The organism is Streptomyces sp. NPDC055013 (assembly GCF_053608645.1).
On record NZ_JBSGVW010000021.1, the window covers coordinates 1 to 54,902 of the forward strand.

At 72.1% G+C, this 54,902-nt stretch carries 57 protein-coding genes and 1 pseudogene; 32 read left to right on the forward strand and 26 right to left on the reverse strand.

Annotation, left to right across the window (positions count from 1 at the left end; all coding sequences use genetic code 11):
* Nucleotides 1-371: 371 nt before the first annotated feature.
* The 3 genes from thrS (at nt 372) to ACWGDB_RS24205 (ending at nt 4,159) form a co-directional block, all read left to right on the forward strand.
* Nucleotides 372-1,637, forward strand: a complete 1,266-nt coding sequence (thrS, locus tag ACWGDB_RS24195; protein ID WP_453824306.1) for a threonine--tRNA ligase — start codon at nt 372-374, stop codon at nt 1,635-1,637.
* Nucleotides 1,638-1,781: 144 nt separating this feature from the next.
* Nucleotides 1,782-2,756: a nucleoside hydrolase gene (locus tag ACWGDB_RS24200; protein WP_453824307.1), complete on the forward strand. Its 975-nt coding sequence runs from the start codon at nt 1,782-1,784 to the stop codon at nt 2,754-2,756.
* Between the two features lie 239 nt (nt 2,757-2,995).
* The gene (locus tag ACWGDB_RS24205) at nt 2,996-4,159 is read left to right on the forward strand and encodes a serine hydrolase domain-containing protein (RefSeq protein WP_453824308.1); all 1,164 of its coding nucleotides are present in this window, start codon (nt 2,996-2,998) and stop codon (nt 4,157-4,159) included.
* Between the two features lie 21 nt (nt 4,160-4,180).
* Here ACWGDB_RS24205 and ACWGDB_RS24210 read toward each other — a convergent pair whose 3' ends face one another.
* Both ACWGDB_RS24210 and ACWGDB_RS24215 read right to left on the reverse strand, forming a co-directional pair.
* Entirely contained in the window at nt 4,181-4,519 is a 339-nt protein-coding gene (locus tag ACWGDB_RS24210; protein WP_453824309.1) for a nuclear transport factor 2 family protein, read from the reverse strand.
* Between the two features lie 59 nt (nt 4,520-4,578).
* Nucleotides 4,579-5,229: a DUF4142 domain-containing protein gene (locus ACWGDB_RS24215; RefSeq protein WP_453824427.1), complete on the reverse strand. Its 651-nt coding sequence runs from the start codon at nt 5,227-5,229 to the stop codon at nt 4,579-4,581.
* Between the two features lie 243 nt (nt 5,230-5,472).
* Between ACWGDB_RS24215 and ACWGDB_RS24220 the strand changes: the two genes are divergently transcribed.
* The gene (locus ACWGDB_RS24220) at nt 5,473-5,760 is read left to right on the forward strand and encodes a hypothetical protein (protein WP_453824310.1); all 288 of its coding nucleotides are present in this window, start codon (nt 5,473-5,475) and stop codon (nt 5,758-5,760) included.
* A 144-nt stretch (nt 5,761-5,904) separates the two neighbouring features.
* Nucleotides 5,905-6,765 (forward strand): carboxypeptidase regulatory-like domain-containing protein, encoded by an 861-nt coding sequence (locus ACWGDB_RS24225; protein ID WP_453824311.1) that lies wholly within the window; start codon nt 5,905-5,907, stop codon nt 6,763-6,765.
* A 9-nt stretch (nt 6,766-6,774) separates the two neighbouring features.
* Here the strand turns inward: ACWGDB_RS24225 and ACWGDB_RS24230 are convergent, their stop codons facing one another.
* Nucleotides 6,775-7,236 carry an FxLYD domain-containing protein gene (locus ACWGDB_RS24230; protein WP_453824312.1) on the reverse strand — a complete coding sequence of 154 codons (462 nt, stop codon included), beginning with the start codon at nt 7,234-7,236 and terminating at the stop codon, nt 6,775-6,777.
* Between the two features lie 182 nt (nt 7,237-7,418).
* On the opposite strand from ACWGDB_RS24230, the gene ACWGDB_RS24235 reads away from it, so the two are divergent.
* Nucleotides 7,419-7,997 (forward strand): DUF7144 family membrane protein, encoded by a 579-nt coding sequence (locus ACWGDB_RS24235; RefSeq protein WP_453824313.1) that lies wholly within the window; start codon nt 7,419-7,421, stop codon nt 7,995-7,997.
* On the opposite strand, the gene ACWGDB_RS24240 is transcribed toward ACWGDB_RS24235, so the two are convergent.
* The 5 genes from ACWGDB_RS24240 to ACWGDB_RS24260 form a co-directional block, all read right to left on the reverse strand.
* Nucleotides 7,957-8,145 (reverse strand): hypothetical protein, encoded by a 189-nt coding sequence (locus tag ACWGDB_RS24240; protein ID WP_453824314.1) that lies wholly within the window; start codon nt 8,143-8,145, stop codon nt 7,957-7,959. The genes ACWGDB_RS24235 and ACWGDB_RS24240 overlap by 41 nt on opposite strands.
* A gap of 99 nt (nt 8,146-8,244) precedes the next feature.
* Nucleotides 8,245-8,613, reverse strand: a complete 369-nt coding sequence (locus ACWGDB_RS24245; RefSeq protein ID WP_383614028.1) for a DUF6479 family protein — start codon at nt 8,611-8,613, stop codon at nt 8,245-8,247.
* Nucleotides 8,614-8,690: 77 nt separating this feature from the next.
* On the reverse strand, nt 8,691-9,134 hold the full coding sequence (locus tag ACWGDB_RS24250) for a VOC family protein (protein WP_453824315.1): 444 nt from the start codon (nt 9,132-9,134) through the stop codon (nt 8,691-8,693).
* Nucleotides 9,135-9,774: 640 nt separating this feature from the next.
* The gene (locus tag ACWGDB_RS24255; RefSeq protein ID WP_453824316.1) at nt 9,775-10,440 is read right to left on the reverse strand and encodes a DUF305 domain-containing protein; all 666 of its coding nucleotides are present in this window, start codon (nt 10,438-10,440) and stop codon (nt 9,775-9,777) included.
* Nucleotides 10,441-10,550: 110 nt separating this feature from the next.
* Nucleotides 10,551-10,970, reverse strand: coding sequence for a DUF6153 family protein (locus tag ACWGDB_RS24260; RefSeq protein ID WP_453824317.1), 420 nt, complete (start codon nt 10,968-10,970; stop codon nt 10,551-10,553).
* A gap of 136 nt (nt 10,971-11,106) precedes the next feature.
* Here ACWGDB_RS24260 and ACWGDB_RS24265 point away from each other — a divergent pair, with 136 nt between their 5' ends.
* The 10 genes from ACWGDB_RS24265 to ACWGDB_RS24310 all read left to right on the forward strand — a co-directional run bounded on the left by ACWGDB_RS24265 (nt 11,107) and on the right by ACWGDB_RS24310 (nt 22,290).
* Nucleotides 11,107-11,490, forward strand: a complete 384-nt coding sequence (locus ACWGDB_RS24265) for a sortase-dependent protein (RefSeq protein WP_453824318.1) — start codon at nt 11,107-11,109, stop codon at nt 11,488-11,490.
* Nucleotides 11,487-12,131 (forward strand): class F sortase, encoded by a 645-nt coding sequence (locus ACWGDB_RS24270; protein WP_453824428.1) that lies wholly within the window; start codon nt 11,487-11,489, stop codon nt 12,129-12,131. The genes ACWGDB_RS24265 and ACWGDB_RS24270 overlap by 4 nt, the downstream gene beginning before the upstream one ends.
* 115 nt (nt 12,132-12,246) lie before the next feature.
* Nucleotides 12,247-12,738 (forward strand): RNA polymerase sigma factor, encoded by a 492-nt coding sequence (locus ACWGDB_RS24275; RefSeq protein WP_453824319.1) that lies wholly within the window; start codon nt 12,247-12,249, stop codon nt 12,736-12,738.
* Nucleotides 12,722-13,237: a hypothetical protein gene (locus ACWGDB_RS24280; protein WP_453824320.1), complete on the forward strand. Its 516-nt coding sequence runs from the start codon at nt 12,722-12,724 to the stop codon at nt 13,235-13,237. Before ACWGDB_RS24275 ends, ACWGDB_RS24280 begins: the two co-directional genes overlap by 17 nt.
* Before the next feature lie 168 nt (nt 13,238-13,405).
* Entirely contained in the window at nt 13,406-14,875 is a 1,470-nt protein-coding gene (locus ACWGDB_RS24285) for a hypothetical protein (RefSeq protein WP_453824321.1), read from the forward strand.
* 106 nt (nt 14,876-14,981) lie between these two features.
* The gene (locus ACWGDB_RS24290; protein WP_453824322.1) at nt 14,982-16,226 is read left to right on the forward strand and encodes an AAA family ATPase; all 1,245 of its coding nucleotides are present in this window, start codon (nt 14,982-14,984) and stop codon (nt 16,224-16,226) included.
* 239 nt (nt 16,227-16,465) lie between these two features.
* Nucleotides 16,466-17,749, forward strand: a complete 1,284-nt coding sequence (locus ACWGDB_RS24295) for a vWA domain-containing protein (RefSeq protein WP_453824323.1) — start codon at nt 16,466-16,468, stop codon at nt 17,747-17,749.
* 210 nt (nt 17,750-17,959) lie between these two features.
* Nucleotides 17,960-20,170 carry an MMPL family transporter gene (locus ACWGDB_RS24300; RefSeq protein ID WP_453824324.1) on the forward strand — a complete coding sequence of 737 codons (2,211 nt, stop codon included), beginning with the start codon at nt 17,960-17,962 and terminating at the stop codon, nt 20,168-20,170.
* 123 nt (nt 20,171-20,293) lie between these two features.
* Entirely contained in the window at nt 20,294-21,541 is a 1,248-nt protein-coding gene (locus ACWGDB_RS24305; protein ID WP_453824325.1) for a sensor histidine kinase, read from the forward strand.
* A gap of 92 nt (nt 21,542-21,633) precedes the next feature.
* Nucleotides 21,634-22,290 carry a TetR family transcriptional regulator gene (locus ACWGDB_RS24310; RefSeq protein ID WP_453824326.1) on the forward strand — a complete coding sequence of 219 codons (657 nt, stop codon included), beginning with the start codon at nt 21,634-21,636 and terminating at the stop codon, nt 22,288-22,290.
* 111 nt (nt 22,291-22,401) lie between these two features.
* Here the strand turns inward: ACWGDB_RS24310 and ACWGDB_RS24315 are convergent, their stop codons facing one another.
* The gene (locus tag ACWGDB_RS24315) at nt 22,402-24,048 is read right to left on the reverse strand and encodes an MFS transporter (RefSeq protein WP_453824327.1); all 1,647 of its coding nucleotides are present in this window, start codon (nt 24,046-24,048) and stop codon (nt 22,402-22,404) included.
* 119 nt (nt 24,049-24,167) lie between these two features.
* On the opposite strand from ACWGDB_RS24315, the gene ACWGDB_RS24320 reads away from it, so the two are divergent.
* The 4 genes from ACWGDB_RS24320 to ACWGDB_RS24335 all read left to right on the forward strand — a co-directional run bounded on the left by ACWGDB_RS24320 (nt 24,168) and on the right by ACWGDB_RS24335 (nt 27,636).
* Nucleotides 24,168-24,863: a helix-turn-helix domain-containing protein gene (locus ACWGDB_RS24320; RefSeq protein ID WP_453824328.1), complete on the forward strand. Its 696-nt coding sequence runs from the start codon at nt 24,168-24,170 to the stop codon at nt 24,861-24,863.
* 14 nt (nt 24,864-24,877) lie between these two features.
* Nucleotides 24,878-25,747, forward strand: a complete 870-nt coding sequence (locus tag ACWGDB_RS24325; protein ID WP_453824329.1) for an LmeA family phospholipid-binding protein — start codon at nt 24,878-24,880, stop codon at nt 25,745-25,747.
* 124 nt (nt 25,748-25,871) lie between these two features.
* Entirely contained in the window at nt 25,872-27,131 is a 1,260-nt protein-coding gene (locus ACWGDB_RS24330; RefSeq protein WP_453824429.1) for an SLC13 family permease, read from the forward strand.
* Between the two features lie 4 nt (nt 27,132-27,135).
* Nucleotides 27,136-27,636, forward strand: coding sequence for a universal stress protein (locus tag ACWGDB_RS24335; RefSeq protein WP_453824330.1), 501 nt, complete (start codon nt 27,136-27,138; stop codon nt 27,634-27,636).
* Between the two features lie 49 nt (nt 27,637-27,685).
* On the opposite strand, the gene ACWGDB_RS24340 is transcribed toward ACWGDB_RS24335, so the two are convergent.
* Together ACWGDB_RS24340 and ACWGDB_RS24345 are read right to left on the reverse strand one after the other, a co-directional pair.
* A complete protein-coding gene (locus ACWGDB_RS24340; RefSeq protein WP_369272302.1) occupies nt 27,686-28,237 on the reverse strand; it encodes a tellurite resistance TerB family protein in 552 nt (183 codons plus the stop codon).
* A 125-nt stretch (nt 28,238-28,362) separates the two neighbouring features.
* Nucleotides 28,363-28,893, reverse strand: coding sequence for a hypothetical protein (locus ACWGDB_RS24345; RefSeq protein ID WP_453824331.1), 531 nt, complete (start codon nt 28,891-28,893; stop codon nt 28,363-28,365).
* 572 nt (nt 28,894-29,465) lie between these two features.
* On the opposite strand from ACWGDB_RS24345, the gene ACWGDB_RS24350 reads away from it, so the two are divergent.
* The 3 genes from ACWGDB_RS24350 (at nt 29,466) to cutA (ending at nt 30,996) form a co-directional block, all read left to right on the forward strand.
* A complete protein-coding gene (locus ACWGDB_RS24350) occupies nt 29,466-29,807 on the forward strand; it encodes a hypothetical protein (protein ID WP_453824332.1) in 342 nt (113 codons plus the stop codon).
* A 346-nt stretch (nt 29,808-30,153) separates the two neighbouring features.
* The gene (locus ACWGDB_RS24355; RefSeq protein ID WP_453824333.1) at nt 30,154-30,588 is read left to right on the forward strand and encodes a DUF4352 domain-containing protein; all 435 of its coding nucleotides are present in this window, start codon (nt 30,154-30,156) and stop codon (nt 30,586-30,588) included.
* 81 nt (nt 30,589-30,669) lie between these two features.
* Nucleotides 30,670-30,996: a divalent-cation tolerance protein CutA gene (gene cutA / locus ACWGDB_RS24360; protein ID WP_453824334.1), complete on the forward strand. Its 327-nt coding sequence runs from the start codon at nt 30,670-30,672 to the stop codon at nt 30,994-30,996.
* Nucleotide 30,997: 1 nt separating this feature from the next.
* Here the strand turns inward: cutA and ACWGDB_RS24365 are convergent, their stop codons facing one another.
* The gene (locus ACWGDB_RS24365; protein WP_453824335.1) at nt 30,998-32,236 is read right to left on the reverse strand and encodes a twin-arginine translocation signal domain-containing protein; all 1,239 of its coding nucleotides are present in this window, start codon (nt 32,234-32,236) and stop codon (nt 30,998-31,000) included.
* 225 nt (nt 32,237-32,461) lie between these two features.
* On the opposite strand from ACWGDB_RS24365, the gene ACWGDB_RS24370 reads away from it, so the two are divergent.
* From ACWGDB_RS24370 to ACWGDB_RS24380, 3 genes and pseudogenes are all read left to right on the forward strand, one after another.
* The gene (locus ACWGDB_RS24370) at nt 32,462-33,031 is read left to right on the forward strand and encodes a DUF6415 family natural product biosynthesis protein (RefSeq protein ID WP_453824336.1); all 570 of its coding nucleotides are present in this window, start codon (nt 32,462-32,464) and stop codon (nt 33,029-33,031) included.
* 56 nt (nt 33,032-33,087) lie between these two features.
* A pseudogene (locus ACWGDB_RS24375) lies at nt 33,088-33,396 on the forward strand (nSTAND1 domain-containing NTPase); the annotation flags it as partial.
* A 46-nt stretch (nt 33,397-33,442) separates the two neighbouring features.
* The gene (locus ACWGDB_RS24380; protein WP_453824337.1) at nt 33,443-33,646 is read left to right on the forward strand and encodes an nSTAND1 domain-containing NTPase; all 204 of its coding nucleotides are present in this window, start codon (nt 33,443-33,445) and stop codon (nt 33,644-33,646) included.
* A 197-nt stretch (nt 33,647-33,843) separates the two neighbouring features.
* On the opposite strand, the gene ACWGDB_RS24385 is transcribed toward ACWGDB_RS24380, so the two are convergent.
* A complete protein-coding gene (locus tag ACWGDB_RS24385; RefSeq protein WP_453824338.1) occupies nt 33,844-34,689 on the reverse strand; it encodes a hypothetical protein in 846 nt (281 codons plus the stop codon).
* A 100-nt stretch (nt 34,690-34,789) separates the two neighbouring features.
* Nucleotides 34,790-35,791 carry a LacI family DNA-binding transcriptional regulator gene (locus ACWGDB_RS24390; RefSeq protein WP_453824430.1) on the reverse strand — a complete coding sequence of 334 codons (1,002 nt, stop codon included), beginning with the start codon at nt 35,789-35,791 and terminating at the stop codon, nt 34,790-34,792.
* 258 nt (nt 35,792-36,049) lie between these two features.
* On the opposite strand from ACWGDB_RS24390, the gene ACWGDB_RS24395 reads away from it, so the two are divergent.
* Entirely contained in the window at nt 36,050-38,104 is a 2,055-nt protein-coding gene (locus ACWGDB_RS24395) for a glycoside hydrolase (RefSeq protein ID WP_453824339.1), read from the forward strand.
* Between the two features lie 11 nt (nt 38,105-38,115).
* On the opposite strand, the gene ACWGDB_RS24400 is transcribed toward ACWGDB_RS24395, so the two are convergent.
* The 7 genes from ACWGDB_RS24400 to ACWGDB_RS24430 form a co-directional block, all read right to left on the reverse strand.
* The gene (locus tag ACWGDB_RS24400; RefSeq protein WP_453824340.1) at nt 38,116-38,520 is read right to left on the reverse strand and encodes a hypothetical protein; all 405 of its coding nucleotides are present in this window, start codon (nt 38,518-38,520) and stop codon (nt 38,116-38,118) included.
* A gap of 54 nt (nt 38,521-38,574) precedes the next feature.
* Entirely contained in the window at nt 38,575-38,862 is a 288-nt protein-coding gene (locus ACWGDB_RS24405) for an SCO5918 family protein (RefSeq protein WP_383614126.1), read from the reverse strand.
* A 161-nt stretch (nt 38,863-39,023) separates the two neighbouring features.
* Nucleotides 39,024-39,227: a cold-shock protein gene (locus ACWGDB_RS24410; RefSeq protein ID WP_007383480.1), complete on the reverse strand. Its 204-nt coding sequence runs from the start codon at nt 39,225-39,227 to the stop codon at nt 39,024-39,026.
* A 231-nt stretch (nt 39,228-39,458) separates the two neighbouring features.
* Entirely contained in the window at nt 39,459-39,797 is a 339-nt protein-coding gene (locus ACWGDB_RS24415) for a MerR family transcriptional regulator (protein ID WP_383613959.1), read from the reverse strand.
* Nucleotides 39,798-40,066: 269 nt separating this feature from the next.
* The gene (locus tag ACWGDB_RS24420) at nt 40,067-40,720 is read right to left on the reverse strand and encodes a response regulator (protein WP_453824341.1); all 654 of its coding nucleotides are present in this window, start codon (nt 40,718-40,720) and stop codon (nt 40,067-40,069) included.
* Between the two features lie 109 nt (nt 40,721-40,829).
* Nucleotides 40,830-42,302 carry a sensor histidine kinase gene (locus tag ACWGDB_RS24425; protein WP_453824342.1) on the reverse strand — a complete coding sequence of 491 codons (1,473 nt, stop codon included), beginning with the start codon at nt 42,300-42,302 and terminating at the stop codon, nt 40,830-40,832.
* Nucleotides 42,303-42,313: 11 nt separating this feature from the next.
* Entirely contained in the window at nt 42,314-43,546 is a 1,233-nt protein-coding gene (locus tag ACWGDB_RS24430) for a Clp protease N-terminal domain-containing protein (RefSeq protein WP_453824343.1), read from the reverse strand.
* Between the two features lie 245 nt (nt 43,547-43,791).
* On the opposite strand from ACWGDB_RS24430, the gene ACWGDB_RS24435 reads away from it, so the two are divergent.
* From ACWGDB_RS24435 to ACWGDB_RS24445, 3 genes are all read left to right on the forward strand, one after another.
* Nucleotides 43,792-44,490 carry an RNA polymerase sigma factor gene (locus ACWGDB_RS24435; protein WP_453824344.1) on the forward strand — a complete coding sequence of 233 codons (699 nt, stop codon included), beginning with the start codon at nt 43,792-43,794 and terminating at the stop codon, nt 44,488-44,490.
* A complete protein-coding gene (locus ACWGDB_RS24440; RefSeq protein WP_453824345.1) occupies nt 44,490-45,614 on the forward strand; it encodes a CU044_5270 family protein in 1,125 nt (374 codons plus the stop codon). The genes ACWGDB_RS24435 and ACWGDB_RS24440 overlap by 1 nt, the downstream gene beginning before the upstream one ends.
* Before the next feature lie 232 nt (nt 45,615-45,846).
* Nucleotides 45,847-46,587 (forward strand): DUF4232 domain-containing protein, encoded by a 741-nt coding sequence (locus ACWGDB_RS24445; RefSeq protein WP_453824346.1) that lies wholly within the window; start codon nt 45,847-45,849, stop codon nt 46,585-46,587.
* Nucleotides 46,588-46,645: 58 nt separating this feature from the next.
* On the opposite strand, the gene ACWGDB_RS24450 is transcribed toward ACWGDB_RS24445, so the two are convergent.
* Nucleotides 46,646-48,409, reverse strand: a complete 1,764-nt coding sequence (locus tag ACWGDB_RS24450) for a transglycosylase domain-containing protein (RefSeq protein WP_453824347.1) — start codon at nt 48,407-48,409, stop codon at nt 46,646-46,648.
* Nucleotides 48,406-49,476 carry a sigma factor-like helix-turn-helix DNA-binding protein gene (locus ACWGDB_RS24455; protein WP_453824348.1) on the reverse strand — a complete coding sequence of 357 codons (1,071 nt, stop codon included), beginning with the start codon at nt 49,474-49,476 and terminating at the stop codon, nt 48,406-48,408. Before ACWGDB_RS24455 ends, ACWGDB_RS24450 begins: the two co-directional genes overlap by 4 nt.
* Nucleotides 49,477-49,719: 243 nt before the next feature.
* On the opposite strand from ACWGDB_RS24455, the gene ACWGDB_RS24460 reads away from it, so the two are divergent.
* Together ACWGDB_RS24460 and ACWGDB_RS24465 are read left to right on the forward strand one after the other, a co-directional pair.
* The gene (locus ACWGDB_RS24460; RefSeq protein WP_362386229.1) at nt 49,720-50,235 is read left to right on the forward strand and encodes a SigE family RNA polymerase sigma factor; all 516 of its coding nucleotides are present in this window, start codon (nt 49,720-49,722) and stop codon (nt 50,233-50,235) included.
* Nucleotides 50,225-51,007, forward strand: coding sequence for a hypothetical protein (locus tag ACWGDB_RS24465; RefSeq protein WP_453824349.1), 783 nt, complete (start codon nt 50,225-50,227; stop codon nt 51,005-51,007). Before ACWGDB_RS24460 ends, ACWGDB_RS24465 begins: the two co-directional genes overlap by 11 nt.
* A 95-nt stretch (nt 51,008-51,102) precedes the next feature.
* On the opposite strand, the gene ACWGDB_RS24470 is transcribed toward ACWGDB_RS24465, so the two are convergent.
* The 3 genes from ACWGDB_RS24470 to ACWGDB_RS24480 form a co-directional block, all read right to left on the reverse strand.
* Nucleotides 51,103-53,073 (reverse strand): protein-arginine deiminase domain-containing protein, encoded by a 1,971-nt coding sequence (locus ACWGDB_RS24470; RefSeq protein ID WP_453824350.1) that lies wholly within the window; start codon nt 53,071-53,073, stop codon nt 51,103-51,105.
* Between the two features lie 100 nt (nt 53,074-53,173).
* Nucleotides 53,174-54,001: a hypothetical protein gene (locus tag ACWGDB_RS24475; RefSeq protein WP_453824431.1), complete on the reverse strand. Its 828-nt coding sequence runs from the start codon at nt 53,999-54,001 to the stop codon at nt 53,174-53,176.
* A 236-nt stretch (nt 54,002-54,237) separates the two neighbouring features.
* A complete protein-coding gene (locus ACWGDB_RS24480; RefSeq protein ID WP_383613927.1) occupies nt 54,238-54,660 on the reverse strand; it encodes an ATP-binding protein in 423 nt (140 codons plus the stop codon).
* Nucleotides 54,661-54,902 lie beyond the last annotated feature (242 nt).

Consider the following 54,902-nt stretch of genomic DNA (forward strand, 5'->3'; position numbering starts at 1 on the left):
GAGCGAGTAACTCCCACTCCTGGTCGGTGAGTTCATGGCGTCGTATCACCCCACCATGATCCACCCTCCGATGATCTTTGAAGACGGACCCTAGTTGGCGGATGTGAACCAAGGCGTGCCACCCCCAGAGTCGGTCTGTAGCAGAGCGTAATCACGCGACTTCGCATTGGTGACGTGAATCGTGAAAATCGCCGCGACACCCCCGCCCACCCGCTGTTACGGTCGCCCCATGCAGCGCGCCAACCCGTCTCTGACGACGACGCCGGACCATGTCCCGGCGCCGCGCTGAAAGCTGAGCGAAATCCAAGCCCCGGGGCGAGTGCCTCGGGGCTTTGTCGTGGGCGCTCGTCCCCTCACCCGGAGGAGCAGCCATGCACGACCACCGCCGCCTCGGCCGCGAACTGGACCTCTTCGACACCGACCCCCTGATGGGCGCGGGCCTGCCGTACTGGCTGCCCGACGGCGCAGTCGTCCGGCATGCGCTGGAGGAGTACATCCGCGAAGCCGAACGCGAGGCCGGCTACCGGCACGTCCACTCCCCCGTTCTCGGCAAGCGCGAGCTCTACGAGATCTCCGGGCACTGGGACCACTACAGCGAGGACATGTTCCCGCCGATGGACCTCGGCGGCGGCAGCGACAGCCGCAGCGAACAGCTAGTCCTGCGCCCGAGCCTGTGCCCGCACCACGCCCTGATCTACCGCTCCCGCTCCCACAGTTACCGCGAACTACCCTTCCGTATGGCCGAGTTGGGCGGCATGTACCGCTCGGAGCTGTCCGGCGTCCTCGGCGGCCTCACCCGCGTGCGGGCGATCCACCTCAACGACGCCCACATCTTCTGCACCCTCGACCAGGCCGTCGACGAGGCCCGGGCCGCCCTCCAGCTCATCGCCCGTGCTTACGCCGATCTGGGGATCCGGGCCGTCCGGCACCGCCTTTCCCTCCCGTCCGAGGGCGGGGGCGCGGGCGGCGCCAAGTACGTCGCCGACCCCGAGCTGTGGCGGCGGGCCACCGCGCTGCTCCGCGAGGTGCTGGACGCCTCCGGCATCCCGTACGAGGCCGCGGAGGGCGAGGCCGCGTTCTACGGCCCCAAGATCGACGTCCAGATCGCCGACCCGGCCGGACGGGAGTCGACCCTCTCCACCGTCCAGATCGACTTCCACCAGCCCGAACGCTTCGACCTGCACTACATCGGCCCTGACGGCGCCAAGCACCGCCCGGTCATGGTGCACCGCAGCATCATCGGCAGCGTCGAAAGAGCCGTCGCCCACCTCATCGAGCAGCACGGCGGCGCTTTCCCGGTCTGGCTCGCCCCCGTGCAGCTGGTGATCCTCCCCGTGTCGGATGCACAGCGGGACCAGGCGGAGAGGATGCTGCACCGCGCCCTCGACCGGGGCCTGCGCGCCGAGCTCGCAGGCCCCGAACACGGCACCCTGGGTGCCCGTATCCGGGCGGCACGGCTCGTGCCGTACCAGGCGGTCATCGGGGAGCGGGAGGCGGCGGCCGAGGCGGACGGAGGCCTGGCGGCCGTACGGCTGCGTGACGGGCGCAAGCCGGGGGCCGTACCGGCCGCGGAGCTCGTCACCCGGATCGCCGCGCGCGCGAAGGCCCGCGGACCCGAGTTGTGGGATGCCCCGTGACGCCTGCGACGGGCGTTTAGACGCCGTATGACGCCGCGCGCACGAAGCCCGTACGGCGGCGCCATACGACGACGCACTCCACCTGGGCAACACCGTAAGGTCGGTTCCGGTGACCCGCCACCGCACCCGTGAGAGGAACCCGCCGTGACGAACGCCGACGGTCCGCCCATCCCGGTGATCATCGACTGTGACACCGGCGTCGACGACGCCCTCGCGCTGCTGTTCGCCGTACGCCACCCGGGTGTCGACCTGCGCGCGGTCACCTGCGTGGCCGGGAACACGGATGTGGACGGCGTCGTACGCAACACCCTCACCGTGCTGGAGCAGGCCGGTGCCCCCGACATCCCCGTCGCCCGGGGCGCCGGACGGCCGTTGATCGAGGCCGCGCGCTCGGCGCGGCACGTGCACGGCGAGGACGGCATGGGCGACATCGGCCTGCCCGCCCCGACCCGCGCCCCGGCCGACGTGGACGCGGTGACGCTGCTGCGCCGCGAGATCCTGGCGTCCCCGCGCCCGGTCACCCTCGTCCCGACCGCGCCCCTCACCAACATCGCCCTGCTGCTGCGCACGCACCCGGAGGTGACCCGCAACATCGAGCGGATCGTCTTCATGGGCGGCGCGGTGGCCTGCGGAAACGCCACGCCGGTCGCGGAGTTCAACGTGTGGCACGACCCGGAGGCGGCCGCGATCCTGCTCACCGCCGGGGTGCCGATCACCATGTACGGCCTGGACGTCTTCCAGCGGGTCGTGGTGCCCGGCGCGGACGTACGGCGGCTGCGGGAGAGCCCGGAGCCCGGTACCCGTCTCGCGGGCGACCTGCTGGCGCACCGCCCGGCCACGCCCGATGTCGCCGCCGACTCCGAGGCCGGCGGCATCGGCGACGCGGGCGCGGTGTGCGCGGTCGTGGACCCGGCGGGCATCACCACCCGCCTGCTGCCCGTCGAGGTCTCCCTCGCCCCCGGGCCGACGCGCGGCCAGACGATCGTCGACCGCCGGCCCCGGCCCGGTGAGGCCGAGATCCACACCGGCCTGCGCGAACAGCCGTTGGTGGACGTCGCCCTGGACGTGGACGTGGACCGCTTCGTGAAGCTGTACCTGACGACGGTCGAGCGTCTCTGACGCATCTGTCTGACGCATCTGAAGGACACGTCACTCCTGCAGGGCCCAAGGAGGCGGCTGACAGCAAAGGCGCACGCAAGTGGGGTCGAGGTAGGGCTGGCTGCACCTCGGCAGGGGGCCAACCACCACCCCCGACAGGCCAGTTGGCCCGATCGCCCGCGATCAGCCGCGTTTCTAGGTTGGTGTCCGCATCGCAGACAGCGGTGCCGACACCGACCGACCCGCAAGGAGCACCCGCCATGAAGCGCACCGCCACGGCCCTGGTCGCCGCGATCGCCGCGTCCGTCCTGACGATCCCCGCCGCGTCGGCCACCGCCGAGTCCCCGCGTCCCGCCCAGGAGTCGCTGCGGGACCGCGTCAACGCCGTGATGGAGACCGGAACCGTCGGCGCCGTCGCCCGCTCGACCGGCCCGCGCGGACAGCGCTCCGCCGCCGCGGGCGTCGTCGACAAGACCACCGGCGAGGCGGCGCGCCCCGGCGACCGGTTCCGGATCGCCAGCGCGACCAAGACGTTCGTGGCCACCGTGATCCTGCAACTCGTCGGCGAGGGGCGGCTGTCGCTGGACGACACCGTCGAGGACTGGCTGCCCGGCGTCGTCTCCGGCAACGGCAACGACGGCAGCAGGATCACCGTACGGCAGCTGCTCCAGCACACCAGCGGGCTCTACAACTACACGGCCGACTTCCCGCTGCTCGCGAGCGCCGAAGGCTACGAGGCCGGCCGGTACACCACCTGGACCGACGAGCAGCTGGTCGCGATCGCGATGAAGCACGAGCCGGACTTCGCGCCCGGCACCAAGTGGTCGTACTCGAACACGGGTTACATCCTCGCCGGAATGATCATCAAGAAGGCCACCGGGCACACCTGGCAGCAGGAGGTCACCCGGCGCATCATCAGGCCGCTGCACCTGAGCCGCACCCTCGCCCCGAGCACCGGGACCGGCATCCCCGGCCGCCATCTGCACGGCTACTCCGACTTCGGCGGCACCGGCGCGACCATCGACGTCACCGAGTTCAACCCGAGCGCGGGGGGCGCGGCCGGCGCCATGATCAGTACGACGGCCGACCTGACCCGCTTCTACCAGGCGCTCCTCGGCGGGCACCTGCTGCGCCCGGCCGAGATGAAGGCGATGAAGACGACCGTGCGGGCCCCCGAATTCGACGACGTGTGGCCCGGCGCGAGCTACGGCCTCGGCATGATGAGGATCCCGCTGTCCTGCGGCGGCTCGTACTACAGCCACGGTGGCGACCTCCCCGGCTACACCACCCGCGACGGCGTCACCGCCGACGGCCGCCGCGTCGCGGTCCTCGCGACGACGGGCGACGGAGCCGCCGACCTGTCCACCGAGCACGCCCGGAACAAGCTGATCGACGGCGAACTCTGCGCCTCGGGCAGGCAGTAGCACCACGGGCGGGGCGGCCCCTCACACCGCGCCGCCGAAGAACACCTGCACCTCCCTGATCAGCCCGTCCCGGACGGCGATCGTCTCGACGTTGCGGTAGCGGCCGCCCGCCGTGAGCTCGTACTCGTAGTAGGCGAAGACGAGCTCGCCGTCGGCGGGGATGACGTGCAGGAGTTGCTGTTCCTCAAACCGGTCGGCGGTCGGGAAGCACCGCTCGAAGAACGCGGCCTTGTCGATGTGGTCGTCCTGCGGGCTGGTGAAGGTGAAGTCGTCGGCGTAGAGGGGGAGGGCGGCTTCGCGGTCCTGCGCCAGGTAATGGCGGAACGCCGCCCTGACGATGTCCGTCGGTGTGCTGCTCATGCGGGGCTCCTCGGCCGTGGGGGACGGTCCTCCTCCGCCACCCACCGTATCCAGGTTTCTCAGGGCTTCAGGGTCACCTGCGCTTCGCCCGCCGCAGGAGGGGGCGGGGTCAGGTCCTCGGACGGGAGCTTCGGTGGGGTCGTCTCCTGGAACAGGACCTGGTCGAAGTCGACCAGCCCGGTCTTCTCCATGACGGTGATGTGGTCCAGGACGGTGTCGTTGGCCTGGTCGGCGAGCTGTCGGACCAGCGTGTTCTCGGTCGTGGCCCGGATCTTGGCGATCGTGCCGAAGATCTGGCCGTGGGTGGTGCGCAGGATGGTGGCCATGTCGCTGTCGAACCGTCGGCCGGTGTCCGCGTCGAGCCTCGCCACGAAGTCCCGCTGCTGCGGGCTGGGCCGGTTGGGCAGCGTGATGTTCAGCTGCGCGGCGATCCTGCGGCAGTTCGCGTCCAGCGCCGCGTGTCCCGAGACCAGGTGCTGCCCGGCCGTGCGCACCGCCCCGGTCGTGCCCTTCTGCAGGGCCATCTTCCCCACCGGGTACTCCCACAGCCCGGCCGCCCGCACCTTGACCACGAAGTCCCGGTCGGCCTCCGTCAACGGCCCGGCCGACGTCTCGGCGACGACCCTGTCCTGCGCCGCGGCGACGGTGCCGAAGCCGAGCATGGCGGGGTAGGCGAGCGCGGCCAGGGTTCCGCCCAGGGCACCGCCCACGAAGAGAGCTCCTGCCGCCTTCCGTGTGATGCGCACCCGGGCCTCCTGCTGGACGGGGATGGTCTGCTGTCGTACGGACGTACGGAAATCCCCGGTGCGGGAGGCCTTTTGGCTTGGCATCGGCTCCGTAAAGCGACCTTGAGCGCGTCTTTGCCTGAGCCCGGGCGCCGTACGGGTGAGAGGCACCGGCCGCGCGCGTGGCGCAGCGGATCGCCCGGTCCGGCTGCCCCAGGATCCGGACGCGTGGCACACACCTTCGACGAACTGGTCGCCATGCAACGGGCGGCGGACCGGGCGCACTCCAGGGTGGAGGACCTACGGGACCGGTACGGCCCGCCCGCCCACACCCCTTGGACCGAGCTGCGGACCGACACCTACGCAGCCGCCTGGCGCACCTGGCGCGACCTCGCCCGCACCGTCCAGACCGCGGTCACCGAACACGCGACGGAACAGGGCATCGCCCGCAGCGAGGTCGAGGCGGACGTGAAGACGGCGGCCCGCCATCCGAAGCCGGCGGCGGCGCAGGACTGACGTCGGCTTCCAGGCGCCCGGACGGGTGGTGCGGACCGCGCTCCTGGTCCGTACGGCCGAACAGCGCGCGTCGTCCGCGCGGACCCGACACGACAATCGCAGGCAGTGGTGTTGCCGACGCACGTGTGAGGAGCTCCGCCGACGATGAGCAGATTCAGGAGGGCAACGGTCCTCGGTTGTCTCGCCGTGGCCGGCGCGGTGACCGCGGCCGGAATGGCGTACGGTGCTGACGGGGCGTCAGGATCGGACGGCGGTGACCTGTGGGCGTCCGCGACCATCGAGCCCGGGCGGGAAGGCATCGTCCGGGTCGGCGGGTACGAGGGGGCGCCGCTGGGCGCGGGCTCGGTGCTGACTCTGTCGGCGCCCGCGCAGGCGAGGGTGACGGACACACCGTTCGCCGCGGGCGGGTACCGAGGGGTGGTGACCCTGGGCGGGAGCAGCGGGACGTACACCTTCGAGGGCGCGGTCGGCCCGGTCGCCGGGGAGTCGGCATCGGCGGCCTGGAAGGGCCGTACGTTCCCCTTCGTCCTGTCGGTCCCCGCGGACGCCGAGCCCGGCACCCGTCTGCCCGACTGCGCCCTGGTCCTGAAGGACGCCGAGGGAGCCGTGAAGGAGAAGGGCACGTGTGCCGTGACGGTCGGGCTGCCCGCGCCGACCCTGTCCCGCCCCCAGTCGGGCGTGCCGCTGAGCGCGTTGCCGGAGATGTCGGGGACGGCCTACCCGGGCGCCCAGGTCACGGTGCGCGACGCGCTGGAGGAGGAGGTCTGCGCGACGACCGCCGCGCCCGACGGCACCTGGTCCTGCGTGCCGAGCCTCGGCCTCGCGCCGGGCGCGGGCCGCATCCAGGCGACGGCCACGTTCAACGGGGTCAGCGCGGCGAGCGAGCAGATCCAGATCCTCGTGACGGAGCCGGCCGGCGCGCAGCCGGACACGGTGACGGACAGTGAGGGCGGACGGCCGGCGCCGGGCGCCGTGCGCAATCACGCCCGTGGCGCAGGCCGGTAGCGCGCCACATCAGTAGCGCACGGCCCGGGCCACCTCCGCCCGGATGTCTCCGCCCAGTTCACGCGTGCTGCGGACGGTTCCGTTGCCCGTCTTGCCCGCGGCCACGTCCGACACGGTCAGCACGTTCGCGTCGAGCAGATTGCCGTCCTCGTCACGAAAGTTGACCTGTACGCCGAAGGACTTCGTCGAGTCGGTCGTGTTCTCCGCCGTGACCTCCACGGTCGTACGGCCGTCCGAGTCGGTCGTCGGATCGCCCAGCCGGATCGCGCCCTTGGCGTCGACGCCGCCCTTGATCTCGTCGAGCTGTTGCCCCGCCTCCGCGGTCGCCGAGGCGAAGGCCGATGCCGCCCGGCTGGCCACCGAGGAGGGCGTGTCCTCGTCGCCGCAGGAGGTCAGGGTGAGGGCGGCGACCACGGCGGCGGTCGTCGTGAGGATCGCGGTGGTCGTCCACCGCGTTCGGTGACCGGGCATGGCGCCTCCAGCGTCGGTTCGGTGTCCGGGCTCCTTCAGTGAAGTTCCGCACGCCGCTGTCCGCACTCCGGGCATCACCCGATCGGTCCTTCCCCCGTGGTGGCCACCCCCCGGCCGGTCGATCGTCGAACCGACCGCAGCACCCGACCACGGGTACACGCGAGAAGTGGGGTACGGCAGCCATGAGCCAGCAGCAGCCGCAGTCGCATGCGACGGACGCGGCACACAGTCCCGCCGGCACCCCGGGGTCACCCGGCACCCAGACCACCTGGGGTTCGTCCGCACCCGACGCCGGTGGCTACCGCCCCGGCGCGCCCGCCCCCTCCGACACCGGCTGGGCGACCGGCGCGCTCGTCTTCGCCGGTGTGCTGATGCTGGTCAACGGTCTGCTGGCGATCCTCCAGGGGATCTCCGCGATCGCCGAGGACGACGTCTACGGCAGCGTCGGCGACTACGTCTACAAGATCAACCTCACGGCGTGGGGCTGGGTCCTGCTCGGCATCGGCATCGTGGCCGCCTGCGTCGGCTACGGCATCCTCAGGGGAGCCTGGTGGGCCCGGATCACCGGCATCTTCCTGGCGTCCCTCAGCATGGTCGCCCACTTTCTGTTCCTGCCGTACACGCCGGTCTGGTCGGTGATCATGGTGGGCATCGACTTCTTCGTGATCCTCGCCCTCGCCACCGCGCCGGACGTCCCGCGCGCCGACGCTTCGACGCGCGCTAACGCTTCGACGCGCGGCAACGCTTCAGGAGTGCGCTGACCCTCGCCGGGTCCTTGCGGCCGTTCAGCTCGGTCAGCAGGTCGTCGGGGCACAGCTCGTAGAGGTCGCCCCAGAAACGGCGGCCGTGGTTGTCCCAGATGCGGTAACCGCCGGGGACACCCCTGGCCACATAACGTCGTCTGCTCAATCCGCCACGCCCCCCGTCCGGACCGCACACGTGTGGCACGCCCACGGTCCGGACAGGGTGGCATCGCACGGCCGCTCGCGTCGCCCGGATTTCCGGGGCTCAGCCGTGCCCGATGCCGCCGCCGCCGAAGGAACCGCTCTTCCCCGGCAGCCAGCGCTTGCGGTGCTGGTCCGTGCTGCGCCTGCTGCCCGCGTGGTGCAGCTCGTGCGGCAGGAGCCGTTCCCTGCCCTCCGCGTGCGGCACTTCGTCGGGTTCCCTGAGCTCCCGTTCCTCATGGACGGGCCCGGTGTCGGGAAGATGGGGCTGCTCGTCGGCCTTGGGCCGCGGCAGCTCTCGATCACGGACCCGCATGCCGAACTGCACGGCCCAGACCAGGGCGCCGGCGATGAACAGGCCACCCACCAAGGCGGCAAGCACGTTGAGTACTTCGCTCGACGTGGCCGCTAGTACAAACGTCGTCGTACTCATGCCCCAATTATCACCGAAACGGACGAATAAGCTCCTTGTGGCGCCGAGGAACCCCAGGACCCTGTGCCCACGCGTGTCTACGCGCGTTCCGTGGTGTCCTCCAGCTCGGTGAAGAGGGTCAGTTGCAGGGCGCCGGGCGCTTCGAGGCGGGAGTTGAGGGAGTTCCAGGGCGTGCGGGTGGGCTCCGCGAGAACCTCGGCCCCGGCGGCCGCCAGCCTGGCCGTGGTCGCCGTCGAGTCGGCCACCTGGAAGGCGACCCGGACATGCCCGGCCACCCGCCGGCCGACCTCGACCTCGTCGATGAACTCCGCGTGCTTCGGATCCGTCAGTTCCAGCGTCGCCCGCCCGGCGTCCAGGATCGTGACCCGGCCACCGGGCGAGGTGAACGCGCCGCGCTCGGGGAGCCCGAGCACATCCCGGTAGAACCGCAACGCCTCTTCGTAGTCCTCCGCCGTGACCACCAGACGCAGCTCGCGTACGGGGGGTTCGGCCTGGGCGTCGGCGGCGGGTGCGTCGGACATGTTCGGCTCCTACTCGACGAGCGGTTCTTCTACTGGTTGTGCACCTGAACCCCGGGTCCTGGGTCGGTGATTCCCGGCCGGCGTCGGTACCGGCCCTACCGGCCCTGGCATGGCCGGCGCGGTCCGCGGACGGGCTCCGTGGGTCTGCGGGAGCCCTGCTCCCGGGGTCCGTGACTCCCGGTCCGCCTCGGCACCGCACCGCCACCACGGTGTTCGGCTTCGGTGGGGCGGACTTCCCTCCCGTGCCGGCAGGCCGGGCGACTGCGTGGGACATGGGCGGAGCCTCCATCAGGGGTTGGGGCGCGGGTGCGGTGAGCCGGGGCCCGCTCGCGACGGCAGATGTGGCGGGTGTTGCGGTGTGCGGTGTGTCCGGACCCGGCGGCGGATGGGGGATCTGATTCCGCCGCCGGGCCGGGCGGCCGCGCCGTCCCCGTCCCCACGGAGTCGGCGCGTCGGGGCCGTCCTCCGCTCGAGGAGGCCCCGGGCTCTGCAGCTCGTCGGCCGCCGGCTCGCTCATTACTTGACTTAGGCAAGCATAGGGCGTCGTACCGCCGGAGCGCGGGCTCGAAGTGAAGGAGGGTGCAGGGCGGTGTGGGCCCGGGCCACGGCTCGCGGCCCGGGCCCACCGACTGTCGGAGCGTCAGCCCGCGCTCTTGCCGAGCAGCTTGTTCATCTCCCCGATCTCGGCCGTCTGGGCGGTGACGACGTCGTCGGCCAGGGCGGTCGCGGGAGCGTACCTGCCCTTCGCCTTCTCGGCCCCGGCCATCTCCACCGCACCCTCGTGGTGCTCGACCATCATGGTCAGGAACAGGGAGTCGAAGGCCTTGCCGGAGGACTTCGCCAGCCGGTCCATGTCCTTTTGGTCCATCATCCCGGCCATGCCGGAGTCACCGCCATGTCCGCCGGAGTGGTCCATTCCGTCCGTGCCGGGCGCGGCCGACGGCACGTCCTCGCCCCAGGTCTTCAGCCACCCCGACATGGTCCGGATCTCCGGGTCCTGAGCCTTCTCGATGCGCGCGGCGAGGTCCTTGACCCGGGCCGAGGAGGCGCGGTCGGCGGCCAGCCCGGCCATCTCCACCGCCTGCCGGTGGTGCGGGATCATGCCCTGCGCGAAGGAGACGTCCTGCGCGTTGTGCGCGCCGGCGGTGGCCCCGGCGGTGGCGTCGGCGCTCGTCGAGGACGACGGGTGCGTGCCGGAGGCGGTGTCCGAGTGGTCGCCCCCGGCGCAGGCGGAGAGGACGAGTGCGGCGGTGACGGCCGTCGCGGCCAGGGCGGCGCGACGGACCGCGGTACGTGTGCTGGTCATGCTGAGAACTCCTGCGGTGTACGTGAGTTGCGGCGCCCTCGGGGCGCGGCACGGGCATGGCTGAGCGCCGTACGCCCTTCAGGGGGTGAGGGGCACGGCTCGGCCTTGTCCTAGGTCCGCAGGATCTGCAGTTCGGTCAGGGAGGGAGGCGCCCGCCCGCCTTCGGGCAGGGCGGCAACGGAACGGCCGTCGAGGTCGGCCGCGACGGCGCTGCCTGCCGGATCGGGCACCGGGGCCGGCAGCACGGGGCCCGCACCGACGGCACTCGACGCGCAGGTCGGGTCGGCGTGCTGGGCGTGCCCGCCGCCCGAGTCGGGGCCGTGGCAGGCGGACTCGTCGGTCACGGGCGTCGGATGGGCGCTGATGGCGGGAGCGCCGTGCCCGTGGTGCGCGGAGGCCGAGACGGCGTCGGCGGGGCCGAGCGCGTGCATCCCGAACAGCCCGGCGAGGAGCCCGAGCAGCAGAAGCATGCGCCACGGCCCCGGCAACGGGATCCGCAGCGCACGGTGTTGCTGTGCGCGGGCTGTCACGCCGTCATCGTAGCGGCGGACGACTTTGCCATCTCTTTACAACCTGCTCCGGCGCCCCGTCGTCTCTTCGCTCGACCCGTCACCCAGCCCGCCGGGTACGGCAGTACCGGCCGGGCCGACGAAAGAGAGCGACACAATGCGCCGAACCGTCCTCAGCGCCATGGCACTCAGCTGCGCGGCCCTGTTCGCGACCGCCGCCCCCGCGCTCGCCGACAGCTCGTCCCCGACCCCGGTCCCGAGCACGTCGGCCACCTCCCCCGCCACGGAGGCCCCGAGCCCCAGCGCCGAGCCGACCCGCCCCCCGGCCGACGGAACCCCCGAGCCGTCGGCCGCGCCGAGCCGGGACAGCGGCCAGGTCTCCGTCAGGCCGTCCGGGGCGCCCGACACCGGTGTGACGCCGGCCTCCTCGGACTCCGGCAGCGGACGCGGCGGGATGATCGGCGGGGGCGCCGCCGCGGTGCTCCTCGCCGGAGGCACGACGGCCTTCGTCGTACGGCGTCGCCGGACCACGGGGGCCTGATGCCGCTGTCCAGGCGGGCGTTCGCCACGGCGGCGATGGCGTCGCTGCTGGTGGGCTGCGGCGGCCAGGGCACAGAGCAGGGCGCCACCGCGGGCTCCCGGAGGAGGAGGGACACGGACGCGTCCAGGGAGGGCCAGGAGGGCGGTTCCTCCGCGGCGTCCTCCAACTCCGGGCGCGCGCTGGGCAGTTCACCTCCGGTCCGGCTGCGCATCCCGGCGATCGACGTCGACACCCCGGTCATCCGGCTGGGCCTGGCGCAGGACGGCACCGTGGAGGTGCCGCCGATCACGGCCGACGACCGGGCGGGCTGGTACCGGCACTCGCCGACGCCGGGCCAGGTCGGGCCGTCCGTCATCCTCGGCCATGTCACGGTGGGCTCCTACGGGGCCGGAGTGTTCCGGGACCTGGCGCGGCTGCGCCGGGGGGACCGGATCGTGGCGCGCAGGGAGGACGGCACATCGGCGGAGTTCGCCGTGAGCTCCGTACGGACGGTCGCCAAGGCGGACTTCCCGGCGGACGACGTCTACGGCGACGTGGACCGCCCGGAGCTGCGGCTGATCACGTGCGGCGGCCCGCGCTCCGGCGACGAGTACCGCGACAACGTGATCGTCTTCGCCGAGCTGCGCTCCACGTCCCCCTGACCGCACCCTGCTCCCGCAGTACCGGCACGGAACCGGTGCCGGGCCGACGGAACGTACGCCGCCGGCCCGGCATCCCTCTCAGTGCCGCGCAAGTTCCCCACGACCATGGAGAGCGTTGAAACGGTCCCGCGACAAGGCAGCGTCCGAGCTGTTCGCCGCCCTCTACCCACGCCTGGCCGGCTGGTGCCGCCGTCTCGTCGACGACGACGAGACGGCCCACGAGATCGCCTCGGAGGCCTTCACCCGGCTCTGGGCGCGCTGGAGCCGGGTGGAGGAGCCGCGCGGGTTCCTCTACGTCACCGCGGCGAACCTGGTCCGGGACCACTGGCGCAAGCTGGAGCGCGAACGGCGGGCGATACGCCGGGCCACGACGGAAGCCGCGGTCAACTCCCACACCGAGCAGGAGGACCCGTCCGTACGCCTGCTGGTCCAGTCCCTCCCCGAACGCCTCCGCGTCCCGATCCTGCTCCACTACTACGCTGACATGCCGATCCGGGAGGTGTCCGTGCTGACCGGACGAAAGGAAGGAACCGTCAAGGCCGACCTCCACGCGGCCCGCGAACTGCTCCGCGTCCACCTGAGGAGAAGCCTTGACCACACGCTTTGACGAGGACGCGGACGGTCCGGAGTCGTCCCCCGACGACCCGCTCGCGGTGATCCTCCGCCCCGCCACGCACTACCTCGCCCCACCCTCCGGCAGCTACCGGTCCATCCGCCGCCGGGCCGCACGCCGCCGGCTCGTCCGTGCTTCGATCGGGGCGGCCGTGACCTGCGCGGCCGCGCTCCTGGTCGCCCTCCCGCTCACCTCGGGAACCTCCGACGCCCCGCCCGCCCCGGCACCCCCGCTCGCACCCCCGCCCGCGACCGAGCGCACGACGCCTCCCACCCCGTCCCCGTCGCCGCCGCGCGCAACCTCACCGACGCCGACGGTGCCACCCGAGTCCGCGACCTCCGAGCCCACCCCGACATCCCGGCCCACCGACTCCCGCACGCCGAGCATGGCGGGCCCGCCCACGCCCGCTCCGTCGTCGGACGGGGCGCTGGCGTCGGTGGATCCGGGCACGGGAGGCGTGACGGCGAACGTGACGGGAACGCCAAGGCGTTAGCCGTGTGCGTGTCAGGCGGTCCGGGGCACGATGCTCACCGCGTGGCAGGCGAACCGGACCCCGGCGGAAAATGCCTCGCGGCTCCGCGCGGGTCGCGTTACGCTCGCCCGCGATGACGACTCACTCTGTTCACAGATTGGGGGACCCGTCCGCGCAAGGTGAGTGCTGATGAGCACTCAGATCGCGAACGGGAACACCCGGCTCTCCGAGCCTCCTGTTTCTGCCTTTCCCTCCCTGCCTTCCCTGCCTTCCTTCTGGCCGCGTGTGCGGGAGTTCGCCGTGCCGGCCGCCATGATCGAGACCGCTGCCGCGCGCCGGCTGGCGGGGGACTGGGCGGGGGCCTGTGCCGCCGCCGGCGTCGATGTCGATCTCGATCTGCGTTCTGTGGCGCGGGATCACGGCCGGGAGGCCGCCGCCTGCCTTCGTAGCGACCTACGGAACCTCGCCCCCGACCTGCTGCGCTGGCACATGCCGAGGATCGCGCCCGACGGGCTGTTGCGGCCGGGGCTGACTCTCGCGCTGGCCAAGTACGGTGGCGGGGAGCGGGGTTGCCAAGGTCCCCTGCACCTCGTCGTGCGGACTCCTCCTGCTTGGGCCGATGCCGGGCAGCGGATCAGTCTCGGGCTGTGGCAAAGGGCTCCGAACCCCCGCACCGCACACCCGCATCCGCGTCCCAGCCGGCGGTTCCGCTTCGATCTGCACCGGCATCTGTGGGATGCGCGGCGGGTCGGTGAGCTGCGGATTCGGGCCGGTGCGGGGCTGCCCGACGGTGACCGGCCCGGACTGGATCCGGATCTGCCCGGGCCTTTGCGCTACGGGCGTGGCTGTGCCGTTGACCGGTGGGCCGACGAGGCGCGGTTGCTGCTTCGCGCCGAAGGGCGGTCCGGTGGGACCGTGCTCGTGCGGTTGGGGGGACGGCATCGGCTGGTCCTGGAACTGGAGGGCGAGCTGGACCGGGACGGGGACGGGGACTGGTTCGGTGGCGCCGGGCCGGCGGTGATGCGGATCGCGGCGTCCACCAGGAGGAGTCCCGGTGCGCTGCCGGTGTTGCCCGACGCGGCGACCTGGGTGCTGCCCGACCTGGAGTTGCTGCGCGTCGGTGCGGTCGACGCCGATCGGCTGCATCCGCTGGTCGCCCCGGCCCTCGTACCGGATGGTCCGCCGCCGGCACGGCCCTTCCCGGCTCCGGACCGGGCAGGGCGGCCACGCCTCGTCGAGTGCCGGGGGGCCCGGCATCGGATCGGTCCGGTCGACGGGGTACTGGCTCCGCTCGACCACGACCCCGCCGAGATCCGGCGGGAAGAACTGCTGGCCTCCCTCACCGGCACGCCGCTGCCCTGTCTCCAGGCCATCGACGAGGCGCACCGGCATCCGGAGTGTCTGCCCGACGTCCGCGAACGGCTCTGGCACGGCGACACCGCCGGCGCGCTGGCGGTCGTCGAGGGGCTGTTGGGTCCGGACGCGGTGCTGCGTGACGGTGCGTTGCGGGACGAGCTGCAGGCCGCCGCGCGCCGACGCCTGACCTACGGGCTCTTCCGGGCCGGGTTGATCGGTCCCGGTCCGGGCCGGGTCCCGTACGACGAGCGTGGCCGGCCCCGTGAGCAGCGCGGGCATCCACGGCACGCGGCACGTCGCTGACCCTGCGCCGCGCGGCATCTCCTCCGGGCCTTGATGCGCCCTCGCTCCGCACCTCGTCTCGCCCCACCCATTCACCCACCCTCACAAGACCCACAGGTGACCTCACATGCCCACATGCACCCGGAACGAGCCGGCAGTGTCCCAACTCGACGTCGCTGCCGACCTGTTGACCCTCCTGCGCGACACCACCACCGAACCCCGCCCCGACGTTCAACTGGAGGCCCTCACCCTGGCGGTGGCCGCCGACCTGCCCGTCCTTCTGTGGGGTGAGCCGGGGATCGGCAAGACCGCCGCGCTCACCCAACTCGCCGACACCCTGGGCCTTCCGCTGACCACGGTGATCGCCAGCGTCCACGAACCGTCCGACTTCTCGGGGTTGCCCGTCGTCGGCGACGACCCCGCGGAACAGGGAGTTCCGATGGCGCCGCCGGACTGGGCCGTGCGGCTGGTGAAGGCCGGGCGGGGGCTGTTGTTCCTGGACGAGTTGTCGACCGCGCCGCCGGCTGTCCAGGCCGCGCTGCTGCGGCTCGTGCTGGAGCGGCGGATCGGGGCGTTGCGGCTGCCGCCGGGCGTGCGGATCGTGGCCGCCGCCAACCCGCGGTCCTCGGCGGCGGACGGGTGGGAGCTGAGCGCGCCGCTGGCCAACCGGTTCGTGCATCTGCAGTGGACCCATGACCACGAGGTCGTCGTACGCGGACTGGGTGGCACCTGGCCACGGGCGACCCTGCCGCGGCTCGACCCGGAGAAGCTGGCGGGGGCCGTGGACTTCGCCCGGCGCGCCGTGTGCGGGTTGCTCTCCGGGCGGCCGGGGCTGGTGCACCGTTTGCCGAGCGGCGAGGCGCGGCGGGGCGGGCCGTGGCCCTCGCCCCGGAGCTGGGAGATGACACAGTGCCTGGTCGCCTTCGCCACCGCTGCCGGGGCCTCGCGGGAGGTGCTCTCCCTGCTGGTGCGGGGGACGGTGGGGGACGGGCCGGGCCTGGAGCTGCTGGCGAGCGTGGACCGGATGGATCTGCCGGACCCCGAACTGCTCCTGGCCGACCCCGCGGGGGCCGAGCTGCCCGAGCGGGGGGATCTGCGGCAGGCCGCGCTGGACGGGGTGGTCGAGGCGGTCCGGGCGCGGCCGGACAAGTCCCGCTGGGACGCGGCCTGGGCGCTCCTGGTCCGAGCCGTGGAAACCGGCCCCCCGGACCTCGTCGTCGTCCCCGCCACCACACTCGCCTCCCTCCGCCAGGAGCACTGGGACGTACCGGCGACCATCGACCGGCTCGCCGGAGTGGTGTCCCTGTCCCTACGCGCCGACCACACGGCGGCACGGACAGCGGCGGTCGCGGCGCAGGCGGGGCGGCGATGAGCGAGGGTGAGGCGGGGGTGCGCCGGGAGGTGCCCGGGTCCGTGGAGGTGGGGACGTCGAGCGTGAGTTCGCCGGGGGCGCTCGCTCGGCCGCTGCGGTCCGGTGGGGCGGAGCTGTCGAGGTCGGCGGGTCCGGCCGGGGCCTGTCGTGACGCCGTGCAGCCTGCGCAGGGCGGGTCGGTGAGCGGGGATGAGGCGGGGGTGCGCCGGGAGGTGCCCGGGCCCGTGGAGGTGGGACCGATGAGCGGCAGCAACCCGTCACGCGCCGCCCACCCGCCACCCCAACCCCTGGACCGGGAAAAGCTCTTCGCCGCCCGCCTCCATGCCGCTCGGGTTCGCCCCTATCTGGCCACGGCCCTCTTTGCCCTGCACGTGGTCGAGTCGTGGCGGGTGCCGACGATGGCGGTGGACCGGCACTGGCGGTGCTATGTGTCGCCGGGGTTCGTGGCGCGGACGCCGGTGGAGGAGTTGGCCGGGGTATGGGTGCACGAGGTGTCGCATCTGCTGCGGGATCATCACGGGCGCGGCGACCGGGTGGCGCGTGAGCGCGGGCTGACGGGGCCCGGGGAGCGGCTGCGGATGAACATCGCCGCGGACTGCGAGATCAACGACGACGTCTACGGCGACGGGCTCGCCCGGCCCGACGGCGCCGTCGAACCGGCGACGCTGCGCCTGCCCGAGGGTGAGCTCATGGAGGACTACCTGCGGCAGTTCCGGCTGGGACCGCGTACGCAGGATCTCGCCTGGCTGGACTGCGGCAGCGGGGCCGACGGCCTGGAGCGGGAGTGGGATCTGGGGGCGGACGGCGCGCAGGGGCTGAGCGCGCAGGAACGCGACGCCGTCCGGTTCCGGGTCGCGCAGGGCATCACCGGGCGGCCGGGCAGCGCCTCGCAGGGGTGGCAGCGGTGGGCCGCGGAGGCGTTCCATCCGCCGCAGCCCTGGCGGGAGTTGCTGGGGGCGGCCGTGCGGTCGGCCGCCGGTGGCCCCGGTGCCGGCGAGGACTACACCTACGGCCGCCCGTCGCGCCGCTCCGCCTCGGTGCCCGGCGCCGTCCTGCCGAGCCTGCGGCGCAGGCCGCCCCGCGTCTGTGTCGTCATCGACACCTCCGGCTCGGTCAGCGACGCCGAACTGGGCAGCGCCCTGCTGGAGGTCGCCGCGATCTCCCGGGCCGTGGGCGGGCGCCGGGACCTGGTCGGCGTGGTGTCGTGCGACGCGGCGGCCCAGGGCGTGCACCGGGTGTGCCGTGCCGAGGGAATTCCGCTGGTCGGGGGCGGGGGAACGGATCTGCGCGCGGGCTTCGCCAGGGCACTGCGCGCGCAGCCCCGGCCCGATGTCGTCGTGGCCCTGACCGACGGCCAGACACCCTGGCCGAGCACGCGGCCGCCGTGCCGGACCGTGGTGGGGCTGTTCCCCCGGCAACGGACGGCCCGCTCCTGGGACGAGGACGATCCCGAGTACGTACCGGACGCACCGCCGGCGTGGGCGCGCGTGGTCGAGATCGGGTCGGTGGGAGCGGGCCGGTGAGCCCCGGGCGGGAGGCACGGGCGGGAGGCACGGGCGTGAGACCCCGGGGTGAGAACCGGGGCGTGGGCCGTCGTACCCACGGCTGACCCACCTCGGTGCCGTACTGCGTTCTCAGTACCCCCGATTGTCGGCAGCCGCACGACGACAGGGCACCCCCGCTCCGGACAGCCTGGGCACACGTTCGAGTCCCAGATGTGGAGACCCCCTGCCGTGGCTACTTTCCTGTATCGAGTGGGCCGTCTGGCCTTCCGGCGGCGCTGGTACGTCGCCCTGGTCTGGGCGGCCGTGCTGGCCGCCGTCGGACTGGGTGCCCTGAAGGCCCCGGGCGCCGTCGACGAGGAGTTCTCGATGCCGGGCATCGAGTCGCAGAAGGCGTTCGACCTGATGGAGGAGCGGTTCCCGGGGGCGACGGCGGACGGCGCCACCGCGCGGGTCGTCTTCGTCGCGCCGGGCGGGCAGAAGGTGACCGCCACCGAGAACAAGAAGGCCGTCGAGGACGCCGTGGCCGAACTCGGTGACGGGGCGCAGGTCGCGAGTGCCGTCGACCCGTTCCGGACGCAGGCCGTCAGCAAGGACGGCACGACGGCGTACTCGACCGTCACCTACAAGGTCGGGGCGAGCGACCTCACCGACGCGAGCAAGGCGCATCTGGAGCGGACGCTGACGCAGGCTCAGGAGTCGGGGCTGACCGTCGAGGCCGGCGGGACCGCGATGGACGACGGCGGTGGTCCGGGCGGGGCGGCCGAGGTCATCGGCGTCGCCATCGCCGCCGTCGTCCTGCTCGTCACGTTCGGGTCCCTCGCCGCAGCCGGGCTGCCGCTGCTGACGGCCGTCATCGGCGTCGGCGTCAGCATGGCCACGATCCTCACCCTGTCGAGCGCGCTCGGCCTGTCCACCACGACCGGCACCCTCGCCATGATGCTGGGCCTGGCCGTCGGTATCGACTACGCCCTGTTCGTCGTCTCGCGGTACCGGGAGGAGCGCGCCAAGGGACGTACGCCGCAGGAGGCGGTCGGGATGGCCGTCGGCACGGCAGGTTCCGCGGTCGTCTTCGCCGGGCTCACCGTCGTGATCGCGCTCGCCGGGCTCGCGGTGGTCGGCATTCCGATGCTCACCAAGATGGGCCTGGCCGCGGCGGGCGCGGTAGTCGTCGGCGTACTGATCGCGCTGACGCTGGTCCCGGCCTTTCTCGGCTTCTGGCCGAACGCGGTGCTGTCGCGGCGGGCCCGCAGGAGCGGCCGTATCGAGGAGAGCGTCGCCGACAACGGCGGCACCCGCTGGGCGCGGTTCGTGCTGCGCCGGCCCCTGCCCGTGCTGCTCCTCGGCGTCGTGGGGCTCGGGGCGCTCGCCGTGCCGATGACGGATCTGCAGCTGGGCATGCCCGGTGACGAGGCCAAGTCGACCTCCACCACCGAGCGGCGGGCCTACGACGCGCTCGCCGACGCCTTCGGGCCGGGCTTCAACGGGCCGCTGACCGTCGTCGTGGACGCCAAGGGGGACGCGGATCCGAAGGGCGCCGTCAGCACGATCTCCGAGGAGATCGGCGGCACGAAGGGGGTCGTGTCCGTCTCGCCCGCCCGCTTCAACGAGGCCGGGGACACCGCCGTCTTCTCGGTCGTGCCGTCCACCGCGCCGACCGACGAGAAGACCAAGGACCTGGTGACCACCATCAGGGGCGAGCGGGACGGAGTCGAGGCCGGGACGGGGGCCACCTTCGAGGTCACCGGCACCACCGCGATGAACATCGACATCGCCGACAAGGTGCAGGCCGCGCTGGTCCCGTATCTGATCGTCGTGGTCGGGCTGGCGGTCTTGCTGCTGCTGGTGGTCTTCCGGTCGCTGCTCGTGCCGTTGAAGGCGGCCCTCGGCTTCCTGCTGTCGGTGCTGGCCTCCCTCGGCGCGGTCGTCGTGGTCTTCCAGCAGGGGCACGGCGCCGAACTGCTGGGCGTGGAGCAGACCGGGCCGATCATGAGCCTGATGCCGATCTTCCTGGTGGGCATCGTCTTCGGGCTCGCCATGGACTACGAGGTCTTCCTCGTCTCGCGGATGCGGGAGGCGTACGTCCACGGTGAATCGCCCGGCCAGGCGGTCACGTCCGGCTTCCGGCACAGCGCCCGCGTGGTCGTGGCCGCCGCCCTGATCATGATCGCGGTGTTCGCCGGGTTCGTCGGGGAGAGCGACTCCATGATCAAGATGATCGGGTTCGGGCTCGCCTCCGCCGTGCTCTTCGACGCGTTCGTCGTACGGATGGCGATCGTGCCCGCGGTGCTCGCGCTGCTCGGCGACAAGGCCTGGTGGCTGCCGAAGTGGCTGGACCGGATCCTGCCCCGGGTCGACGTGGAGGGGGAGGCGCTCAGCGGGCGGTCCGCGGCGCAGCCCGCCCCGAGCGAGGCGGCCGAGCCGGTGGCGGCGCGCACCTGATCCGCCGGCCCACCCCCACCGGGACCGCCCGTGACGAAGGACACGGGCGGTCCCGTCGGCCGTTCGTACCGTCCGTACCCGCAGGCGTTCACCATGGACCCAGCCGACCAACCGGAGAGCATCATGAGCACCAGCCCGGAGCGGCGCTACGCGGACCGCATCGAGGAGTTCTCGGACCGCCACCCCCATGTCGTCGACGTGGTGCTGGTCGCGGCGCTGATGGGCTGCGCGTCCCTGGGCAGCATGCTCACCCTGCCCGGCGCCGACCCGCCGGACCAGGACAGGACCGCCGTCGCCTTCATGGGGGTGGCCTGCCTCGCCCTGCTGAAGCACCGCAGGCATCCACGCGTCGCCGTCGTCGTGGCGGCCGCCTGCACGGTGACCGTGATCGCGCTGGGGTATCTGCTCACCCCGCTGCTGCTGGCGCCCGTCATGGGGGCGTTGTACTGGCTGGCCACTCTCACCGACCGCCCGACGACCCGCGCCTACGGCGTGGCGACCATGGTGGCCGTGACCGTCGCGGCGGCGATCTCCGACAGCATGGACCACCTCTCGCTGCTGCTCAGGACGATCGGCCCGTTCTTCTGGCTGCTGCTGCCCCTCGCCGCCGGCAACATGACGCGGCTGCGGCGTGCCTATCTCCAGGCCGTGCAGGCCCGCGCCGAGCATGCCGAGCGCACCCGGGAGGAGGAGGCCAGGCTGCGGGTCACCGAGGAGCGGATGCGGATCGCCCGCGAGCTGCACGACGTCGTCGCCCATCACCTGGCCCTGGCCAACGCCCAGGCCGGCACGGCCGCGCACCTGGTGCTCACCAGCCCCGAGCAGTCGCAGAAGATCCTCACCGACCTGACCGGAACGACCTCCTCCGCGCTGCGCGAACTGAAGGCCACACTGGGTCTGCTGCGGCAGAACGGCGACCCGGACTCCGCCCCCCTGGAACCGTCCCCGGGGCTCGCCCGGCTGCCCGAGCTGGTCTCTGCGTGCGCGTCGGCGGGGGTCACCGTCACGGTGACCACGGAGGGGGAGCCGCAGCCGCTGTCCCCCGGAGTGGACCTGACCGCGTTCCGGATCGTGCAGGAGGCGCTCACCAACGTCACCAAGCACGCCACCGCGGAAGCCGCGACCGTACGGATCGGCTACTCCGATTCCCGGCTGCTGATCACGGTCGTCGACGACGGCCCCGCCGCAGCCGGTTCCGGCCCCGCGTCCGGGACCGGGGCGCTCCACGGCTTCGGCGTCATGGGCATGCGCGAGCGGGCCCACTCGATCGGCGGCGAACTCCACGCGGGCCCGCGCCCCGAGGGCGGCTTCGAGGTCGCGACCGCCCTGCCCCTGCAGCCGTACGGTGCCGGGGAGCGGGCGACTCCATGAGTGGCCCGCGCCCTCCGTGCGAGAATGCCGGTGCTCCACGTCCGTGTCCGCACGGTGTCCCACTTGCTCCGCGCTGATCCATCGAGGTTTCCGTGACCAAGCCCGTCGCCCGCGAGCCCCTGCGCCGCAACGCGCGGGCCAACCGGGCGCGCATCCTGGCCACGGCCCGCCGGGAGTTCGGCCGGAACCCGGACGTCACGCTGGAGGAGCTGGCGCGCGCCGCGGGTGTCGTACGGCGCACCCTCTTCGGGCACTTCCCCGGGCGCGAGGCGCTGTTGGAAGCCCTGGCCGAGGAGGCCTCCGAGAGTCTGCGCAGTGCGCTGGCCTCCGGTGTGCAGGCCGCTGAAGGGGAGCCCGCCGAGCGGTCGCTCGCCCGGCTCGCCTTCTCGATGTGGCCCGTGGGCGACCGCTACCGCCTGCTGCTGGCGCTGGCCCAGCGCGACCTGGGTGCGCAACGGGTGGCCGAGGTGCTGGCCCCGGCCCGCGCCACGGCCACGGCCATCCTGGAGCGGGGCCAGCGGGACGGCGTCTTCCACACCCACCTGCCGGCCGCCGCGCTCAGCGCCGGGTTGGAGGCGATGACGGTCGCGCTGCTGGAGTCGGTCAACACCGGAGTGCTGGAGGACGACGGCACCCGCGTCGCCATCGTCACCCTCATCGCGGCCGGCGTCCCGGAGGAACGGGCGCGGGCGGTGGCGGAGGCGGTCGCCCCGACGGTGGCCCCGGTGCCGGACGCGGCCGACGACTGAGCCGTCGTATCCCCCTTCTGACATGGGAAGGACGGTGCCGGGCGTCCCCTCCCGGCACCGTCCGGGGCCGTGTGCCGCTCAAGGCACGGCCCGTTCAGGGGTGGCTGCGTCTCAGACGACGCCGCCCGTGTGAGCCTCCTGCGAGTCGCCGGTCTCCTGCGTCTCCTGGGGCTCGGGCTTCTCCTGCGCGTCCTCCGAGCGGTGCTTGCCCGCCTTGCGGTGGCCGGGGAGGACGGCGAGGACGATCAGCGTGCCGGCGGCCATGATGATCCCGCCGGTCAGACTGGTCCGGGCGACACCGTGGGCGAAGGCCTCGTGGACGGCGTCGACGAGGGCCTGGGCCTGCTGGACGCCGCCGGCCGGGTTCTTCGCCACCTCCTGGGCCACCGCGAGTCCGCCGCCCACCGAGTCCTTGGCCGTCTCCAGCGCGGAGTGCGGCAGCTGACCACCGATCAGGTCCGAGAGCTTGTCGCGGTACGCCGTTCCCAGCAGCGAGCCGAGGACCGCGATGCCGAGGGCACCGCCCAGCTCCAGCGAGGTGTCGTTCGCCCCGCCGCCGACGCCCAGCTCGGACTCGGGGAAGGAGCCCATGATCGTGTCGGTGGCCGGGGACACGCTCAGGCCGATCGCGAAGCCCAGCATGATCAGCGACGCCAGGAAGTCGGTGTACGTCGAGCCCGACTCGATCCGCGTGAGCAGGAAGACGCCCGCCGTGCCGATCGCCATGCCGGCGACGACCATGGCCTTCACGCCGAGCTTCGGGGTCAGCCGCCCGGTCACCGCGGCGCCGGCGAAGACGGCGCCGGCCAGCGGCAGCAGCCGTACGCCGGTCTCCAGCGCGCCGTAGCCGAGGACGAACTGGAGGTACTGGGTGGCGTAGTAGAGCGAGCCGAAGGTGCCGAAGAAGAAGAACAGCACCGCGAGCATCGAGCCGCTGAAGGGCCGCTGGGCGAACTTGCGCACGTCCAGCATCGGGTGCGGGTGGCGCAGCTCCCAGGCGACGAAGGCCAGCAGTCCGACACCGGCGGCCATGGCCGCGGCGATCGGGCCGGCGCCCCAGCCGAAGTGCGGGCCCTCGATGGCCGCGTAGACGAGTGAGCCGACGGAGACGATGGACAGCAGCCCCCCGACGTAGTCGATCCGGCCCATCCCCGCCGCCTTCGACGGCGGTACGAGCGCCAGCGCGCCGACGACGGCGACGATCGCGATGGGCACGTTGATCAGGAAGGTCGACCCCCAGGCGTGGTCCTCCAGAAGCCAGCCGGCGACCAGCGGGCCCACGGCGATGGCGAGGCCCGAGGTGGCGGTCCAGCCCGTGATGGCCTTGGCGCGCTCACCGTGAGGGAAGATCGCGACCAGCAGGGACAGGGTGGCCGGCATGACGACGGCGGCACCGACGCCCATGACCGCGCGGGCGGTGATGACGAGCGCGGTCTCGTCGACCAGGCTGCCCATCACGGATCCGCCCGCGAAGATCAGCAGGCCCACGATCAGGGCGCCGCGGCGGCTGTACTTGTCGCCGATCGCGCCCAGGACGAGCATCAGCGCCGCGTACGGGACGGTGTAGCCGTCGATGACCCACTGCAGGTCGCTGCTGGTGAGGTCCAGATCCCGGGTCATGTCGGGCGCGGCCACGATCAGCGACGTGTTGGCCATGACGACGATCAGCAGGCTCAGGCAGAGCACGAGCAGTGCCCACCAGCGCCGTGTGTACGGCCCGGTCATCTTCTCGACGGGTGTGGTGGCAAGGAAGGGCACGGGGACTCCCAGGGGAGGTGAGTTATTTGCACATCACTGAGCAGACTAGTTTCTTGCCCGTCGATGTGCAAATATCGCGGTGAGCCCACCGACCCCTCCCTCCGCACCGAGGTGCCGACGTGACCAGCCCGACAGCCCCGCGCCCCGTACGCCGCCGCCGTACGACGCGTGCCACGCGCGCCCGCATCCTGGACGCGGCCCTGCGGGAACTGGGCCGCAACCCCGACTGCAGCCTCGGTGACATCGCCGAAGCCGCCGGGGTGGCACGGCGCACCGTCTACACGCACTTCACCGGCCGGGCGGCACTGGTGGAGGGGCTCGCGGGAGAGGCGGCGGAGGCGATACGCCTTGCCGTCGCCGATACGAGCGGAACGGGCCCGGGCGACCCCCACTCCGACCCCGACCCCGACCCCGACGCCAGCCCCGCGAGTGACCTCGCCCACTTCGTCCTCACCCTGTGGCCGGTCGGCGACTGCTACCGCACGCTGATGGGCCTCGCCCGCCAGGACCTGGGCAGCGAGCAGGTGAGCGACCTCCTCGCCCCGGCCCGCGAGCGGGTCGCCGGCATCCTCGCCGAGGGGCAGCGCCAGGGCGTCTTCCACGGCGCCGTACCGCCCGGCCCGCTCAGCGGCGCCATCGAGGCCCACCTGCTCGCCCTGCTCGGCACGGTCAACGCCGGGATCTGGGCCGACGACGGCACGGGTGCCGCCACCGCCGCGCTGATCGCCGCCGGAGTCGACAGCGACACAGCCGCCGTCACGGTCCGGCGGCGGCACGCCACCGACCGGATCCGTCCGCCCCACCGACCCCACTGAGGAGGCCCCCGCGCATGCGCCGGTCCCAACAGCACGGACACGACCACGACTACGGCCCCGACATCGACCACAACCCCGACTACGCCTACGAGTCGGCGTACGAGCCCTACGAGCCGTACACCCCGCACGAGCCGATGGATCCGAACGAGCCCCACCGCCCCCGTCCCCGCCGCGGCGGACGACGCGTCACCGCCGTCGCCGTCGCCGCCCTGCTCACACTGACCCTCCTGCCCGTCGCCGCCGATCGGTTCGTGGCGGCGCGCATCGAGTCACGTACGGCGAAGGCGTTCCAGGAGGGCATGGACACACCTGTCGAGCCCGAGGTGCACGTCCGCGGCTTCCCCGTCGTGACGCAGGCGGCGTCCGGCACCCTGGACCACGTCGACATCACCGCCCACGACATACCGGCCCGCGGGACCACGCGCCCGCTGCCGTTGAGCGAACTCTCCCTCCAGCTCGACGGGTTGACGAAGTCCGACGACGACAGCGAGGCACGGGCCCGCAGCGCGCAGGCCACCGCCTTCCTGTCGTACGCGGACGTCTCGAACGCGCTCGGGCTGGAGATCTCCCAGGGCCGCCGTCCGGGCCGGGTGAGCGCGGTCGTCCTCCTGCCCCTCGGCGAGGAGGTCACCGTGACGACGACCGTCTCGGCGGACTCCGCGAACCGCATCGCCTTCGATGACTTCACCGTCTCGGGCGGGGCGTTGCCGACCGTCGGGAGCGCGGTCCTCGACAAGGTCTTCGAGCGGCCGATCCAGCTGCGGAACATCCCCGAAGGGCTGCACCTGCGCTCGGTCACCCCCACGGCCGACGGTCTCAGCGCCCGCTTCTCGGGCCGCGCGGTCACCTTCCGGCCGGAGGGGGAGCCGCAGGGCGACGCCTGACGGTCCGCCGGCGTGGGTCCGCCGGGGCGTCGGGGAGTCGGCGTCAGGTCCGGCTCACCTTCACGGAGTACCGTGCGGCGTGATCCACCGGCGGCCCGGCCGTCGCTGCACGGAAGGACCGAACCTGAACACCCCGCTCGCCGAGACGCTGTCCGTGGCCATGCTCGTGCTCGTGCTGGTCTGTGCCGTCGTCCGTCCCTTCAACTGGCCGGAGGCCGTGGTCGCCGTGCCGGCCGCGGCGCTGGTGGTCGCGACCGGCGCGATCTCCCCGGGCCACGCGCTGGACGAGGCCGAACAGCTCGGGCCGGTGATCGGCTTCCTCGCGGCCGTCCTGGTCCTCGCCCAACTCTGCGACGACGAGGGGCTGTTCCAGGCGTGCGGGGCGTGGATGGCGCGTACGGCCGCCGGCCGGCCCCGTCGCCTGCTGATGCAGGTGTTCCTGGCCGCGTCGGCGATCACGGCCGTACTGAGCCTGGACGCCACGGTGGTGCTGCTCACGCCGGTGGTGTTCGCGACGGCGGCCCGGCTCGGGGCCCGCCCCAAGCCGCACGTCTACGCCTGCACGCACCTGTCCAACACGGCCTCCCTGCTCCTGCCGGTGTCCAACCTGACCAACCTGCTGGCGTTCGCCGCCAGCGGGCTCAGCTTCACCCGGTTCGCCGCGCTGATGGCGCTGCCGTGGGTGGCCGCGATCGCCGTGGAGTACGTGGTCTTCCGGCGCTTCTTCGCCACCGACCTGGACGCCGGGGCGCAGGCCCCGCACACCGCCGACGCCCCCGAACTGCCGTTGTTCGCCCTGGTGACCGTGGGGTGCACGCTGGCCGGGTTCGTGCTGACGTCGGCCGTCGGCATCGATCCGGCCTGGGCGGCCCTGGCCGGCGCGGTGGTCCTCGCCGTGCGGGCCCTGCTGCGGCGCAGCACATCCCCCAAGGCGTTGCTGCGGTCCGTCTCGGTGCCGTTCCTGGCCTTCGTGCTGGCGCTCGGGATCGTGGTCCGCGCGGTCGTCGACAACGGGCTCGACACGGCCCTCGGCCATCTCATCCCCGACGGCACGGGGCTGGCGGCCCTGCTCGGGATCGCGGCGCTGGCCGCCGTACTGGCCAACGTCATCAACAACCTGCCCGCGGTGCTGGTCCTGCTGCCACTGGCCGCCGGCTCCGGCCCCGGCGCGGTCCTCGCGGTGCTGATCGGGGTGAACATCGGCCCCAACCTCACCTACGCCGGCTCGCTTGCCACGCTGCTGTGGCGGCGTATCGTCCACGCGCATGACGCGGAGGTGGAGCTGGGGGAATTCACCCGGCTCGGTCTGTACGCCGTACCGGCGAGCCTCCTCGCCGCGGTGCCGGCACTGTGGGCCTCACTGGCCGTGATCGGAGGAGGCTGATCCCATGGCGGTGGTCGTCTGGATCGTCGAGGGCACCTGGCCCGCCTGCGTGGACGCCGCGCGCCGGCACGCGCCCGAGGATGCCGAGGTCGTCCTGCTGCACGTCACCGGGCACGAGGCCGCGGACGTCGCGCACGGCGCGTTCGCCGGACTGCTCGGCCGGGGCCACCCCGAGCGCGATCCCGGCACCCGCGTCGAGCACCTCGCCGCCGCCTCCGCCGAGAGCCTCCTGCAGGCGGCCGCCGAGCGTCTCGACCGCCCCTGCACGCGCGTCGAGCGCTCCGGCCGCGTCGAGCGCGAGGTCGTCGCCGCGACGGAGGGCGCCGAACTGCTCGTCCTGGCCCGGGACGGCGACCGCGCCACCCTCGGCCCCCACAGCCTCGGCCCCGCAAGCCGCTTCGTCGTGGACCACGCCCCCTGCCCACTCTTGCTGGTCTGGCCGGAGCCGGCCCCCGACCTGACGACCATGCCGCCCCCGCCGCCTCATCCTCCACACCACGGGTAGCACCTGCGGGGCCTGAGGAGCGGGGGCAAGCGAGTGAACAGTGCCGGCGTCAGAGGCCGAATTCCTGCGGGGACAGGCCGAGCGTCGAGCAAGCCTCGCGCAGGACCTGCTCCTCCGCCGGTGCGATGTAGCCGTCCGCGCCCGCCACGACGAAGCCGGTCTGGACGACCGCCCGGGCCTCCGTCGGCTTCTTCGCGGCCTTGGCGATCTCCTGCAGGGCCTCGGCCTTGCCCTGCTGGAAGTTGAAGGACAGCTGGTCGACGTGCTTGTTGAAGCGCTGCCGCAGCTGCTCGGACGGGAAGTTCTGCAGGACGTCGTTGTTCAGGATCAGCGACTCCACATGCTGGCGCTCGGCCGGGTCGACATTGCCGTCGGCGGCGGCGACCAGGGCGCACATGGCCATGCTGGCGTCACGGTAGGCGCCGCTCTTCAGCTCCGTCTTGAGGGAGGTGAGCTGGGTCTTGAGCGCGCTCACCAGCTGGGCCTTGGATCCTCCCGAGGACCCGGAACCCGGCCGCCCGTGCCCGCCTGAGCTCCGCCCGGCCTGTGCCTGCTGCTGCAGACCCTTGGCCTGGTCCTTGATCCGATCCCACATCGCCATCCGTGCCACCTCGGCTTCAGCCCATGTCGTTCAGGTCGACTGCGTGTGTTGCATGTGTTCCGTGTGTCCTCCTGCAAACGTCCACCGGCCCTCGGGAGTTCCTGGGCCGGCGGACGCATGCGAGGTCACCGCTCGACGACCGGCCGGAAGGCGTCCCGCACACCCGACTCGGACGCGGAGACGAACTGGTCGCCCGGCCCGAGGCCGTAGCCGCCGTTGTACTCGTAGTACAGCGTCCGCGGGCAGCTCGTGCCGCCGATCTGCACCGAGCGCGGGTCGAGGCGCTTTCCGGTGCGCAGCTCGTACACCTTCAACGGGATCTTGACCTTGTGGAAGGTCACCTCGTGGGGGAGGTACTCGGACCTGTCGTTCTCGTAGGAGCAGGTCTCGACGGCGGCCCCGTTCTCGGCCGTGTCTGCGCAGACCACGAGCGCCGCCTTGTTCGGGTCGCCGGTCCGCCAGCCGCCGGGGAGCCGCCCGGTGTAGTCGAACTCGTCCGACCCCTGGGGCGGCGGGTCGCCCCAGCCGTACCGCTCGGCGACGGTGGGAGCCGGAGGGACGGGCGCGGCGTTCACCGTGGCCGCGGTGAGCGTCAGCCCGAGGGCCGCCGCGCCGAGCACCACGGCGAGGTGCCGGGCGCGAAGTCGTCGGTGCATGGCCTCCCTTCAGCGTGTTGGGTACGGACGAAGGGAGCGGCGGCCGAGTCCTCCCCCCTTGCGGGGGCTCGGACCGCGCCATGGCCGTCGCGGCCACGTCCCACGACCAGTCGACCGCTGTACGGGGTTGTTCGGCAGGCCCGCTTCCGGCACCGAGCAAACGGGAGGCGCCGACCTCGCCAAGCGCGGTCCGCCCTCGGCATCATCGCCGTCCACGCCGCGCAGCGGCCCGACGCGAGTCCTGCCGCCGGGCATCAGCGCGAACGCCGTCCTGCCCTTCTGCTTGAAAGTGGTGGGGCACGCCGTCAACGACAGGGACCTTGGTACCGGCGCCTCCAAGTCGGGCATCCGCGCGCCGATGTTCAGCCGCTCCGACCGCGGCATCTGCCGAGTGTCCGGCGAGGGCGACCGAACCGATCAACGTCGCGGCCGCGTCCGGCGACGGCACGGCCGTGAGGGCCTCTCACGTCCTTGCCTGTCACTCGCGGGTGGCAATACACCGGGAAAACCCTGACAAACGCTCGTAACACCAGCACACTGCCCACACGCCATCGACACCACGGGAGCCGCGTATGACCAGCAACCCCTACTTCAATCAGCCCTTGACGCCAGCCCGGCCGCGCATGTTCAACTCCACGGTCGCCAAGGTCATCTGGGTACTGGTTCCGATCGTGACCGTCGGTCTCGCGGCCGCAGTCCCCTTCGTCGTCGCCGCCGTCAAGGGTGTGGTGAAGCCATGGCTGGCCATCGCCTACATCGTGGGGGAGATCGCCGTGTTCTCCATCGCCTTCGCGATCAGTCCCAACCCCGATTCCACCAGCCCAGTGCCCGGGTTCCTCATGGTCCTTCTGATCATCACCGCTGCGACGCACACCGCGCTCCTCGACAACGACAAGGTCAGCATCGGGAAGTAGGCCGTACGCTTTCGCCGATTGATCCAGACCGTGTGGTGCTCACGCCGTCAGCCCCGGCCTCGTTGCTCTTGCGATTGGCGGGGCAGGGTCCGTGTCCGGATGCGCCCCCGGAGCGCATCGTGGTGCGTGACTCAACAACGCGACCACATGACGCTGATGAGTCCTTCACCGGCACATGATGCCCTCTCCAGTACGCACGTCCAGGGGGACTATGCGCACCCGCACCGTCATCGCCGCCTGCCTGCTATTCGCAGGCCTCACCTCCAGCTGCTCGTCCGACGAAACCGATGAGCCGACCGTCGGGAAAGCCTCGGCCACGAAGTTGGACGGTTCAACCCCGAGCCCCATGTCGTCACCCAGGCTGGAGACATACAAGCTCGGCGACATCGTCGACATCAGCGCAGATGACAAAGACTTCTCGGCGGCCACGATCATCTACAAGGACAAGGGCGTCGCCAGCCCGCCGGGTCTTCTGCACGATGGGCAGAAGTTCGCGACGGTCCAGGTGAAGGTGTGCAACCGCAGTGACGAGCCGATCGAGGTGAGTCCGTTCACATGGTCCCTCGCTTACCAGGACGGGGCGCGGGTGGAGCCGACGCACGTGAGCGGGAGCGGCCTGCCCCAGCCGATGTACCCCCTGGACGCGAAGGTGCGGGGTGGGGACTGCGTGCGCGGCTACATCCTGTTCGAGGTGCCCGAGGAGTTCGGCCGGGCCGAGCGGGTGCTGTACTCGCCGGGGGATTTGGATGAGCCGGTGGAGTGGACAGTCCCGAAGGCGTAGCAAGAGGCCCACCGCCACGGCCCACTACGGCCGCGTGGGGGGCCTTTCACATGGTCATGGACGCCGCATACGCTCCCGCCCATGGCTGACTACCTCCAGGTATCCACAGCGACTCCTACCCGCGACCAGGCCATCGACCTCGCCCGCACGGCCGTCGCCGAACGGCTCGCCGCCGGCGCGCAGATCATCGGCCCCGTCACGTCCGCGTTCTGGCACGACGGCGAGTTCGGCACCGGCGAGGAATGGCAATTGCTGCTGAAGACCACCCGAGCCCGCTACCCGGAACTCGAGATCCACCTGTTGGCGAACCATCCATGGCGGAACCCGGAGATCGCCGCCGTGGCGATCGAGACCGGCGCGAAGGGCTGCCTCGACTGGATCACCGCGAACACCAGCCCTGCCGAGTAGCTCAACTGCGAGCCATGCCCAGGACGTCGGCGACCACGGGCAGCGCTTGGTGCTCGCCGAGCCGTCGCAGTACCGGCGCCAGCCGCTCGCGCGGGCGTACGGACGCGACCCCGGAGGACAGGTTGAGCGCGCGGCCCGTTACCGTGGCCGCCTGCTCGATCTCCCCGGCGGCCAGGTAGGAGTCGGCGAGCCACGTCAGATACAGCGCCTTGTCCCGCGCGTGTGAGTCGTCGTACCGGGCGAGCGCTGCTTCGAGGACGGGCACCGCCCGCAGCGGGCGGCGAAGCGCCGTCCAGCACCGGCCGGACATGATCTGCAGCTCAGTCTCGTCGACCCACGCCGCCCAGTCGGGTTGGGGCAAGCCGTCGACCTCGGCGAGCGCGTAGCGAGCGGCGTCCAGGGCACGCTCCGCCTCGTCGGCCCGGCCCGCCACCGCGTGCGCCCAGGCGAGCCGCTCGTGGAGCAGGGCCCGCACCCCTGGTGCCGCGTCCCGGCCGGCCATGGCACACGCTCGGGCGGCGGTCTGCACGGCGTTGTGCCGGGTCTGCTGGTCTCCACACAGTCCCAGGTACGCCAGGAAGGCGAGCGCGTTCCCGGCGAGCGCGGCATCGCCGCCATCGACCGCGGCCTTATGGCTGGCTTCGTACAGGCCCCGCGCCTCGGCATGCCGCCCGCCGTCGAACGCCGCCCAACCGGCCTGCTGAGCCTGCTCGGAGAGCACAGACAACAGCCTGCGGCCCGTCTCTTCGGTATACGAGCCGCGGAACAGGAGCGTTCTGGTGGCCTGGTACTCGCCGAGGTAGGTGCGGTAGGTGTCGCCGCCGCCGAGGACGTCGTCGAGGCGGCGCAAGCGGGCCGCGCGCTGCCGTAGTCGCTCGGGCAGATCGTCGGCGATTCGGCCACCGTCCGAGGGCCGGGAGAGTTCGGGGAGGCCCACGGCGAGGCCCGCGGCAGCGGATGTCTTGAGGAACTCCCGACGTCCCGCATCCGCCGAGCCCGCGGGCGCCCCCTCCCACGGGCGCCGGGCCAGCCCCACCATGTGACCAGGGATACGCAACGCATCGGCGATGGCGACGATCTTCTCGAAGGTAGCGACCTTGCCCTGTCCCCTGGCCAGCGTTCCCACGCGCTCCGGCTTGATGCCGCACTCAGCCGCGATCATCGAGTAGCTGATGCCCGCCTCGGCGCGGGCGACGTGGATCACGGTGCCGAAGTCGTGCGCAGCAAGCGCAGATCGCACGTCCGGGCGCTCAAGTAGTTTCCGAGGAAGCGCGGTTGGGGGCACGTGACGGGACATGAGGCGCCTCATCGCGCTCGGTGACGGCGTGGTCTGTCGTGAGGGTACCCATCATGGGTACCTCTCGGAGGGAAGTCAGAAGCCTTACGTGCACCGAAGGTTGAGGCCTGAGACCCCGGCGAGGTGTTGGCCTCCCCGGCCGTGGCCCATGCTGACTGGAGCGCCGACATGGCAACAGATACCCCCCACCTTCCCGCTCCGGCAGACCAGGGCTCGGCCGATCCGCCGGACATCCTCACGATGCGCGCCAGTGTGCGCCGACTGCTCGGGCCGGATGACGCCCCGGATGCGCTGCCACCCAACGCCGGCGAACTCGACACGATCACCCTCACCCTGCGCGGGCACCTGGCACTGATCATTCCCGAGGTGGAGCGGGCAGTCGGCCCGCGGCCCAAGGACACTTCGACGTTCTGTGCCCTGGGGTGCGTTGGCGAGGCCCGCGGGAAACTGCGTCACATGCCGGGCGCGACATGGGAGTCCCGGGTTGTCCATGCCCGACGACTGGCCCGCGTCTTGAACGCCCTGTGCGATCACTACGAGCGGCTCGCCATCAAGGGCGAGACACGCGAGCAAACCGCCCTGCGGCGCCTGGGTGAGCACTCCGTGAAGTGCGCGGCCTGCCGAACCTTGGACGATGACGGAGCGAACGTGAACCTGCCCTGCGTTGAGGGCGAGGGCCTGTACGACGCGTACCGGCAGGCACGCCGCGCCAAGAACTTACCGATGTGTCATCCGTGACATGACATCCAAGCTCCCGTCATGCCGGTGACGGGAGAGGGAGCTGCCTTCCCATAGTGGGGCCGGGGAATCGGCGCTGGTGCGAGGTTTCGGACGAGCTGGCCGCCGCGGCCCACGACGGCTCCCGGCCGCCATACCGTGGCCTGACCCGGTTTGAACCGGGCGACGCCGATCTGGTCCTGGGCCGCGACCAGCTTCTGGAGCGGCTCACCGAGCTGAAACGCAAACACCGCTACACGACCGTATTCGGCCCCTCCGGCAGCGGCAAGTCCTCCCTGCGCCGCGCCGGGTTGATCCCCCGGCTGCGCCGCCCGGCGCCGACGCGGACGGCGACCCCGGGACGCGCCTCCCGCGGCCCTACGCATCCTCACGCCCGGCGCGGACCCGCTGCGCACCCACGCCGAGCGGCTCGTGCCCGTACCGGACACCGATGCCGACACCTGGCTGATCGTCGACCGGTTCGAGGAGCTGTACACGCTCGGCGCCGACCCGGCCGACCGGGACGCCTTCATCGACCGCCTCGTCGCCGCCACCGACGCCGGCAGCCGGCTGCGGGTCGTCATCGCAGTGCGGGCCGACTTCCTCGGCCGGTGTGTGCCGAACACCCCAGTCTGACGGCCGCGTTGCGGGACGCCACGCTGCTCGCCGGGACATGTGCGAGGGGCGGCAGGAGCGGGCAGCGGCGGCCTTCCGCGGATGGCGCTCGGGTCGGCTCAGGGGGGTCGTGAACCTCAGCACCGCGCCCTCCTTGTCGTGTGCGACGACGGTCGCCTTAAGCCGGTCGCCGAAGCCGGCCTCGCCGCCGAGCTGCATCAGGGTGCCGCCGTCTGGAAGGTGACGTGGTCGTCGCCCAGGGAGACGTGCACATCGACGTCGTTCGCCGTGATGTCCGCCGTGGACATCACCAGGACCTCGCAGGCGCCGTCCGAGCACGCGCCGTAGTTCTTGCCGTCGGCAGCCTTGGGAAGCGGGCCGTCGGGGTCGGGTACCGGTGAGGCGGTGTCCTCGCCCGGCGCGTCGGGCTTCCAGCCCGGGGCGCACTGCTCCGCCCGCTCGTGGGCGGCCGTGAGTCGCGCGTCCTTCCTGGTCAGCGCGGGCAGGTCCGGCCGGGGCGAGGTGAGGGACTGCACGAGCTTGTCGACCTCGGCGGCACTGCCCTGCGCGTCGCCGTCCGCCGGGTTCGGGGACACCCCGTCGAGTTCGGCCCTGACGCCCCGCACCCTCTTCAGCCAGGCGTCGCGCAGCCGGTCGGCCGATGGGACACCGGACGGGCCGAGGTCCGCCAGGCCGCGCTCCACGTCCTCCACCGCCGACGGCGTGACGGCGAGGTGGCCGACGGCGCGGGCTCTGGCGACCAGGTCGGTCCGGGCGTCCGCACTCCGGATCTCCCTCAGGTCCGCGGCGCTCCGCGAACGCAACTCCTTGAGCGCCGCGGTCGACTCGCACAGGCTGCCGACCCACTTGACCAGCCGCCCGGACGGTGACTTGGCCGGTGCCGTTTCGGCCGACCCCTTGCCCGACGTTCCCGACGCGCCGGCCTTCCGGCCCTCGTCCGTCCGCCCCTCGTCCGTCCCGCCCCTGCACCCGCTGACAGCCAGTACCAGCCCGGCCGCGGCCGCCACGGCGACGCTCCTCTTCTTGCTCCTCCTGTCGCCCATCCAACGACCCCTCTCCGCGCGCCGATCGTGTCTGCACGGGCCGGATCCCGGCACGTGGGACCAGTCCAACGCGGCCACGGATCGTTCGGTCCCCCCGCGCTCAGCCGCGAACAATGCCCTCCGGCGGCGGCGCCGTGCTCCGGCGTCCCACGAGTCGGGTCGGGACGAGCGTCGTGCCATGGTCGGGGCCCCCGTGCCGCATCTTGCTCAGGACGCCCTCGACACAGAGGCGGCCCACCTCGGCGAAGTCCTGGTGGATGGTGGTGAGCGGGGGCAGGAAGGACGCGGACTCGGGGATGTCGTCGAAGCCGATGACGCTGACGTCGTCGGGGACCCTCCGGCCGCGTTCGTGCAGGGCGCGCAGCAGGCCCAGCGCCATCTGGTCGTTGGCCGCGAACACCGCCGTGCAGTCCGGCTGCTCGGCGAGCCGCAGACCGGCCCGGTATCCGGACTCCGCCGACCAGTCGCCGCGCACCAGGGGCGGCGGGTCCACGCCCGCCTCCGTGAGGGCGCCGCGCCACGCGTTGGCACGGCGCTGCGCGGCGAAGGAGTCCTCCGGCCCGGCGAGGTGCCACACCGTGTCATGGCCGAGGTCCAGCAGATGCCGTACGGCGTCGCGGGCGCCGCCCGCCTGATCGGTGTCGACCACGGTGTAGCGGTCGCCGGCGTCCGAGTCGGCGACCACGACCTGGACGCCGGGCGGCAGGGAGACCGTGGCCGCGTCGAGCAGATGGATCTCCATGATGACGATGACCGCGTCCACGGCGAGTTCGCCGAGGCGGGAGAAGGCGCCGTTCACCTCGTCCTGGGTGGGGACGGCGACCGGCAGCAGCGTGACGGCGTAACCGTGCTGGGCGGCGGAGGTCGCGATCGCCTCCAGGGTTCGGATGTTCCCCATGGTGGAGAGGGAGAAGGTGATCACGCCGAGGGTGCGGAACTCGCCGCGCCTGAGGGCCCGTGCGGCGCTGTTGGGCCGGTAGCCCAGCTCCCGCATCGCGGCCAGGACCTGCTGCCGGGTCTGCTCGTTCACGCCCGGGAACCCGTTGGAGACGCGGGAGACCGTCTGGGAGGAGACCCCGGCGAGGTGCGCGACGTCGGCCATGGAGGCGCCCTGACGGGGGCGAGCGGCACGCTTCCTCGTCCCCGCCCGGGTGTCGTCACCGTCCGCTGTGCCCATCCTGCCCACCTTGTCCCCTCGGTCGCCGGGCTGCGCAACTTTCGGTCCCGGACGACTCCTTGACCCCTGAGATTCGGACAGTGTAGACATCCCGCGAACGCATGTTTACGTAAACATTCCGAGCAGAAACTATACGAGAACACACCGAACCACACCGAACCGCACCCCGCTGGAGTACTCGACATGGCACACCGAACCCGTAAGAGAAGGCTCCTGGGGGTCGGCATCACGGCCCTCGCGACCGGGACCGTGCTGGCCGCCACCACGCTGCCGGCCGCGCACGCGGACACGACCGCCACCGCCGCGGTCACCGTCGTGCCCGACCCCTCCTACAAGCAGGAGAAGTTCGAGGGCTGGGGCACCAGCCTGGTCTGGTTCGCCAATGCGACCGGCGACTACCCGCCCGCGATACGCGAGAGGCTGGCCAAGCTCCTGTTCGGCGACGACGGCCTCGCGCTGAACATCGCCCGCTACAACATCGGCGGCGGCAACGCCCCCGACGTCAAGGACTACCTGCGGGCGGGCGGTGCGGTCCAGGGCTGGTGGAAGGCTCCGGCGGGCACGACCCGCGAGGACGTCGACTGGTGGGACGCCGACGACCCGGCCGACTGGAACAACAAGGCCGACAAGACGCAGCGCTGGTGGATCGACCGCATCAAGAAGGACATCACCCACTGGGAGACGTTCAGCAACTCGCCGCCCTGGTTCATGACCGAGAGCGGCTACGTCTCCGGCAACTTCGACGCGGGCAAGGACCAGCTCAAGACCGAGTCCGTCGACGACTTCGCCAAGTATCTGGTGGGCGCCACCGAACGCCTGGAGAAGGCGCACGGCATCAAGGTCGACACCCTGGACCCGTTCAACGAGCCGAACACGAACTACTGGGGCACCAAGCTCGGCCCGGACGGTGAGCCCGTCGGGGGCCGTCAGGAAGGCGCGCACATCGGTCCCGAACTCCAGCAGAAGGTGATCAGCGCGCTGGGCCCGACCCTCGCCAACTCCGGTACCCACGCGGAGATCTCCGCGATGGACGAGACCAACCCCGGCACCTTCGCCACGAACTGGAACTCCTACCCGAGGGAAGTGCGCGACCTCGTCGGCCAGATGAACGTCCACACCTACGGCACCGGCCAGCGCACCACCGTCCGCGACCTGGCCAAGGCCGCGGACAAGCCGCTGTGGATGAGCGAGGTCGAGGGCGACTGGGGCGACGGCCAGAGCTTCACGGACATGCGGCCCGGCCTCGGCCTCGCCCAGCGCATCGTCGACGACCTGCGCGAACTGGAGCCCCGCGCCTGGGTGTTCTGGCAGCCCGTCGAGGACTACGACAACATGAAGCCGGGCGGCGAGTCCGCGAAGGGCGGCAACTGGGGCGAGATCCAGCTGTCGTTCAGCTGCACGTCACAGGACACACTCAAGTCCTGCCCGATCTACACGAACACCAAGTTCGACACCGCCCGGAACTTCACGCACTACATCAAGCCCGGCGACCGGCTGATCAAGACGAACGACACCTCCAGCACCGCGGCCGTCTCCCGCAAGGGCGACGCGGCCACCGTCGTCCACGTCAACAGCACCGCCGAGACACGCGAGGTCACGCTCGACCTGTCGAAGTTCGGCCGGGTGTCCTCCCGGGCCACCGTCACCCCTGTGGTGACCAGCGCCGACGGCAAGCTGGAGCGGCAGAAGGCGGTCCGGGTCAGCGGCGAGCAGGCCACGGTCACCGTGCCCGCCCAGTCGGTGACGTCGTTCCTCGTCCAGGGCGTGTCCGGCGTCGCGAAGGACGCGGCCGAACTGAAGAAGGGCCACACCTATCGGCTGACCGGCGCCCAGAGCGGCAAGGACCTCACCATCGCCGACAACGGCACCGGACTGGTCATCAGGAGCGCCGACGCCGCCGACCCCAGCGGTCAGCAGTGGCGGGTGGAGCAGATCAGCGGCTCCGACAACCGCAAGCGGTACGCCTTCACCGAGGCGAGCGAGGGCAAGCGCCTCGCCGTCCGCGACGGGGCCCTGGTGGCCGAGCCGGACGAGGGGCGCCGGGACAGCGCCGCTCAGTGGATCATGTCGACGACGGGCGACGGCACCTGGACCCTGGTCAACGCCGCCACCGGCCGTCTCGCGGAGGTCTCCGGCCAGTCCACCGACGAGGGCGCCGGGGTCGGCGTGTGGCTGGGGAACTCCGGCGCCAACCAGCGGTGGAAGGTGACCGAGGTGACGGGCACCGGGGCCGAATAGGGCGTCCGGTCCTACTGGTCCGAGTAGCCGATGTCGCCGATGGTCCAGGCGCTCACTTCCTCCAGGGCGACCCGGTACATGCCACCCGTGTCGGGGATGCCGAAACTGCCCTGGAGGATCCGGGCGACGTGGAAGTGGAGGTGCGTGGGCCGGTCACCGTGGTCCGGCCCGCGGCCGTCGCCGTCCTGGCGGTCGGCCTCGTGGTCGTCTCGGCGCCGGGTGAACGCGGCGGCGAACTGCCCCAGGTCCTCGGAGTCCCGCAGGACTTCGGCCACCCGCTCCTTCCACAGGGATTCCGGCGCCAGCCGGCCCGTGATGACGGCTCCCGGAACCACCACGGTCAGGGACATCTGGCTGCTGTGCCGCGACTCCACCATCGCGGCGATCGCGACGAGCAGGTCGTCAGGGTGTGTCATGCCTCCGGAGCCTAGCCCGACGACGGGCGTCGGGGCGTGGCAGGAGGCGAGGCATCACCAGCCGAGCGCACCTTCGTCAGCTCGCGCGTCCCGGGTCGGCGGCACCGGCGGCGTGTCGTGGCAGACGAAGCCCAGTCTGGTCAGCGCCCGGCGCATCTCGCCCGCGGTGAAGTCGCGGCGGTTCTGCCGGGTGATCACTTCGCCGACCTGCATCACGGGGTAGACGCGACGGCCGATGGTGACGGCCACGCCGACGACCGGTTCGGGGGTGATGCCGCTCATCGACTGTTCGACCTCGCTCTTGATCAGGTCGAAGGGGAAACGGGCGATGACGCAACGCATGGATGCCTCCACGGCACGAGAATGAGCCGAAGGAATTCGAAAATCCGGACCTCTCGGCGGTGAATCCGAGGCTGCTGACAATCCGGGAACGTCAGGAAATGCAAAGAGCTGGGGCCCGCACCCCAAGAGCGCGGGCCCCAGCCACGTAGTACGCGTCAGCGTCAGGCGGGAACGATGTTCTCGGCCTGCGGGCCCTTCTGGCCCTGCGTGACGTCGAAGGTAACCTTCTGGCCTTCCTGAAGCTCGCGGAAGCCGCTGGTGGCGATGTTCGAGTAGTGGGCGAACACGTCAGCGCCGCCGCCGTCCTGCTCGATGAAGCCGAAGCCCTTTTCCGCGTTGAACCACTTCACGGTGCCAGATGCCATATTGAATCTCCCTTGGGGGGCAGTGCCGGACTCCGCACTTTACGGGTCCGAGTCGCCGCGATGATCACCCCTCCGGAAAGATCCGGAAAGCTCTGCAAAGAAACAAATCTCTGGCAACCAAAACTGCAACTGGTATCACGCTAACACAGCCCGGCCGTAAGTACCCGTGTGTTTTCGGCGCCGAGTATTGAGTCTCATCCCGCGGCAGCCTGCATTTCTGTACCGGCGGGACTAGGTATCCGGGCCGCGCTCGTCCAGCTTCCTGCGCATGTCCCGGTTCAGGCGGAGGGCGTCCGCCAGCCGGTCCTCGAGGGAGATGATCCGGCAGGCCGCCTCGATGGGGGTGCCCTGATCGACGAGCTCACGGGCGCGGGCGGCGATGCGCAACTGGCGCCGCGAATACCGGCGGTGACCACCTCCCGAACGCAGGGGAGTGATCAGCTCGGCCTCCCCGATGGCCCTCAGGAAGGCGGGAGTGGTGCCGAGAACGTCGGCGGCCCGTCCCATGGTGTAGGCGGGATAGTCGTCGTCGTCGAGGTTCCCGGCGACAGGGGCGTTCTCAGCGGGCATGGCACCTTCGTTTCGGGGGCGCGGCGAGGGATCCGGGCGGGCACGGCACCCGTGCTCCGAACGGTTCAGCACCCTCTGCCTCGTGCCACAACCCTAGCGCCGACGGGCATGGACATGTGGTCCCGCCGGGACAGACTTTTCGCCGACGCGGCACGGCAGCCGACCGTGCCGACGACAGCGTGACCAGTCTGATCGAGCTCCTCAAGGGGCCCGCCGAGGGGGAAGAATTCCTGACGGCGTCTGCCTGACAGGCAGGTTCGCCCGCCGGCTCAGCGGCCGTCGAGCAGTCCGGCGTCGTGGGCCAGTACGGCTGCCTGGACACGGTTGGCGCAGCCGGTGCGGGTCAGGATGCGGCTGATGTGCGCCTTGACGGTGCCGGCGCTGAGGTACAGCCGGTCGGCGATCTCCGAGTTCGACAGTCCCGTACCGAGCAGGCCCAGGACATCGCGCTCGGCGCTGGTCAGCTCGGCGATCCTGTGCAGGGCGGCTTCGGTGCCGCGGCCGGACTGCACATGGCGTTCCAGCAGTTGGCGGGTGACCCGGGGTGCCAGGACCGGCTCCCCCTTCGCGGCGAGCTGCACGGCGCGGATCAGTTCGGTGGGGCCGGTGTCCTTGAGGAGAAAGCCGCCGGCGCCGGCCCGCAGGGCGCGCGTGACGCCGGCCTCCTCGCCGAAGGCCGTCAGCATCACGACATGCGTACGGGGGGACAGGCGGGTGATGTCCTCGGCGGCCGCGATACCGTCCGCGACCGGCATCTGGATGTCGAGCAGGGCGACGTCGATGTCCTGGGCGCGGCAGGCCGCGGCGGCCTCCCTGCCGTTCCCGGCTTCGGCCACGACCTCGATGTCGTCGGCGTTCTCCAGGATCAGCCGGATACCGGTGCGCATCAGCGCCTCGTCGTCGGCGATCAGGACTCGGATCATCGGCTCATCCTAGGACTCTGTGACTCCTGCCTGCGTAACTCGGTGCATGTAACTCTCCTCCCGTAACTCCTCTCCCGTAACTCCTCTCCCGTAATTCCCCGTTCGGGATTCACCTCAGCGCCGCCAGCAGCACGACGACGAGGAAGCCTGCCGTCGGCAGGACCACGAGTACGGACGCGCAGCCGGCTCCGAGGACGCGCGGCCAGGTCAGGACCTCGGTCGACAGCGGGGCGTGAGCTCCTCTCGGAGGAGGGAGTGGCCCGGCGGAGATTTTCGGGAGCGGCCCGGACACGGACCTGATCGCATCGGTCGGCAGCCGTGCCGTCACGCGGAAGCCGCCGTCCGGCAGGGGCCCCGCCCCGAATGAGCCGCCGAGCAACGAGATGCGCTCGTGAAGTCCGGCCAGTCCACTGTGAGTTCCGCCCTGTGAACGGCCGGCCTCGCGCGGCGGCCCGTTCGTGACGTCGACCTCGATGCCTGCGTCCGTGCTCCTGACCTCCACCCGGGTGGGGGCGCCGGACGCGTGTTTGAGCACGTTCGTCAGCCCCTCGCGGACCACCCGGTGGATCGCCTGCCGGGCCCGGGCGCCCACCTCGGCCGTATCGGGAACCGACCAGTCCAGTTCGACGGGGCCGCCGCCCGCCTGCCCGGACTGTGCCACCAGGGCGGTGATGTCCTCGCGGGTCCCCCGCTCGCTCGCGCCCCCGTTCCCGCTCCCGTCCGTCGGATCCATCGCGTCCGCCGGCTCCGCGCGCCGCAGCACGCCGAGGATCTCGCGCAGCTCCTCCATGGCCGTGCCGGCGGTCGTGCGCAGCAGTTCCACCTGCCCCACCAGGGGTGGTGCCTGCCGGGCGGCGGCGAGTTCCAGCGCTCCCGCGTGCACCGAGATCAGGCTCAGCCGGTGGCCCAGGAGATCGTGCATCTCGCCCGCGATCCGGGTCCGCTCCTCCAGCCGGGCCGCCTCCGCGGTGAGCGCACGGCTCTGCTCCAGATAGGCGTTGCGCTCCCGCAGCAGGCCGGTCAAGGGCCGGCGGCGGCCCAGCAGGATCCCGGACAGGGCGGGGAGCAGCAGGAGGAGCGCCGCGGAGAGCGCGTTGTCGGCCAGGTCCCTCGGCAGGTGCTCCCACCGGAACAGGCCGACGGCGACGGTCAGGACACCGAGGACGGCACAGGCCGCGCCCACGACCTGCCAGGCACGCCGGGACGGTGCGATACGGCGCGTGGCGGACAGCACGATCAGCGCGATCACCGGCAGCGTCCACACGTTGCCGCCCATGACCAGCGGCGCGGCACCCACGACCGCGGCGACGGGACGGCCACGCCGTACGGCGACCAGCAGCGCCGCCCACAGTGCTTGCAGGACCGCCGGAACCGGGTGCTGCGGGTGCACGAGCAGCAGCGGCAGCAGCCCGAGGACCGCCGTCAGCGCGGACAGCGACGCGTCGACGGCGACCGTACGGCGCGAGGCGGCGCGCAGGGCGGCCCGGCTCGCGCCCGCCTCGCGGCGCAGCCACCGCACCGCCGCGCTGACGGGGCGGCGTTCCATGGAGTCGACGGCGGCCTCGGGCTCCCCGGCTGTCACGTCCCCGTGGGTCACGCGCCCGCCCGGCGCGGCAATTCCGCCCGCAGCGCGGCGACGTCCACCCGCGAGGCGGCCAACAGCAGCCGGACCACCTGGTTGTCCTCCGCTTCGAGCAGCGCGGCCAGCAGGTGGACCGTACCGACCGAGGGCGAGCCGTGCTCGGCGGCGGTGAGCTGCGCGACCGCCTTGGCCCGCTCGGCGGAGTCGGAGAGCCGTATCCGGTCGGCATCGCGATCCGATGCGGAGGCGCTGTCCGCGGGGGCCGCTGTCGTGCGTTCCATGGCCACCCGGGTCAGGGAGTCCTGCCGTACGCCATGCCTGCGCAGCAGCCCCGCGGCGGAGTTGGCGTCGGCCGGCTCCGCGGGCAGGGAGCGTCCGGCAACGGCAAGGGAGCGGTCCAGGGCCAGGATGCCCAGCAGCAGATCCACGGGTTCCGCGGCGGAACGCCCGCACCGCGCGGCCTGCCGTACGGCCTCGACACTCACCGCGAACACGATCGGTGAGCCGTACACGCCGGTCCCGGAGGTCCACGAAGTCAGCGCGCGCGTCAGCCGGTTGCCGCTCCTGCCCAGCGTCCCGGCCCGGCGGAGCAGGGTGACGCCACGGGATTCCGGCAGTCCGGTCTCCGCCGGGGCGCTCGCGTCCAGCACGTCGAGTGCGGTTGCTGCGGCTGCCAGGTCCAGCCGCTGCAGCACCAACGCCTCCCGGGCCCGGCTCTCCGGCAGCTCCAGCAGCGCCCGCGCCACATGCCGGCAGCGCACCGAGACCGTCCCTTCGGCGCGGGCCGACGCGAGCGCGAGCAGCAGGCACCGGCGCAGGGCGCCGGTCATCCCGGGCAACGCACGGCCGACGTCCGCGGCCGGTCCGCGCTTGGCGAGCCCGAGCCGCCAGTGCGCCTCACGCCAGGCGGTGGTGACCTCGTCCTCGTCGGCACCGGCCGCGACGGTCGTGCCCGCGTCCTCGTCCCCGTCGTCGCTCACCCAGCCCCGGCCGCCCCGCCCGGCGATCAGGCCACTGAGCGCACCGGCCTTCCGCATCCCCGGGGCGATCGCCGCACCCGCGTCCGTGTCTCCCATGACGAGCGCGGCCAGCAGGTGCTCGGTCCCTGCGGCCGCTGCCTCATGCTTGATCGCACCGCGCAGCGCCGCCACGAACAGGTCGATGGCGTCGCACTCGAACTCCACGGTGGCTCCGGCCATGTCCGTGGCGCCGTTGTGCACTCCGGTACTCGGTCGCTGGTCCATCGAACGCTCCCCCTCGGTCTGCGGTATGCCGGTCGTATCCGGTCGGGACCGACCCTAGGCAGCCACCTGACGGCACCGCGTCGGCCGACCGGTCAGGCTTCCGGTCCGACCGGCCGGAGTCCCGGTCCGATCGGCCGGGTGAGAGCATGCGGGGTGTTCGGTCAACGGCGCAGGGCGCCGAGTGTGATGCGGGTCACGGGAAGTCGGTGTGGGGTGCCGGACAGCTCATTGAGGTGAGCACTCATATGCGTACCCGGGTACGGGCCGGGGAGCCGGGCGCGTTCGCCGAGCTCTTCGACAGCTACTCCCGCGCGGTGTACAACCATGCCTTCCGGCTGACCGCCGACTGGTCGGTGGCCGAGGACGTGATGGCCGCGACCTTCCTGGAGGCATGGCGGCTGCGTGACAGGGTCGAGCCCGACGGCGGCTCTCTGCGGCCCTGGCTGCTGGGCATCGCCACCAACACGGCGCGCAACCAGTACCGGAGCAACCGGCGCTACCGGGCGGCGGCCACCGCGGCCGCGGCTGCCGAGCTGTCGGTGGCCGACCACGCCGACGAGGTGGCCGACCGGGTCGACGACCGGCGGCGTCTCGCGACGGCCCTCACCGCGCTCGCCGCGCTGCGCAGACCGGAGCGCGAGGTCATCACGCTCTGCCTGGGGGAGGGTCTGGACTACGAGGCCGCGGCGGAGGCGCTGGGAATCCCGGTCGGAACGGTGGCCTCCCGGCTCTCCCGGGCCCGCAAGAAGCTGCGTGCGCTGGCGGAGGCCGCGGCCGAGGCGGGGGCGAAGGCGGAGTCGGCGCGCCCCGCCGCCGCGGCCGTCCGGTCGGCAACCGGCAGGCAGGACGGGAAAGTTCGCGGGAAACGGGAAGGCGGCCTGCTCGGCCGACAGATAAGAGGCGATCACACAAACGCGATACGGCCCGCACAGGAGGGAAACTGATGAACGCGAACACGTCCCGGCAGAACCCGGCAGAGCGGGATGAGAGTGCAGAGCTCCTGTCCCGGACGGCGCGTGACCTGCCGGTGGGCCGTCACGAGTTCCACAGGGAGCGCCTGATGGCCCAGATCCATGACATGCAGCGTGAGGAGCACACGGTGACGGGAGCCACCGCAGCGCCCGCGAAGGTACGGCGGTTCCGGCTGCCGCGTCCGGCGATCGTGCTGCCCGCCATGGCGGCCGCCGTGGCCGGCGTCGTCGTCGCCGGGTTCGTGGTGTCCGGCGGTGGCGGAGCCACGGGCGACGACGGAGCTCAGGACGGCGCCCTCGCGACGGGACCGGCCCTGACCACGCAGCTCGGCGCCGCGAGCACCGAAGGTGTTCCGCAGCTGCTCGACCGGATCTCGCTGGCGGCGGCCGACGTGCCCCACCCGACCGTCAAGCCCGGCCAGTACGTCTACGTCGAGTCCAGGACGGCCGACACCTTCGTCAGGACCGTCGGCGACAAGAGCAGCCTGGCCAGCCACCGGCTGCACCGCCGGCAGGTGTGGATGTCCGCCGACGGCACCAAGGGCTGGCTGATCGACCCCGCGGTCAACGACAGCCCCGAGGGCGAGACCCTCAGCCTCCCGGATGAGCAGGGCAACGAGCGCGAGGCGTACCTGAACGCTCCGTCGTACGACTACCTGGCCAGGCTCACCACCGACCCCGACGCACTGCTGGCCAAGATCTACAAGGAGACGGAGGGGATGGGCAACTCGCCCGACCAGCAGGCGTTCACCACGATCGGGGACCTGCTCGGCGAGAGCTACCCGCCGGCGGAGCTCTACTCGGCGCTGTTCAAGGCCGCCGAGAAGATCCCGGGCGTCGTCGTCGTGAACGACGCCGTGGACGCGGTGGGACGGCACGGTGTGGCGGTGGCCCGGCTCGACGAGGCCAGCGGCCAGCGGGAGGAGTGGATCTTCGACAAGAAGACCCATGTCTTCCTCGGCGATCGCAGCGTCCAGGTACGGAAGGCCACCGGCGAGGCCGCGCTGATCAAGCCCGGCACGGTGCTCTACACGAGCGCGGTCATCAACCGGGCCGTCGTCGACGGCATGAAGCAGACGCCGTCGCAGGCGGGCTGACACGACCCACGCACGACCCTGAACTCTCGCAACGAGTCTCGGAAGGAGAGTCGTTGCGAGAGCCTTCGTGTCCCAGAAGAGCGTTCCAGGGGGACCGCGTTCTCCCTGCTCAGGGGGCATTCCAGCATTCCGGCGTCCCCAACTGCCCGCCATCCGTGGCCGCTGGGACGGATCACCGCACAAGCTTCGGTCATCCAGTCACCACCCACCGGAACACGAAGGGCACAGCCACATGTCGAAGCTCCGCACCTCCCGCATCCGCCTGGCCGGCGCCGCCGCGACCGCCGTTCTCGCCACGCTCTCCCTGGGCGCCTGCAGCGACGGATCGGGCGTCCAGGACGAGGGTGCCTCGGCGAAGGTGCAGCCCTCCACGAGCACGAACCAGTCCTCCGGCGCGTCTGCTTCGGACGCCGGCTCCGACTCCTCCTCGAACTCCGCGGGCTCCTCGAACTCCGTGGGCTCCTCGGGCAACAAGGCCTCCACCAACGGTTCGGGCACCGCGGCGCAGCCCCCCACGTCGACGGCGCCCGCCTCCTCCGGCGCCAAGCCGGTCACCTGCGAGGGCTCCAACACCAAGACGGTCGCCGCCCCGCTGAGCCGCCCCCTGAACCACATGCTGCTCACGGTGACCAACACCGGCAGCAAGACCTGCTACCTCTACGGCTATCCGGCCGTCCGCTTCGGCGAGGCCCAGTCCGTGCCGCCGGTCATCGAGGACTCGCAGCCCCAGGCGGTCGTCACGCTCCAGCCGGGCGAGTCCGGCTACGCCTCCGTGAACCTCTCGGCAGCCGACGGCAGCGGCACCAACGGCCACACCGTGAAGTCCCTGTCCGTCTACTTCCAGGGCCGCTCCGGCAACGGGAGCGTCGGCACGGGCGCCCACCCGTCGCTGCCCGCGAAGGGCGTGTACGTCGACGACTCGCTCAAGGTCACCTACTGGCAGCAGGAGATGGAGGACGCCATCAACTGGTGACGTCCGGGACTCGACCGGCGGCCGGGCTTCGTCGATGGCCGAGCACCCGGCCCGCCGCTCACCCCGATGAAGGCACCGACGTAGGCACCGAGGAGGGCGGCCCCGCCGCATCCTCCTTCTCGGCGCCTTCCGGGTCCCCCTTCGTGGCGGCACTCCAGATCGCCGTCGCCACGCTCTCCGCGAACTCGGTCGGCGGCGGCTCGTTCGGCAGCCGGGCGGGTGCCGTCGTGCCCTTCTTGCTGCCGGCCCGGTCGGCGAACAGCGCGACCGTCAGGGTGAGCCGGCTGTCGTAGCCGGTGGTCCACACGGTCCGCCGGGTTTTTCCGCCACCCGCCCCCTCGGTGGTGAACCCGTTCGTCTCCGCCGGGCGGACGCCCACGGGGACCGGCCGGTTCCCGGTCATCGCGCCCGCCACCATCGCTTCCTCCTCGTCCAGTGCCTGCCGCACATCCGGCTGCGCCTTGTAGACCGTACGGCCCGCCCGGGTGATGCGCGCGACGGTGTACGGGGTGGCGTACTCACCGTTCGCCGCGACCGTCGCGTAGGCCGACGCCATGTTCAGCGGCGTCGGCGCCGGTGTCCTGAGCAGGGCGCGCAGCGGGTCGTCCGCCCGCACCAGCTTGGTGAACGGGTCCAGGGCCGTCCCCGCCTCCACCGCCCCGCTCACCGCGTCGTTGAAGGGCTGGCGCGCGTAGTCCGAACCCCCGTACAGCAGCCGTACCGCTCCGTCGCCCGGCACCATCCCCACGACCGCGGTGTGCAACCGCACCCCGCCCTTGCCGCCGGGATGCTCCGCGACCCGCTGCGTGGCGGTGTCCTGAAGTGCCAGGTCGAAGGTGGTCGTCACGTTGTAGCCGCCGCTCGCCAGCTGGTCCTCGGTGATGCCGAGCCGGTCGGCGGCCTCCTTCGCGGCGACGTCGATCAGATACTGCCGCTGCCCCTCGGTCTCGCCCGGAGGATAGAAACGGAACGCCGGGAAACGCGCCGCCGCCCGCTGCTCCGCCGTGATGCTCCTGCTCGCCGCCATCGCGTCGAGCACCCACTCCCAGCGGTTGCGGAGTTTCGCGGTCACCTTCGGATCGGAGCCCGCCTTCTCGTAGTACGAGGGGATGTTGACGATGGATGCGATCGCCGCGCCCTGCGCGACCGTCAGGTTCTTCGCGTCCACGCCGAAGTAGTTGCGCGCCGCGGACTGGATCCCGGCGGCGCCCCGGCCGAAGTACACGGTGTTGAGATAGCCCTCCAGGATCTCGTCCTTGCCGCGGGTGCGGTCCAGCTTGATCGCGATGAGCGCCTCGCGCGCCTTGCGGGTCAGCGAACGCTCCGGACTCAGCAGCGCGTTCTTCACGTACTGCTGGGTGATGGTGGAGCCGCCCTGCGGCTCGCCGCCCGTCACCGTGGCCAGCGCGGCCCGTGCGATGGCCCGCGGCGAAATGCCTTTGTCCGTGCGGAAGGAGCGGTTCTCCGCCGCGATCACCGCGTCCTGCACATGCCGGGGGATCCCCGACAGCGGGACGTCCTGCCGGTCGACCGGTCCGCGCCGGCCCAGATAGGCCCCGTCCGCGTCGAGGAACACGGTGCTCTGGGTGACGGTCTCGGGGTGCGGCTTCGGAATGGTCGTCAAGTGGTACGCCACGACAGCCGTCGCGCAGAGCGTGGCGACCAGCGCGAGGAAGGCGTAGAGCAGCCGGCGCAGTCGCCGGCCCCGGGTGCGGCGGAACCGGACCCGCAGCGGTACGCGCTCGCGGTGCCGGGGCGTCGAGGGCCTGCCCGACTTCCCGGCCGTTTTCCTGCTCTTCTTCAGCCACCGGGCCGTGTTCATATCCGCCACCATTCGCGGTCGGACCGTGCGGCGACCTTGCCCGCGGCGTCGTACACGGTGACGATCCGCTCGTCGCCGCCGAGGGAGAGAAGCGCTTTCATGTCCTCCCCGGGCAGCGGCGCGGGCGCGTACCAGACGCCCCATCCCGGAGTGCCCGCGAGGACGAGGACCTTCGCGGTGGTGGTGCCGTCGCCGGTTCTCACCTCGACGCGGCCCGGCTCGCCGCGCAGGCCCCGGACGAGGCCCGACAGGAAGAAGCCGCCCTGTACGGCGTCCGCCCGCGCGGAGACGGCCGCCGAACCGTCCGGCCCGTCGACGGGGAGGTGGTTGTCGTCCTGCGGGAGGGCATCGGGCACCGACCAGTGCCCACCGTCGGCCGTGAGCCACACCCGTACCCCCGGCCCCACGGTCACCCGCTCGCCCGGCGCCACGACCCGCATCGGGCTCGTCGCCGAACGCTCGCCCCGGGCGCCGGACCCTCCGTCCCGCGCGCCGCCCCCGAGTTGCTCGACGCTGAGGAGGGCGACCGTCACCGGCATGAGCAGCGCCACACAAGCCGTCGAGGTCACCGCGAGCCGGCGCCGCCGCCGGACACGGCCCTGTGTCCGGAGATCGGCCAGCGGCGCCTCGGACGGGACGAGGTCCTCGACGGCACGGGTGTACCTCTCACGCAGCCGTACGGGTTCGTCGCCGGCCTCTTTCAACGCGTGCCGGGCATGCGCACGGACCGCACCCACGGAGCAGCCCAGCAGCTGGGCGATCTCCGCGTCCGCCAGCCCCTCCCAGATCCGCAGCACCAGAACCGTCCGCCGGCGTGCGGCCCGCCTTCCGCGCAGCGGGCGCAGATGGCTCCGCACCAGACAGCGCCGCACGTGGAAGTCCACGTCGTCGCGCGGAACTCCCCGCCACCGCGCGCACATCCGCACCAGCGTTCTCCGCACCAACTCCTGTGCCGCACCGGCGTCGTCGGTGAGCAGCCGCGCGGTCACGACCAGCCGGGACCAGTGCGTCCGGGCGTAGGCGGCGAAGTCATGGTCGGCGGGGAGTACGGCGTGGCTGGGTGGCACGTGGGGGGTCCTTCGGCTCGGGGACTCGGTCGTGGCGCGTGGCCGGGTGCGCAGGTGCCCAACACCGTTGAGGAAAAGGGAGCCTGAAACCCCCGTGCAGCGTCTTCCTGATGGGTTGCGCTTCACTGGATGCGACCTACGCGATCCAGCGAGACCTACGGGACCTGTACGCACGGGCGGGGCGGCCGGGTTGCAAGGAAACGGAAAGAGCACGGATTCCGGCGGGGAGTGGGGGTGGTGGGCATGACCGAGGACGAGTTCGACGCCTTCTACGCGGCCGCGTTCCCCCGGCTGACCGGACAGCTCTACGCCTTCACCGGAGACCACGGCGAGGCCCAGGACGTCGTACAGGAAGCGTTCGTACGGGCCTGGGACCGGCGCAAGCAGTTCCTGGCGGACAGTGCCCCCGAGGCGTGGATCCGCACGGTGGCCATGCGGCTGGCGGTGAGCCGCTGGCGGCGGGCGAAGCGCTGGCTGGAACTGGTGCGGCGCACCCCGCCCCCCGACTCCACGCCGGGGCCGGGCCCGGAGCACACCGCGCTCGTGGCCGCCCTGCGTGAACTGCCCGAGGCGCAGCGGATGGCGATCGTCCTGCACCATTTGTGCGATCTGACCGTGCAGCAGGTAGCCTCCGAGACCGGCGCGCCCGTGGGCACGGTCAAGGCGAGGCTGGCGCGGGGGCGGGCCGCGCTGGCGGAGCGCCTCGCGGAGGACGGGGCCGACGAGCCGGTCCGGAAGGAGAGCGGCCGTGTCCGATGAACTCTCTGCCGCACTGCGCGAGTTGGCCGCCGCCGAGGAGACCCGGCCGACCGCCCCCGGCGCCGAGATCCGCGGCCGGGCGCTGCGCCGCCGACGCCGCCGCCGGGTCGCGGCGACCCTCGGCGCGGGGACCGCCGGGCTCACCGCACTGGCCGTCGCGCTCACGCTCCACCTCGGCGGGACCCCGGACCACCCGGACCGGCTCCACCCCCCGGCGGCAACCCCGGCCGAGCCCTCCCGCCCGTCCCCGACCACCCCGGAGCCCGTCTCCGGGACCCTCGACCTGGCCGGACGCACTCTCACCTTCGGCGGCCGACCGATGCCGATCCTCTGGGAGTCTGTACTCGAGGCCCCGGCCACCCCGACGACCTCGATGACGGTGGTCGCGAAGCAGGAGCAGAGAGACCTGCCCGTCGACATCCCGTCCAAGGACCGCGCCGTGGTGGACGTCCCGTATGTCGTCGAACTGCGCGACGGCAGCGACCGGCCGCTCTACGTCGGCTCCTTCACCGCACAGCTCAAGTCCCTGACCGGCTTCCGCGTCGGCGGCACCCTGATCGCCCTCGGACCCGAGGACGCCAAGTCCTTCTACGCCCGGGTCGGCGTGGGCGAGCGCATCTCGCTGACCACGGGGGCGACACCGACCTCGACCCCGACGGCGACCCCGACGGCCGATCCTTCGGCCGATGTGTCGGTGCCGGGGCAGGGAGGGGTGGGGGAAGGGGCGGTGCCTGAGCGGGGCACGGCCTACCCATCCGACGTTGCCCGGTGAGGGGAGAGTCACCAGGTGCTCCCAAAACCGGCCCGGCTGTACAGGACGGCCGGGCAGGTTTTGGGTGGGGTCGGATAACGGCTACCCGCTGCCCGTCAACGCGCCGAGCGTCGCCACCACGCGGCCGACGCGTCCCGCAGGGTGTTGGTGCCGCAGTGCACCTCGCCCATGCCGAGGTGGTACGTGTACCAGTCGTCGATGTACGACACCTTCATGCCGACGTTCTGGTACACGGCGGTCACGGCCTCCGTGAAGATGTCCTTGCCGTTGACGACGGGTCCCCACTGGCGCGGAGCGAGGTAGCGGTCGCGGCCCAGGAGGACGCCGTTGACCGCTCCGGGAACGTACGCGCTGGTCGTCACCGTCGCCGGGGCCGCCGCCCGCGGGGCGGCCGGGTTCTCGGTGAGCCACTTCTGCTGGCCGTTGTCCTTGAGGCCGTCCACGAGGTCGGAGCCGGCGCCCATGCGCGTCAGACGCGGCACGGGAACCTCCTGGCCATCGGTGGTCAAGGCCTCCGAATCACGGGTGTACAGCGCGGGCACCCGCACGATCTCGCCGTCGGTGACGCCCGTCTCGCGCTTCAGGATCTCCAGGTTGGCCGCGATCCGCCGCGCAGCCATCTCGTTGTCGGCCACCAGGTGCCGGGAGGCGAGCGCCTGGTCGATGGTCTCCTTCGGGGCCGGGGTGTCGGCGCGGCCCGGGACGGAGAACATCTTCGTCGCGCCGTGGCCGTCGCGCTTCGCGTCGCGCAGCAGCCGCAGCCCCGCCTGCGGGTCGGCGACGCCGATGCGCCAGCCGCGCGGGGTGTCGGCGGGCAGGAACTGTACGAACTCGTCGACGTGCCCGACGCCCAGCCAGGAGGTGTCCAGCAGCAACGGGTCCTGCAGGCCCTGCGACTTGAGCATGGTGCGCATCACCTTCGACGGGCGCGCCCCGCTGTCCTTGCGCTCGCCCATGATGATGCGGCCGGCGGGGAACGAGCGCCCGCCGTGCGAGTAGGGCGGGATGGTCTCCAGGTTGCCCATGGAGTTGAGCGACCAGTCGTCGGGTTCCGCCCGGTCGGTCACCTGCACGACGCCGATGTCCCGGCCGCGGACCTTCTCGAACAGTTCCCGCCCGGCGTCCCGGTCCGGCTGGGCGGAGCGCAGCATCACGCGCATCACCTGCCGCTTGCCGCCCGGCCCGGTCATGCTGACGTAGGCCGGTTCGACGAAGTCCTGGGCCCAGCGGTCGGCGTACTTCTCGAAGGTGATCAGCGGGGTGGTGATCCCGGCCTTCTTCACCTCCTTGTCGAGCGCGGTGACGAACTCCCGCTGAAGGCGGCTGTCCGGGCCCTCACCCTGGACCTTGGACACCATCACCTGCTGGGTGTTCTGCAGGTGATGCTGGGTCAGCAGCGGCGCGACGCGCAGGGTGACGGCGTCGGAGGTGGACGCCTGCCCGGCCGTCACCGTCAGCCGGATCACCGCCCGGCCGTCCCACTTGGCGCTGTCCCGGACGACATCGGTGGCCTCGACGCCGAACTCCACACCGGAACGCAGCTCGGCCGCGGTCAGCCGGGTCCCGGACGTCACCAGGACCCAGGCCCCGGCCCGCTTGAGGAAGAGGCGCGTGTGCCCCGCGCCCGTCGTGATCTTCAGGCTGCCCTTGGCACTCGCCGGGACGTCGGGCATGGGCACGGAACGGACCCGGGCGAGGTCGGCGGCGTCCGCACTGCCGTTGACCTTCTTGTCCGTTCCGTCGTTGCAGGCGGCCAGCTCGGCGTCGGACAACGGTCTGCCACCCGGGCCGGTGACGGGACACCGCTTGGTGTCGTCGTCGATGTTGGGCAGGTATACGGCCCCGCGCTCGACCGACCAGCGGTCCTCACGGTGGGTGTCGGTACCACCGGTGACATCGACCCGCCCGTCGCGGTTCACATCCGCGCGCAGATCGGCGACGCCGGCCGTTGCGGCGACCGGGGCCGCGTGGGCCGGCCCCGCCAGCACGGACCCCGCGGCGGCGAGGGCCAGGACCAGGGAGCCGGCGGGATACGGGCGTATGCGTATCGGTGAACGTGAACGCACGGCGCGTTCCTCTCAGTTGGTGGGTGTCGCCGTATAAGAGGAGGAACCGTGCGCTGTGCGTTCACTGTGAGGCGGGACTTACTGCCTGGTTCCGGTGACCTCAGTGGTCGTCACGGATGCTGGTCGCGATGCCGTTGCTGATCACGACCTCGGCGCTGAAGCCCTTCTTGGCGGCTGCCTCCAGTTCGGCCTCGGTGCACTCGGTGCCGCCCTCGCCGCCCGCACCCGTGTTCACCGCGTCGCAGATGTCGTCGTAGCCCAGGATCTCGGTGTCCTCGGCGACGAAGAACTGCTGCTCGACGCCCTTCATGTCGGAGACCGTGTACTTGCCGGGCGCCAGGTAGGAGACGTTGCCGAACCAGGTGCCGTTGACGCCCTTGGAGCCGGAGCCGGTGTCCTGCTGGGCGGCGCGCCGCTCGGTCACCAGGGTCGCGATGCCGTTCTTCATCTTCACGTCGGCGCTCACGGCGGCCTTCTCGGTGGCCGCCTCCAGCTGGTTCAGCGTGCACGGCGCGTCGACCTTGGCCCCTGCCTCGCCGCAGATCGTGCCGGCGCCGTACACCTCGGTGTCGTCGGCGACCAGGAACTGCTGGTCCTCCTTGCCCGGTACGGACACGATGTACTTGCCCGGGGCGAGATAGGTGACCTTGCCGTCCGTGAACGAGCCGCTGACGCCCTTGGAGTTCGTGGAGCCTTGGGAGCCCCGGGAGCCCTGGGAGCCCTGGGAGCCCTGGGAGCCCTGGGAGCCCTGGGAGTCCTTGGATCCCTTGGACGCCTTGGAGTCCGACGCCTTCTCCGCGACCGACGTCGAGCCCGCTCCGCTCTTGCCGGCCGCGTCGTCGTCGGAGCCGTTCTGGCACGCCGTCATCAGCAGCCCGGCGGTGATCGCGGCGGCGGCGACGACGGCGTTGCGCAGGTGGCGGTTCATCACGGGAGGTTCCTTCCGAGGCGGCGATAGTGGGGAGCCGACGGAATTCGCCGCCGGTTTCCCGCTCTGTACCGACTATGAGGAGCCCCGGAGCCCGCAGGTCACGCCCGTCAGCCGTTCAGGACGCCCCCGTGGCACGGCCGTGACACGGCAACACATCGGCTGTGGACGGCGGTTCGCCGCCGCGCCGCCTTGAGCACGGCCACCTCCTGTGGTGGCCCGCGCCGGATGCCGGCTCAGACGGTCAGCACCGCCCGGACGGTCTTTCCGCCGGTCACCGGCACCGCGACATCGAACCGCTCGGTGAGTGCCTGCACTATGGCCAGGCCCCGTCCGCTCTCGTCGTCGGCATGTCCGGCACGCATGCGGGGCCGGCCCGGGGCGTCGTCGTGCACCTCCACGGTCACGCGCCCCGCGCTCACCTGCAGCCGCAGCCGGCAGCCGGTGCGTCCGTGCCGGACCGCGTTGGCGACCAGCTCGGACGCGATGAGCGTGGCGTCGGCCACCTGATCGGCCCCGACGGCGGCGATGCGGGAATGCGTCCGGCTGAGAAAGGCGGACGTCAGTCTGCGGGCCCGCCCGGCCGAGGCGACGGTGCACGGCAGCAGGTACTCGGCGCGTGCGGTGTACTCACGGGCACCACCCTTGTGGGCACGCATGAGTGGTCAACTCCCTCCCTGGGACCGTCGGCGCGCTCGGCCGCAGCCGCAGCGTCCGCACCGGGGCCACACCCTGTCCCCCGCGGCCGGTCCCGTTCGGTGGTGATGCCCGCGGTGGCTGATCGGCAACCTGGAACCGTCCCCGGAATCCAGCGACCTTCACGGTCCTTGTGACGGCGGCATCCCTCCATCGGGTGCCCATCAGCACACCTGTCCGGTGAACTGAAGCCTCCACATGGCTC

Coding starts and splice junctions, on each gene's coding strand:
- ACWGDB_RS24230 (WP_453824312.1), bottom strand. CDS start 7,236: ATGCCCGGTCACCGAACGCGGTGGACGACCACCGCGATCCTCACGACG.
- ACWGDB_RS24325 (WP_453824329.1), top strand. CDS start 24,878: ATGCGCCGGTCCCAACAGCACGGACACGACCACGACTACGGCCCCGAC.
- ACWGDB_RS24285 (WP_453824321.1), top strand. CDS start 13,406: ATGAGCACTCAGATCGCGAACGGGAACACCCGGCTCTCCGAGCCTCCT.
- ACWGDB_RS24250 (WP_453824315.1), bottom strand. CDS start 9,134: ATGTCCGACGCACCCGCCGCCGACGCCCAGGCCGAACCCCCCGTACGC.
- ACWGDB_RS24265 (WP_453824318.1), top strand. CDS start 11,107: ATGCGCCGAACCGTCCTCAGCGCCATGGCACTCAGCTGCGCGGCCCTG.
- ACWGDB_RS24345 (WP_453824331.1), bottom strand. CDS start 28,893: ATGCACCGACGACTTCGCGCCCGGCACCTCGCCGTGGTGCTCGGCGCG.
- ACWGDB_RS24450 (WP_453824347.1), bottom strand. CDS start 48,409: ATGAACACGGCCCGGTGGCTGAAGAAGAGCAGGAAAACGGCCGGGAAG.
- ACWGDB_RS24225 (WP_453824311.1), top strand. CDS start 5,905: ATGAGCAGATTCAGGAGGGCAACGGTCCTCGGTTGTCTCGCCGTGGCC.
- ACWGDB_RS24475 (WP_453824431.1), bottom strand. CDS start 54,001: ATGAACCGCCACCTGCGCAACGCCGTCGTCGCCGCCGCCGCGATCACC.
- cutA (WP_453824334.1), top strand. CDS start 30,670: ATGGCTGACTACCTCCAGGTATCCACAGCGACTCCTACCCGCGACCAG.
- ACWGDB_RS24395 (WP_453824339.1), top strand. CDS start 36,050: ATGGCACACCGAACCCGTAAGAGAAGGCTCCTGGGGGTCGGCATCACG.
- ACWGDB_RS24430 (WP_453824343.1), bottom strand. CDS start 43,546: ATGGACCAGCGACCGAGTACCGGAGTGCACAACGGCGCCACGGACATG.
- thrS (WP_453824306.1), top strand. CDS start 372: ATGCACGACCACCGCCGCCTCGGCCGCGAACTGGACCTCTTCGACACC.
- ACWGDB_RS24305 (WP_453824325.1), top strand. CDS start 20,294: ATGAGCACCAGCCCGGAGCGGCGCTACGCGGACCGCATCGAGGAGTTC.
- ACWGDB_RS24385 (WP_453824338.1), bottom strand. CDS start 34,689: ATGGGCGACAGGAGGAGCAAGAAGAGGAGCGTCGCCGTGGCGGCCGCG.
- ACWGDB_RS24480 (WP_383613927.1), bottom strand. CDS start 54,660: ATGCGTGCCCACAAGGGTGGTGCCCGTGAGTACACCGCACGCGCCGAG.
- ACWGDB_RS24415 (WP_383613959.1), bottom strand. CDS start 39,797: ATGCCCGCTGAGAACGCCCCTGTCGCCGGGAACCTCGACGACGACGAC.
- ACWGDB_RS24370 (WP_453824336.1), top strand. CDS start 32,462: ATGGCAACAGATACCCCCCACCTTCCCGCTCCGGCAGACCAGGGCTCG.
- ACWGDB_RS24255 (WP_453824316.1), bottom strand. CDS start 10,440: ATGACCAGCACACGTACCGCGGTCCGTCGCGCCGCCCTGGCCGCGACG.
- ACWGDB_RS24350 (WP_453824332.1), top strand. CDS start 29,466: ATGACCAGCAACCCCTACTTCAATCAGCCCTTGACGCCAGCCCGGCCG.
- ACWGDB_RS24440 (WP_453824345.1), top strand. CDS start 44,490: ATGAACGCGAACACGTCCCGGCAGAACCCGGCAGAGCGGGATGAGAGT.
- ACWGDB_RS24205 (WP_453824308.1), top strand. CDS start 2,996: ATGAAGCGCACCGCCACGGCCCTGGTCGCCGCGATCGCCGCGTCCGTC.
- ACWGDB_RS24420 (WP_453824341.1), bottom strand. CDS start 40,720: ATGATCCGAGTCCTGATCGCCGACGACGAGGCGCTGATGCGCACCGGT.
- ACWGDB_RS24295 (WP_453824323.1), top strand. CDS start 16,466: ATGAGCGGCAGCAACCCGTCACGCGCCGCCCACCCGCCACCCCAACCC.
- ACWGDB_RS24460 (WP_362386229.1), top strand. CDS start 49,720: ATGACCGAGGACGAGTTCGACGCCTTCTACGCGGCCGCGTTCCCCCGG.
- ACWGDB_RS24245 (WP_383614028.1), bottom strand. CDS start 8,613: ATGAGTACGACGACGTTTGTACTAGCGGCCACGTCGAGCGAAGTACTC.
- ACWGDB_RS24290 (WP_453824322.1), top strand. CDS start 14,982: ATGCCCACATGCACCCGGAACGAGCCGGCAGTGTCCCAACTCGACGTC.
- ACWGDB_RS24390 (WP_453824430.1), bottom strand. CDS start 35,791: ATGGCCGACGTCGCGCACCTCGCCGGGGTCTCCTCCCAGACGGTCTCC.
- ACWGDB_RS24435 (WP_453824344.1), top strand. CDS start 43,792: ATGCGTACCCGGGTACGGGCCGGGGAGCCGGGCGCGTTCGCCGAGCTC.
- ACWGDB_RS24400 (WP_453824340.1), bottom strand. CDS start 38,520: ATGACACACCCTGACGACCTGCTCGTCGCGATCGCCGCGATGGTGGAG.
- ACWGDB_RS24405 (WP_383614126.1), bottom strand. CDS start 38,862: ATGCGTTGCGTCATCGCCCGTTTCCCCTTCGACCTGATCAAGAGCGAG.
- ACWGDB_RS24445 (WP_453824346.1), top strand. CDS start 45,847: ATGTCGAAGCTCCGCACCTCCCGCATCCGCCTGGCCGGCGCCGCCGCG.
- ACWGDB_RS24340 (WP_369272302.1), bottom strand. CDS start 28,237: ATGGCGATGTGGGATCGGATCAAGGACCAGGCCAAGGGTCTGCAGCAG.
- ACWGDB_RS24335 (WP_453824330.1), top strand. CDS start 27,136: ATGGCGGTGGTCGTCTGGATCGTCGAGGGCACCTGGCCCGCCTGCGTG.
- ACWGDB_RS24210 (WP_453824309.1), bottom strand. CDS start 4,519: ATGAGCAGCACACCGACGGACATCGTCAGGGCGGCGTTCCGCCATTAC.
- ACWGDB_RS24235 (WP_453824313.1), top strand. CDS start 7,419: ATGAGCCAGCAGCAGCCGCAGTCGCATGCGACGGACGCGGCACACAGT.
- ACWGDB_RS24355 (WP_453824333.1), top strand. CDS start 30,154: ATGTCGTCACCCAGGCTGGAGACATACAAGCTCGGCGACATCGTCGAC.
- ACWGDB_RS24410 (WP_007383480.1), bottom strand. CDS start 39,227: ATGGCATCTGGCACCGTGAAGTGGTTCAACGCGGAAAAGGGCTTCGGC.